This is a genomic window from Pseudarthrobacter sp. alpha12b, from assembly GCF_054130495.1.
In genome coordinates, this window is sequence record NZ_CP196746.1 from 1,997,534 (window position 1) to 2,055,204 (window position 57,671).

Annotated in this window: 46 protein-coding genes and 2 tRNA genes (2 of these 48 running past the window's edge); 17 read left to right on the forward strand and 31 right to left on the reverse strand. The window is 66.6% G+C overall.

Annotation, left to right across the window (positions count from 1 at the left end):
• The 5 genes from hpf to mtrA all read right to left on the reverse strand — a co-directional run.
• Positions 1–295, reverse strand: the beginning of a protein-coding gene (gene hpf, locus ACTAQI_RS09100) for a ribosome hibernation-promoting factor, HPF/YfiA family (protein WP_457950688.1). Its footprint begins 431 nt before the window's first position; the window shows 295 of its 726 coding nt (coding positions 1–295); it begins with the start codon at positions 293–295; its stop codon lies beyond the left edge, outside the window.
• 144 nt (positions 296–439) lie between these two features.
• On the reverse strand, positions 440–1,342 hold the full coding sequence (locus tag ACTAQI_RS09105; protein ID WP_457950689.1) for a ComF family protein: 903 nt from the start codon (positions 1,340–1,342) through the stop codon (positions 440–442).
• 189 nt (positions 1,343–1,531) lie between these two features.
• A complete protein-coding gene (locus ACTAQI_RS09110) occupies positions 1,532–3,247 on the reverse strand; it encodes an LpqB family beta-propeller domain-containing protein (RefSeq protein ID WP_457950690.1) in 1,716 nt (571 codons plus the stop codon).
• Positions 3,244–5,016, reverse strand: coding sequence for an MtrAB system histidine kinase MtrB (gene mtrB, locus ACTAQI_RS09115; protein ID WP_457951026.1), 1,773 nt, complete (start codon positions 5,014–5,016; stop codon positions 3,244–3,246). The genes ACTAQI_RS09110 and mtrB overlap by 4 nt, the downstream gene beginning before the upstream one ends.
• A 103-nt stretch (positions 5,017–5,119) precedes the next feature.
• Positions 5,120–5,794, reverse strand: coding sequence for an MtrAB system response regulator MtrA (mtrA, locus tag ACTAQI_RS09120; protein ID WP_214943351.1), 675 nt, complete (start codon positions 5,792–5,794; stop codon positions 5,120–5,122).
• Between the two features lie 690 nt (positions 5,795–6,484).
• Here mtrA and ACTAQI_RS09125 point away from each other — a divergent pair.
• The 6 genes from ACTAQI_RS09125 to ACTAQI_RS09150 all read left to right on the forward strand — a co-directional run bounded on the left by ACTAQI_RS09125 (position 6,485) and on the right by ACTAQI_RS09150 (position 12,399).
• Complete coding sequence (locus ACTAQI_RS09125) at positions 6,485–7,492, forward strand: DUF7847 domain-containing protein (protein WP_457950691.1); 1,008 nt, start codon at positions 6,485–6,487, stop codon at positions 7,490–7,492.
• Positions 7,482–8,120 carry a DUF4129 domain-containing protein gene (locus ACTAQI_RS09130; protein ID WP_457950692.1) on the forward strand — a complete coding sequence of 213 codons (639 nt, stop codon included), beginning with the start codon at positions 7,482–7,484 and terminating at the stop codon, positions 8,118–8,120. Before ACTAQI_RS09125 ends, ACTAQI_RS09130 begins: the two co-directional genes overlap by 11 nt.
• Before the next feature lie 125 nt (positions 8,121–8,245).
• Positions 8,246–9,337, forward strand: coding sequence for a DUF4350 domain-containing protein (locus ACTAQI_RS09135; RefSeq protein WP_457950693.1), 1,092 nt, complete (start codon positions 8,246–8,248; stop codon positions 9,335–9,337).
• Entirely contained in the window at positions 9,334–10,347 is a 1,014-nt protein-coding gene (locus ACTAQI_RS09140; protein ID WP_457950694.1) for an AAA family ATPase, read from the forward strand. The genes ACTAQI_RS09135 and ACTAQI_RS09140 overlap by 4 nt, the downstream gene beginning before the upstream one ends.
• A complete protein-coding gene (locus tag ACTAQI_RS09145; protein ID WP_457950695.1) occupies positions 10,347–11,639 on the forward strand; it encodes a DUF58 domain-containing protein in 1,293 nt (430 codons plus the stop codon). Before ACTAQI_RS09140 ends, ACTAQI_RS09145 begins: the two co-directional genes overlap by 1 nt.
• Before the next feature lie 46 nt (positions 11,640–11,685).
• Positions 11,686–12,399 (forward strand): DUF4166 domain-containing protein, encoded by a 714-nt coding sequence (locus tag ACTAQI_RS09150; protein ID WP_457950696.1) that lies wholly within the window; start codon positions 11,686–11,688, stop codon positions 12,397–12,399.
• On the opposite strand, the gene ACTAQI_RS09155 is transcribed toward ACTAQI_RS09150, so the two are convergent.
• The 9 genes from ACTAQI_RS09155 to ACTAQI_RS09195 form a co-directional block, all read right to left on the reverse strand.
• Positions 12,400–13,440 (reverse strand): hypothetical protein, encoded by a 1,041-nt coding sequence (locus tag ACTAQI_RS09155; RefSeq protein WP_457951027.1) that lies wholly within the window; start codon positions 13,438–13,440, stop codon positions 12,400–12,402. It abuts the gene before it with no gap.
• Between the two features lie 56 nt (positions 13,441–13,496).
• Positions 13,497–13,904 (reverse strand): chorismate mutase, encoded by a 408-nt coding sequence (locus tag ACTAQI_RS09160; RefSeq protein ID WP_457950697.1) that lies wholly within the window; start codon positions 13,902–13,904, stop codon positions 13,497–13,499.
• A gap of 100 nt (positions 13,905–14,004) precedes the next feature.
• Entirely contained in the window at positions 14,005–15,720 is a 1,716-nt protein-coding gene (locus ACTAQI_RS09165) for an ABC transporter ATP-binding protein (RefSeq protein ID WP_457950698.1), read from the reverse strand.
• A complete protein-coding gene (locus tag ACTAQI_RS09170) occupies positions 15,717–16,763 on the reverse strand; it encodes an ABC transporter permease (protein ID WP_457950699.1) in 1,047 nt (348 codons plus the stop codon). The genes ACTAQI_RS09165 and ACTAQI_RS09170 overlap by 4 nt, the downstream gene beginning before the upstream one ends.
• A 1-nt stretch (position 16,764) precedes the next feature.
• A complete protein-coding gene (locus tag ACTAQI_RS09175; protein WP_457950700.1) occupies positions 16,765–17,856 on the reverse strand; it encodes an ABC transporter permease in 1,092 nt (363 codons plus the stop codon).
• A 127-nt stretch (positions 17,857–17,983) separates the two neighbouring features.
• Positions 17,984–19,624 carry an ABC transporter substrate-binding protein gene (locus ACTAQI_RS09180; RefSeq protein ID WP_457950701.1) on the reverse strand — a complete coding sequence of 547 codons (1,641 nt, stop codon included), beginning with the start codon at positions 19,622–19,624 and terminating at the stop codon, positions 17,984–17,986.
• 265 nt (positions 19,625–19,889) lie between these two features.
• Complete coding sequence (gene mnmA, locus ACTAQI_RS09185; protein WP_457950702.1) at positions 19,890–21,023, reverse strand: tRNA 2-thiouridine(34) synthase MnmA; 1,134 nt, start codon at positions 21,021–21,023, stop codon at positions 19,890–19,892.
• A gap of 152 nt (positions 21,024–21,175) precedes the next feature.
• A complete protein-coding gene (locus ACTAQI_RS09190; protein WP_457950703.1) occupies positions 21,176–22,405 on the reverse strand; it encodes a cysteine desulfurase family protein in 1,230 nt (409 codons plus the stop codon).
• A 47-nt stretch (positions 22,406–22,452) separates the two neighbouring features.
• Positions 22,453–23,118, reverse strand: coding sequence for a helix-turn-helix transcriptional regulator (locus tag ACTAQI_RS09195; RefSeq protein WP_457950704.1), 666 nt, complete (start codon positions 23,116–23,118; stop codon positions 22,453–22,455).
• A gap of 87 nt (positions 23,119–23,205) precedes the next feature.
• On the opposite strand from ACTAQI_RS09195, the gene ACTAQI_RS09200 reads away from it, so the two are divergent.
• Positions 23,206–23,628, forward strand: coding sequence for a hypothetical protein (locus tag ACTAQI_RS09200; RefSeq protein WP_457950705.1), 423 nt, complete (start codon positions 23,206–23,208; stop codon positions 23,626–23,628).
• A 108-nt stretch (positions 23,629–23,736) separates the two neighbouring features.
• On the opposite strand, the gene ACTAQI_RS09205 is transcribed toward ACTAQI_RS09200, so the two are convergent.
• The gene (locus tag ACTAQI_RS09205; protein ID WP_457950706.1) at positions 23,737–24,330 is read right to left on the reverse strand and encodes a hypothetical protein; all 594 of its coding nucleotides are present in this window, start codon (positions 24,328–24,330) and stop codon (positions 23,737–23,739) included.
• 293 nt (positions 24,331–24,623) lie between these two features.
• Between ACTAQI_RS09205 and ACTAQI_RS09210 the strand changes: the two genes are divergently transcribed.
• The 4 genes from ACTAQI_RS09210 (at position 24,624) to ACTAQI_RS09225 (ending at position 27,741) form a co-directional block, all read left to right on the forward strand.
• Positions 24,624–25,565, forward strand: coding sequence for a J domain-containing protein (locus ACTAQI_RS09210; RefSeq protein WP_457950707.1), 942 nt, complete (start codon positions 24,624–24,626; stop codon positions 25,563–25,565).
• A 23-nt stretch (positions 25,566–25,588) separates the two neighbouring features.
• Positions 25,589–26,056: a tRNA (cytidine(34)-2'-O)-methyltransferase gene (locus tag ACTAQI_RS09215; RefSeq protein ID WP_457950708.1), complete on the forward strand. Its 468-nt coding sequence runs from the start codon at positions 25,589–25,591 to the stop codon at positions 26,054–26,056.
• Positions 26,057–26,261: 205 nt separating this feature from the next.
• The gene (locus ACTAQI_RS09220; RefSeq protein WP_457950709.1) at positions 26,262–26,870 is read left to right on the forward strand and encodes a sigma-70 family RNA polymerase sigma factor; all 609 of its coding nucleotides are present in this window, start codon (positions 26,262–26,264) and stop codon (positions 26,868–26,870) included.
• A gap of 10 nt (positions 26,871–26,880) precedes the next feature.
• Positions 26,881–27,741, forward strand: coding sequence for an anti-sigma factor (locus ACTAQI_RS09225; RefSeq protein WP_457950710.1), 861 nt, complete (start codon positions 26,881–26,883; stop codon positions 27,739–27,741).
• 80 nt (positions 27,742–27,821) lie between these two features.
• Here the strand turns inward: ACTAQI_RS09225 and ACTAQI_RS09230 are convergent, their stop codons facing one another.
• The 5 genes from ACTAQI_RS09230 to ACTAQI_RS09250 all read right to left on the reverse strand — a co-directional run bounded on the left by ACTAQI_RS09230 (position 27,822) and on the right by ACTAQI_RS09250 (position 32,265).
• Entirely contained in the window at positions 27,822–28,601 is a 780-nt protein-coding gene (locus ACTAQI_RS09230) for a PIG-L deacetylase family protein (RefSeq protein WP_457950711.1), read from the reverse strand.
• 4 nt (positions 28,602–28,605) lie between these two features.
• Positions 28,606–29,553, reverse strand: coding sequence for an electron transfer flavoprotein subunit alpha/FixB family protein (locus tag ACTAQI_RS09235; RefSeq protein ID WP_457950712.1), 948 nt, complete (start codon positions 29,551–29,553; stop codon positions 28,606–28,608).
• Positions 29,554–29,566: 13 nt separating this feature from the next.
• A complete protein-coding gene (locus ACTAQI_RS09240) occupies positions 29,567–30,358 on the reverse strand; it encodes an electron transfer flavoprotein subunit beta/FixA family protein (protein WP_457950713.1) in 792 nt (263 codons plus the stop codon).
• Positions 30,359–30,643: 285 nt separating this feature from the next.
• Positions 30,644–32,137 carry a S1C family serine protease gene (locus tag ACTAQI_RS09245; RefSeq protein ID WP_457950714.1) on the reverse strand — a complete coding sequence of 498 codons (1,494 nt, stop codon included), beginning with the start codon at positions 32,135–32,137 and terminating at the stop codon, positions 30,644–30,646.
• Entirely contained in the window at positions 32,134–32,265 is a 132-nt protein-coding gene (locus tag ACTAQI_RS09250; protein ID WP_457950715.1) for a hypothetical protein, read from the reverse strand. The genes ACTAQI_RS09245 and ACTAQI_RS09250 overlap by 4 nt, the downstream gene beginning before the upstream one ends.
• A 282-nt stretch (positions 32,266–32,547) precedes the next feature.
• Here ACTAQI_RS09250 and ACTAQI_RS09255 point away from each other — a divergent pair, with 282 nt between their 5' ends.
• The 3 genes from ACTAQI_RS09255 to ACTAQI_RS09265 all read left to right on the forward strand — a co-directional run bounded on the left by ACTAQI_RS09255 (position 32,548) and on the right by ACTAQI_RS09265 (position 37,020).
• On the forward strand, positions 32,548–34,608 hold the full coding sequence (locus ACTAQI_RS09255) for a TPM domain-containing protein (protein ID WP_457950716.1): 2,061 nt from the start codon (positions 32,548–32,550) through the stop codon (positions 34,606–34,608).
• A 107-nt stretch (positions 34,609–34,715) separates the two neighbouring features.
• Positions 34,716–35,504 carry a PspA/IM30 family protein gene (locus ACTAQI_RS09260; protein ID WP_457950717.1) on the forward strand — a complete coding sequence of 263 codons (789 nt, stop codon included), beginning with the start codon at positions 34,716–34,718 and terminating at the stop codon, positions 35,502–35,504.
• Positions 35,505–35,592: 88 nt separating this feature from the next.
• Positions 35,593–37,020 (forward strand): cryptochrome/photolyase family protein, encoded by a 1,428-nt coding sequence (locus ACTAQI_RS09265; protein ID WP_457950718.1) that lies wholly within the window; start codon positions 35,593–35,595, stop codon positions 37,018–37,020.
• A 24-nt stretch (positions 37,021–37,044) separates the two neighbouring features.
• Here ACTAQI_RS09265 and ACTAQI_RS09270 read toward each other — a convergent pair whose 3' ends face one another.
• The 5 genes from ACTAQI_RS09270 to ACTAQI_RS09290 all read right to left on the reverse strand — a co-directional run bounded on the left by ACTAQI_RS09270 (position 37,045) and on the right by ACTAQI_RS09290 (position 42,857).
• On the reverse strand, positions 37,045–37,977 hold the full coding sequence (locus ACTAQI_RS09270) for a cytochrome b/b6 domain-containing protein (RefSeq protein WP_457950719.1): 933 nt from the start codon (positions 37,975–37,977) through the stop codon (positions 37,045–37,047).
• A gap of 139 nt (positions 37,978–38,116) precedes the next feature.
• Positions 38,117–38,190: transfer RNA gene (locus ACTAQI_RS09275), tRNA-Met, on the reverse strand.
• 118 nt (positions 38,191–38,308) lie between these two features.
• Positions 38,309–38,382, reverse strand: a tRNA-Met gene (locus ACTAQI_RS09280).
• 118 nt (positions 38,383–38,500) lie between these two features.
• Positions 38,501–41,500, reverse strand: coding sequence for a UPF0182 family membrane protein (locus tag ACTAQI_RS09285; RefSeq protein ID WP_457950720.1), 3,000 nt, complete (start codon positions 41,498–41,500; stop codon positions 38,501–38,503).
• A gap of 142 nt (positions 41,501–41,642) precedes the next feature.
• Positions 41,643–42,857, reverse strand: coding sequence for a YlbL family protein (locus ACTAQI_RS09290; protein WP_457950721.1), 1,215 nt, complete (start codon positions 42,855–42,857; stop codon positions 41,643–41,645).
• Between the two features lie 136 nt (positions 42,858–42,993).
• Here ACTAQI_RS09290 and ACTAQI_RS09295 point away from each other — a divergent pair, with 136 nt between their 5' ends.
• Positions 42,994–44,436: a zinc-dependent metalloprotease gene (locus ACTAQI_RS09295; RefSeq protein WP_457950722.1), complete on the forward strand. Its 1,443-nt coding sequence runs from the start codon at positions 42,994–42,996 to the stop codon at positions 44,434–44,436.
• 115 nt (positions 44,437–44,551) lie between these two features.
• Here ACTAQI_RS09295 and ACTAQI_RS09300 read toward each other — a convergent pair whose 3' ends face one another.
• The 3 genes from ACTAQI_RS09300 to nudC are packed head-to-tail and all read right to left on the reverse strand — an operon-like array spanning position 44,552 to position 48,412.
• Entirely contained in the window at positions 44,552–45,202 is a 651-nt protein-coding gene (locus tag ACTAQI_RS09300; protein WP_457950723.1) for a YgjP-like metallopeptidase domain-containing protein, read from the reverse strand.
• Positions 45,199–47,334, reverse strand: a complete 2,136-nt coding sequence (locus tag ACTAQI_RS09305) for an ATP-dependent DNA helicase UvrD2 (RefSeq protein ID WP_457950724.1) — start codon at positions 47,332–47,334, stop codon at positions 45,199–45,201. Before ACTAQI_RS09305 ends, ACTAQI_RS09300 begins: the two co-directional genes overlap by 4 nt.
• A gap of 55 nt (positions 47,335–47,389) precedes the next feature.
• Entirely contained in the window at positions 47,390–48,412 is a 1,023-nt protein-coding gene (nudC, locus tag ACTAQI_RS09310) for an NAD(+) diphosphatase (protein ID WP_457950725.1), read from the reverse strand.
• 142 nt (positions 48,413–48,554) lie between these two features.
• On the opposite strand from nudC, the gene ACTAQI_RS09315 reads away from it, so the two are divergent.
• Positions 48,555–49,823: a macrolide 2'-phosphotransferase gene (locus ACTAQI_RS09315; protein ID WP_457950726.1), complete on the forward strand. Its 1,269-nt coding sequence runs from the start codon at positions 48,555–48,557 to the stop codon at positions 49,821–49,823.
• Between the two features lie 37 nt (positions 49,824–49,860).
• Here the strand turns inward: ACTAQI_RS09315 and ACTAQI_RS09320 are convergent, their stop codons facing one another.
• From ACTAQI_RS09320 to ACTAQI_RS09330, 3 genes are all read right to left on the reverse strand, one after another.
• The gene (locus ACTAQI_RS09320; protein ID WP_457950727.1) at positions 49,861–53,394 is read right to left on the reverse strand and encodes a UvrD-helicase domain-containing protein; all 3,534 of its coding nucleotides are present in this window, start codon (positions 53,392–53,394) and stop codon (positions 49,861–49,863) included.
• Positions 53,391–56,627 (reverse strand): ATP-dependent helicase, encoded by a 3,237-nt coding sequence (locus tag ACTAQI_RS09325; protein WP_457951028.1) that lies wholly within the window; start codon positions 56,625–56,627, stop codon positions 53,391–53,393. The genes ACTAQI_RS09320 and ACTAQI_RS09325 overlap by 4 nt, the downstream gene beginning before the upstream one ends.
• Positions 56,628–56,716: 89 nt before the next feature.
• Complete coding sequence (locus ACTAQI_RS09330; protein WP_457950728.1) at positions 56,717–57,133, reverse strand: MGMT family protein; 417 nt, start codon at positions 57,131–57,133, stop codon at positions 56,717–56,719.
• A 63-nt stretch (positions 57,134–57,196) separates the two neighbouring features.
• Here ACTAQI_RS09330 and ACTAQI_RS09335 point away from each other — a divergent pair, with 63 nt between their 5' ends.
• On the forward strand, positions 57,197–57,671 hold the 5' portion of the coding sequence (locus ACTAQI_RS09335; protein ID WP_457950729.1) for an exonuclease domain-containing protein. 236 nt of this gene lie beyond the right edge of the window; only the first 475 of its 711 coding nucleotides appear in the window; its start codon is at positions 57,197–57,199; its stop codon lies beyond the right edge, outside the window.

A 57,671-nucleotide genomic window follows, 5' to 3' on the forward strand; every position in this document is an offset into this window, starting at 1 on the left:
TCTTGCGGTCCTTTGCCCGGCGGAGCCGCTCAAGCAGTTTGTTGTAGGCGAGGTCAAAGGCGGCAAACTTGTCTGCGGCACTCGCTTCGGCACGGATTACAGGTCCCCGGCCCAGGACGGTCACCTCGACGGTCAACTGGTCGCCGGTTTGCCGGGCATTGGTCTCCTTGGAGACTTTCGCATCGACCCGCTGGACCTTGTCACCCAGCGATTCGATTTTTGCGATCTTTTCCCCGGCGTATTCGCGGAACCGGTCTGAAACCGTCAGATTTCGTCCGCTGATCATAAACTCCATGGTGCCCTCCAAATGACTTCGGTGACACGACGGCGGCGCTTCCTTGGGCCGGGCTGCCTGACAGTCGAGCCCCTCTCCGAGCCGCCATCGAAAGGTACATTCTGTTCTTGGTACCCACCACCGACGTTAGTTCATAGCCACCCGTTATTCATCCTTTCCCGGTTTATTTTTTTCTAAGTCATGGTGTCTCCCGTGCGGGATGGCGGCCGGAGCACCGGAGTCAGCGGCATCGGGCGGGCGTGTCGCCGCAAGGACGACGGCGCCCCTCACTTTGGCGCCGGCCAGATGCAAAGCGCGGGCTGCTTCGCCCATGGTGGCGCCGGTTGTCAGAACGTCGTCGATGATGATGCAGGGGCGCCCCGAGACCCTTGTCCGGGCGCCGGATTTCACCTGCATGGATCCCCGGACGCGCTGCGAGCGGGCTCCCCTGCCCAACCCCTTTTGGCCCGCCGGTCCTTTGTGTCCACCCGGGCCGCCGGGCCAGGGGAAGCCGGCGCCAGGCTTCTTGCCCAGGACGTCCGCCACATCGAGGCCTGGAACGTGCCGTGCCGCCTCTTTCAGGAGCAGGTGGACCGGGCTGAAACCCCGGTTGACGTACGCTGCTGTACCGGTGGGCACAGGGACCAGCAGGAACCCGCTGCCGCCCCGGGCCGCTGCCCTGACTGCCACGGCGAGCGCCCTGCCAAGGCTTCTGCCAAGCTGGTGCTGGCCGTGCCGTTTGAACGACAGCAGGCCCTGTGCCAGCTCGTCCCGGTAAACGCCCGCGGCCACTACCGGCAGCATGGGGGTCCCATCGACATTCATCAGGGCGGGTGCTCCGCTTTCCGCCCGGAAGGGTTGCCTGGTCAGCTGGCGGATGCGGTTGCTGCAGGATGCGCACAGGGTCCGGTCTTCCGCCCCGCAGCAAACGCAGTCCACCGGCACCGCCAGGGCGAGGAGGTCCGCCGCCGCGCTGGACAGCCAGTCAGCAAGGCGCAGGAAGGCGGCCGCGTGTTCGCCCCTGTGCAGTGCCGGCCTGGGCGGCGGTGGTTGAAGGTCAGGGTCCATCCCCCGGGCCCCTTGCCGCCCGGGACCAGCTGCGCCATTTCCGCCGGATGTGCCTTTCACCGTCCCACTGTGCGTCACGGGCCCGGCAGATGGGAGCCCTGACGCAGCTATGTGGATAAAGCTGGTCGCATCAGGACGATGGGATGAGCCGGGCCGCTGAAGATGACGCGGCTGGCTGCCTGGCAGGCGTCAGCCGGGAAACGCGGGATCGATGGGACCCTTGATTTGGGGCGACCAACCATTGCCGAGGCGCTGGAAGATACCCTCCCCGGACTGGACGTAGATGTCATCGGCACCATTTCCGGCGCTGATGGCAACCAGGCCGGGCCATGGAGCAAGTTGCTGCGGCTGCCCGGATGTGAGAGACAGCAGCTCCGGCGTGACGTTGGAACCGGCTGCCTCTTTCATGACGGCAACGGTGGTCCCGTTCACCCACACCCCCTGGTCGGGATCGCTGGCACTGACCAGGGTGATGGGAGCGGTCAGTTCGCGGGGCGTGCCGTCACCGGCGCGGATCACGCCGGTCACCTGCACCTTGGATTTGCCGTTCTGTTCGGAAATGACCAGGGCGCGCACGCCGTCGCGTGAAATGCGGAATTCCTTCACCGTGCGGCCGGCAAGCCACGACGGCGCCAGAGTCACGGACGGGACGGGTGCCCCTTCCGCCACCCCGGTGGGGTGAAAGGCAACGACTTCAGTGGCCCCCGTGGCACCGGGCCCGGCCGTCCACACCCAGTCGCTGACACTGAAGGACGGCCGGCTGAGGGTGCTCCGGGTCGTCAGGGCGCGGGCAGGCTGGCCCGGACTGATGCTGTACAAAGTAGTGCGGCCATCGTTGAGGAAGGCCGCAGCCTGCGACACCGGCGATTCCGCAGGGTAGCGCGGGTTGAGCGCCGAGACCGGCTGCATATCGGGCAACGGTGAAACACGGTTGTTTTCGTACCGCACCAGCTCATTGCCACTGATGGCAATCTGGCGCGAAGGCACGGTTTTATCCAGTACCGGAGGAAGGACGGAGCCGTTGTCCTCCACCCGGACCAGGTCCTGGTTGGCCCGCAGCTCAACGTTGACCACATCGGGCTGGCTGCGGAACGTCAGGGTCAGCTGCATCTGCATTCGCAGCCGGTCCTCCGCCGATGTTTCCGTCAACTCCTTTGCGGTCAGGTCCACCTGCGCTGCCCCGGACACCACCGGGACGGATTCGCGGGCCAGCTTGATTCCAGAGGGAAAAGCGCTGGCGACGGCGCCGCGCAGGTATGGGGCCGGCCCGGCCAGCAGTGCGCTGGTCATGGCTTTGACGGTTTTGTTCTTGAGGAACCAGCGGACGTCCGGGATGGCGTAAGTGAAGGTGGGGTCGTAGAAGTAAATGGGGTAGGCGCCATAAATCACCTTGAACGTTTCTTCCGCGATGGCGGTACCGTCCGGAATCGCGGAGATCCGCCACTCGCCGTCCACCTGGGTCACCGTGACGGGAATGCGTTCCACCGTTCCCGGCGGCGACTGGATGGCGATGCCGTCAGCGTCCACGGTGTAGGAAACATCCAGCTCGTAGTTGAAGACGTTTTCCGTGCCCGTAGGGACAACGCGTGCCTCGCGGTACACCAGCGCTCGTTTGTCCGGTTTCCAGGACACGGCCGAGGCCTGCGTCAGGTACTGGCGGGCTACCGCGTAGTCATCCTCGTAGCCGCTGCCCGCCCGGTAGAAGTAGTCGATGATGGTTTCCGGTGACGCGCCTGGCTGGGGTGCTGCGGGAAGGAAGACAGGTGCGCTGACGTTGCCGGCGCTGCTTTCGCTGCTTTTCCCCACGGGGCCGGACGTGGGGATCCGCGCGCAGCCCGACAGGAGGACGATCAACAGTGCGAGCAGCACCGCTGGGTACCTGGCGTGGCGCACGGTGGCCCTCACGGTGTCTCCTTGGGGGCCCGCGCCGGGGCTGGCCTGGCCGCACCGGTCTGAAGCAGCAGCATGTTTTTGTAGTCCTGTTCCGCCGGAATGCTCCCTGGCGCCCCCGGTATGGTGTCGTCCTTCGGTTCCAGCTGCACCGGCGACTCGGTGATTTCGCCGTCCTGGCGCAACGGAAGGGTCAGGCGGAAGTTGGCCCCGCCGCCTTTCCTGCCCCATGCCTGCAGCCAGCCGTGGTGCAGCTTGGTATCCTCCATGGCGATGGACAGACCCAGGCCGCTGCCGCCCGTGGTGCGCGCGCGGGCAGGATCGGCACGCCAGAACCTGTCGAAGACCCGGGCAGCCTGCGCCTGGTCCATTCCGATCCCGTGGTCCCGGACAGCAACGCCCACCGACGTCGCATTTGCCGCGACCGTGACGGTCACCGGTTTACCCTCGCCGTGTTCCACGGCATTCAGGATCAGGTTCCTCAAGATCCGGTCGATGCGCCGGGCATCCATCTCCACAATCAGGGCGCCTTCCGGCGCCGCGTAGAGGATTTCCGAGCCGTACTCCGCAGCGACCGGCGCCGCACCTTCAATGACGTGGGCGATCACCTGGAGGAGGTCCTCAGGTTCAGCGTCCAGGACAGCCACGCCGGCATCGAACCGGCTGATTTCAAGCAGGTCGGAGAGCAGGGACTGGAACCGTTCCACCTGGTTGTAGAGCAGCTCAGCGGATCGCTTGTTGATGGGGTCGAAGTCGTCGCGGGCGTCGTAGAGGACCTCTGCTGCCATGCGGACTGTGGTCAGTGGTGTCCGCAGTTCGTGCGAGACATCGGAGACAAAGCGCTGCTGCATTTGCGAGAGCGTTGCCAGCTGGGTGATCTGCTCCTGCAGGCTGGCGGCCATGTGGTTGAAGGAGGCGCCAAGGCGGGCTACCTCGTCCTCGCCCCTGACCACCATGCGTTCCTGCAGCTGCCCGGCCGCGAGTTTCTCCGACACCATGGCGGCATGGCTCACCGGGCTCACCACGTTGCGGGTGACGTACCAGGCTATGGCGCCGATCATGAGGACCAGCACGGCACCGCCGGCCCAGAGGACGCTTTGGATCTCATTGAGCGTCTGCTGCGCCGTGTTCAGGTCATAGATCAGGTACAGCTCGTAGACGGTGCCGTTGAAGGTCACCTTGTTCCCGACTGCGATTCCGGGCCGGTCCTCGGTGCCCACGGGGATGACGGTGGACGCCCAGTACTGGTCTTTCCCTGACTGCTGGACGGCCTTGCGCAGTTCCGGGGGAATGACGCTGACCGTCAGTTGGTCGGACGCCCGCGATTCCACCCACCGGTTTCGCGGCTTGGTCTGCTCCGGCATCGCCTCGAAGACGTAGCGCCGCTGGATTACCGAGCCCCGGCCCTCCACCGCGTTCAAGGTGTCGTAGACCAGGGTGATCACGCTGGACTGGTCGGTGACCTGGGCGCCGTCGAACGTCTCCTGGACCTGCTTGACGTTGTAGCGGGTCTCCGACTCCGCCTGCGTCAGCCGCTCCTGGAACAGGTTGTTGGCGATCTGGTTGGACAGGTAGGCGCCGACGACAGCAAACGACGTCACGGCAAGCATCAGGGTGGTGAGAACGGTACGGAACTGCAGGGACCGGCGCCAGCGCTGCCGCAGCGCCCGGCCAAGGTACCTCAGCCCTGGAAGGAACCGGCGGACACCGGTCCCGACCAGCCTTGCCACGCGCAGCGCCACGATCAGAGCGCGGCGCTGCCAGATCCGTGCGCGGAACGCCACATGCCGGAGCCCGGGAGTACCAGTAGCGCCGTCCTGGCTCAAACCTGTATCCACGGAGGGCGGGATTGCGCCCCGGTCCGGTTCGCCGTCCTGCGCGGCGGGGTCAGACCCCTGCTTTGTAGCCGACACCACGCACCGTCAATACAACTTCCGGAGCTTCCGGGTCCTGCTCGATCTTGGACCGCAGGCGCTGGACATGGACGTTGACCAGGCGGGTGTCAGCAGCGTGGCGGTAACCCCACACCTGCTCCAGCAGCAGTTCCCGGGTGAAGACCTGCCAGGGCTTGCGGGCCAGTGCCACCAGGAGGTCGAATTCCAGCGGCGTCAGGGAGATCCGCTCGCTGCCCCTGCTCACGGTGTGCCCGGCCACATCGATGGTAATGTCCGCGATGCGAAGCGTTTCGGGAGCCTTTTGGTCGCCGGGGCGAAGGCGCGCGCGCACGCGTGCCACCAGCTCGGCGGGCTTGAACGGTTTGGGCACGTAGTCGTCAGCACCGGATTCCAGTCCACGGACGACGTCGGAGGTGTCTGATTTGGCGGTCAGCATGACGATCGGAACATCGGACTCGCCGCGGATCTGGCGGCAGACCTCGATGCCATCCATGCCGGGAAGCATGAGGTCGAGCAGGACAAGGTCAGGCCGCGATGACCGGAAAACATCGAGGGCCTGGGCGCCGTCGGCGCAGAAGACCGGCTCGAAGCCGTCATTACGGAGGACAATTCCAATCATCTCGGCCAGCGCTTCGTCATCATCTACCACCAGAATGCGTGCCTTCATAGCTATATATTCCCTTATCGGGATGGGTTTGTCCTGTTGAGCGGCCTTCCGGCATGGCGGGACACTAGGCCGGCCGACGCCGGAACTATAGTCTTGGGGTCATGCTCTGCGTTGCCGCCGCGCGCCTTTTGACCGGCGGCCCGCAGCGCAGGCGGACTGATATGGGGGAGGAAATCAGTGTCACCACAGGAGCCGGAGCGGCCCGGGGAGCCAATGCCGGGGCGGCCGGGTAAAGGTCATGACGACGGCGGGTCCGCCGCTGCCGAGGGGCGCCGCCAGACGCCGCCTGACCGGGAGCAGCCGTGGACGCCGCCGGCAGGGCAACACGTACACGCGGACACCGGACAGCAGTGGGCCCCGGAACAGCAGTGGAACACAGGACAGCCCGGGCAGCCGGCACCCGGGTGGGAAGAGCGGCGGTCGTGGCAGCAGTCGCCGTCGCAACCGCCCCAGTGGCAACAGCCCGGACAATACCCGAACGGGAACGCTCCGTACCCCGGAGGTACCTATCCCGGCAGTCACTCTTATGGTGGGCAGCCGTACAACGGATCCCCCTATGACGGGTCGTCCTACACTGGATCCCCCTACAACGGGCCACCGTATGCCGGGGCGCCCTACGGTGGCTCCAACTCCGGGCAGCCCCGCTACGTCGCCCCGCCGAAACCAGGCATCATTCCGTTGCGGCCACTGATGTTCGGGGAAATCCTGGATGGTTCATTCCAGGCCATCAGGCGCAACGCCACGGCGATGCTCGGCGCCGGCCTCCTGGCACAGTCCCTGTCAGCCATCCTCGCCGCAGTGCTGGCAGGAGTCCTTGCGACGTCGTCCGGGTCCATTGAATCCTGGGCGGAGACGGCAAGCAGCGCTGACGTCGCGTCCCTGGGGATTGGGCTGATGGCTACGTTTGCCCTGCTGTCCATCCTGTCCGTGTTCATGTCCGTTGTCCTCCAGGGCGCCATGGTGGTCCCCGTGGCCCGGTCAGTCCTGAACATGCCCACCGGCTTCCGCCGCATGTTGTCGCTGGTGCGTTCACGGATCGGGGCGCTGGTCAGGCTGGCGGCGGTGCTGGTGGCCGCGGCCATAGCCACGATGGCGCTCTTCTTCGTCCTCATCGTGCTCCTGTTCTCCAATGTCCGTGGCGCGGCCGCGTTGCTGGTCATCCCGCTGATGATGGGCTTCGCCGCCGTGTTCCTCTGGGTGGCGATCAAGCTCATGGTGGCACCTGCCGCCGTCGTCATCGAAGAATTGGGCGCCTTTGCCGGACTTCGCCGGTCGTGGGAACTGACCCGGGCAAACTGGTGGCGGATCCTTGGCATTACCCTGGTGGTGGGAATCCTGGTCGCTGTCATCACCCAGGTGGTCCTGATCCCTGCCAGCCTCCTGCCCTCGGTCCTGTCGGGGGTTGTCTCGCCACACGGCGGCCGCGGACAGGACGCAACGTTGTCCGCGACGATCGGCATCATTACTGCGGTGGTGGGTGCCCTGGTGGGCGCGGTGGGCTACGCCTTCCAGACTTCCGTCATGGCATTGCTTTACATGGACCTGCGGATGCGCAGGGACGGGCTGGACATCACGCTGCTGCGCGAACTGGAATCCGGGGCGGATCCCGGCGGTATCCCTGGCCGCAATGCCCGGAGCGGAAGCACCCCGTACCCCGGATACGGGACGGCGCCAGGGGCATGGCCGTATGGCCGCTGAACCGCCGCTGCTGCCCGGTGCCGACGAGGCACGGCGTTGGGCCGCAGAAGAGCTGGCCAAACCTGCCTACCGTGACGCCGCCCCGTCCTGGCTGGACACGGTGTGGCGGAACTTCCTTGATTGGCTGCAGTCCCTGGACGGTTCCCCCGGGGACGCCGCGCCGGTGCCCAGCCCCGTCATCGCCCTCGTCATCGCCGCCATCATCGCAGTCGCCATCATCCTTGCCCGCCCCCGGCTGAACTCGCGGGTCCGGCAGGCCAACGACGTCTTCGAGAGGGAAACCGTCCTTGCCGCCGCGGACTACCGGAACCGCGCGGAAGCCGCGGCCGCGGCCGGAAAGTGGGGGGACGCCGTCGTCGACCGTTTCCGTGCAGTGGTCCGCAGCGCCGAAAACCGGACCATCCTTGATCCCCAGCCGGGCAGGACCGCGGATGAGGCCGCGCAGGCATTGGCCCTGCCGTTCAGCACTGAATCCCGGCGCTTGGCCAACGCAGCGGCCACTTTTGATGGCATACGTTACGGAAACCGGACAGCGGGCCGTGCCGACTACCAGGACATGGTGGCCCTTGACGCGGCATTGGACACCATGAGGCCCGCCACCGCCGCCGGCAGTGCGCCGCTGCCATGAGCGGTCCCATCCTTGCCGGCACAGAGCCTGCACACGAAACGCGGGAAGCCCCCGGACCCGCGCCGACAGGCCGGAAACTCCCGGGCCGCAAGTCCATGGACTGGTTGCGGCAGCACCGTGGCATAATGGCAGCGGCAATGGTGGTGGCAGCTGCGCTGGCACTGGTAGTCGGCACGCAGCTCGCTCCCAAGGGTGACACCGTCCGCCTTTCTGTCCACAACGCCGGGCCGGAGGGGGCCAGGGCACTGGGCGAAATCCTGGGCCGGCACGGAGTTTCGGTCCATACCCCCGGCCGGTTCGACGCAGCGCTGGACGACCTGCGCTCCGGCTCCTCCCCCACCCTCCTTCTCTACGACAGGAACGGTGTCCTGGACGGTCAGCAGCTGGCCGCCCTGATGGCCGCCGCTGACCGCGTTGTGGTGGTCTCCCCCAGGCTGGAAACCCTCTCCGCCATGGACAGCGGCATCCACCAGGCCGGCGTCGTGCCGAACGGCTCTCCGGACCTGGAACCCGGCTGTGTCCAGCCGGACGCGGAAGCAGCGGGACAGGTCACGGGCCAAGGGGGATTCGTGTACGACGGCGGCACCACCTGCTTCCGCGCGGCAGGAACCGCCGGGATGCTTGCGTTCGGCGATGACGGCAAGCTGGCCGTGCTGGGCAGCACGGCAGTCCTGGGTAACGACAAACTGGACGAGCTGGGAAACGCTGCGCTGGCGGTCCGGATGCTCGGCGCGGCGCCGGACCTCGTCTGGTACCTGCCCTCGCTCGAGGACGCGGCGGTGAACGGATCCGGCAAAACCCTCGACGACCTTGCCCCGGGCTGGGCCCGCTTCCTGGGCCCCTGGCTGCTGCTGGTGGCGCTCGCTGCCGTCGTGTGGCGGGGCCGGCGCCACGGCCCGCTGGTGTTCGAGCCGTTGCCGGTGGTGGTCAAGGCTGTTGAGACGGCCGAGGGACGGGCCCGGCTCTACCAGGACTCGGGCGCCATCGACTACGCCCGGGACAACCTGCGGGCCGGCCTGCTGGTGCGGCTCTCCGGAAAGCTGCGCCTGGGCCCCGGCAGCACCGCCGAGGACACGATCGCGGCGGCAGCCCGGCTGCTCGGCAGGGATACCGCCGACGTCCGCACGCTGGTCAACGAACACCCCACAACCGAAGCCCGGCTGGTGGCCTGGTCCCAAGCCCTGGACAAACTGGAGAAAGAGGTCATGACCCGATGAGTGAACAGAGCAGGGGCCCGGGGGTCCTTAACCCGGTTGACCCCAACAGCCCATTGGATGACGACGACGCACGGCAGGCGCTCCTTGCGGTCCGCCGCGAGGTGGCAAAAGCAGTGGTGGGACAGGACGCGACGGTCACGGGCCTCCTGATTGCGCTGCTTTCGCAGGGGCATGTGCTGCTGGAAGGCGTTCCCGGGGTTGCGAAGACCCTGCTGGTCCGGGCGCTGTCCTCCGCCCTGAGCCTGGACACCAAACGGGTCCAGTTCACCCCCGACCTCATGCCCGGCGACGTCACCGGCTCGTTGGTCTACGACGCACACACATCCGAATTCAGCTTCCGGGAGGGACCCGTCTTCACCAACCTCCTGTTGGCCGACGAGATCAACAGGACCCCACCGAAGACCCAGGCCTCACTCCTCGAAGCCATGGAAGAGCGGCAGGTGTCAGTGGACGGTACCTCCAGGCTGCTGCCGGCGCCGTTTCTGGTGGCTGCCACCCAGAACCCTGTGGAGTACGAGGGCACCTATCCCCTGCCCGAGGCACAACTGGACCGGTTCCTGCTCAAGCTCACCATGCCGCTGCCCGGCCGCGGTGACGAGATTGAAGTCATCCGCCGCCATGCGGCCGGGTTCGATCCCCGGGACCTGGCAGCAGCCGGCGTCCGGGCAGTGGCCGGCGCGGAGGACCTGCAACGGGCACGCGAAGCTGTGACCCGGGTGGCAGTGGAACCGGAAATCATCGGCTACATCGTTGACCTGGTGCGCGCCACGCGCTCAGCCCCCTCATTCCAGCTCGGCGTCTCGCCGCGCGGCGCCACCGCCCTGCTCAATACATCCAGGGCCTGGGCTTGGCTTTCGGGCCGTCCTTTCGTCACCCCTGACGATGTCAAGGCGTTGGCCCTGCCCTGCCTGCGGCACCGGGTGGCGCTGCAGCCAGAAGCCCAGATGGACGGCGTACGGGTGGACGATGTCCTGGGCAGCATCCTGGCCTCCGTCCCCGTTCCGCGCTGATGGCCATCTCGGGGCGCTTCGTGGCGGTGGTGCTGCTGGGCCTGGTGCCGGCGCTGCTGTTCCCGGGATGGCCGACCGTATTCGCCACCACCGCCATGCTCGCGGCCCTGCTGGGCGCCGACCTGCTGTTGGCGGGATCCCTCCGGGCGGTCTATGCGGCGCGCGCGGAGCCGGAGAACGTCACGCTCAATAACACGGTGGAAGCGGTCCTCACGCTCCGCAACGGAGGGCCCCGCAGGCTCCGCGGATCATTGCGGGACGGGTGGCAGCCTTCCGCGGGCGCGCAGGACCCCATCCAGGACATCGACATCCCGGCCGGCGAAAGCAGGCGGTTCACGGTAAGCCTCCGGCCGGTCCGGCGGGGGGACCTCGGCGCGCCGCATGTGACGCTGCGCTCCTATGGCCCCCTTCGCCTGGCAGCCCGCCAGCGGACCATCCAGTGCCCCGGCTCAGTGCGGGTGCTGCCGCCATTCCATTCCCGCCGGCACCTGCCGTCAAAGTTACGGAAGCTGCGCGAACTCGACGGAAAGGCTGCCGTCCAGATCCGCGGCGCCGGCACGGAGTTCGATTCCCTGCGCGACTATGTCCGCGGGGATGACGTGCGCTCCATCGACTGGCGTGCCACGGCCAAGCGCTCTGCCGTCGTGGTCCGTACCTGGCGCCCGGAGCGGGACCGCCGGGTGGTCATGGTCCTGGATACTTCCCGGACCTCAGCGGCGAGGATCGGTGACGAAACCCGCCTGGACACAGGGATCGAGGCTGCGCTGCTCTTGGGCGTCCTGGCCGAACGGGGCGGTGACCGGGTGGATTTCGTGGCCTTCGACCGGAGGACCCGGGCGCGGGCCGGTTCTGCCGGCCAGGGCAATATCCTGGGCCGGCTGGTCCAGGCAATGGCCCCACTGGAAGCCGAGCTGATCGAGATGGACTGGCCCGCGGTCCCGGCACAGGTCCGCGCTGTCTCCGCCCACCGGTCCCTCGTGGTACTGCTGACATCGCTGGACAGCGGAGCGCCGGAAGAAGGCCTTCTGCCCGTGGCGGAGCGGCTGGCAAGCCAGCATGTCGTGGTGGTGGCGGCCGTCCGCGACCCCCAGCTGGGCATCATGCTCCGGGAACGCAGCGATGCCACCGAAGTGTTCCGTGCGGCTTCCGCCGAGCGCGCCCTCCTGCAGCGCGCGGCGGTCACTGCCGAGCTGCGGCGCTATGGCGTGGAGGTGGTGGACGCCGAGCCCCATGACCTGCCGCCCCGGCTCGCGGACATGTACATCCGGCTCAAGGCTGCCGGTAGATTGTGAAACCGGAGGCAGTCAACGCCGCCACAGGCAACAGGAGGTCCACATCATGAGCGTCCCCATCTACCGGCAGGCCCTCGGCACGGAGTTCTCCAGGCTGCAGCCCGAACTCCAGGAGTATTTTTCGCTGGCGCCGGGTTCCGGGCAGTACGGCGTGGGGGAAGGAACGTTCGACGTCGTGGGGTGCCGCCAGCCCTGGTTGCGGCCTTTGCTGCGGCTGACGGGGGGCGAAGAGGCCTTCTTCCCTGAGTACGGCGAGAACATCCCGTTCAGGATCGAGAACCACGCACACCAGGATCCTTTTGGCCGTTCCAGCCTTACCGCCCGCCGTGAAATCCGCTTCCCGGAACGAACCAGGCTCTTCCAGGACACCACCAGCGTCACCAACCCGGGTGGCTCAACCCAGCTGGTGGACTACGTGGGGCGGTACCGGCGCCTGGTGACGGACCTGAACCTGAGCGTCACCCCTGAAGGCAGGCTGCGGGGCGTGTCAGAAGCGTCGCGGCTCTTCGTGGGCCCCCTCCGGGTGCCGCTCCCGGCAGCCCTGGACGCCAAGGCCTATGCGGAGCAGTGGTGGGATCCCGCTGCGGGCAGCAACGGCCGGCACCGCATCCAGGTGAAGGTCATCCAGCCGCAGATCGGTCTGGTCCTGGTCTACGCGGGGGCCTTCGACTACCGGCTGCGCCCCTACACCGGCGGCAGTTCCGCCCAAAGCTATCTGCCCCGCTACGCCCAGCCGGACCGCTGGGAAAACAGGGTATAGCTAACCCAGCGCCTGCTGGTTCAGGCCGTCTGCCATCTCGGTAAGCCTGCCCAGCACGGCAGTGGCCTGGGCAGGTGTGTGGCCTGCGAGTCCTGCTGACGGCGTCACCCTGATGGCGCTGAGCAGTGACGGCGGCAGGCCCAGCTGGCGCCAGGGACGCCACACTGAATCCACGCACGCGGCAACTTTAGGCAGCGGACCGCCAGAGGCCACGTCCAGGGCGCCGGCCCAGAACTGTTTTCCAGCTTCCACCGCCCCGGCCAGCTGCTCCCACTGGCGGTTCGTTAGTGCCTTCAGCGGCAACGCGACGCCGTCAGCCCCTGCGGCCAGGGCCAGCTCGATCGGCGCCTCTACCTCGGGGAACGACACCACAACGTCGGCTGCACCGGCTGTGCGCAGGGCATCAAAAACCAGGCGCCAGGACTCGCGTGCTTCCGATGCTGCAACCGCCCGGAGAGTGCGGTAACCGCTGGCGGTAGGTATGGTTCCGGCCAGCACGGGAGCGACAGAGGGCTCGTCCACCTGCACCACCAGGCGGGCGCCCGGAACGGCGGCAGCCACCCGGCTGAGGTAGCCGCCCACTCCTGCCGCGAGGGAGGCGGCCAGGTCCCGGCGGGCGCCGTGGTCCAGCAACGCGCGCTCCCCGTTGTGCAGGTGCAGCCCCGCGGCAAGGCTGAGTGGTCCTACCAGCTGCACTTTGAGTTCCCCGGCCGACACGTCTTCTGCCCCGGCCACATCGGCAAGGACGTTCAGGTCGGTGGACAGCGCCGACGCTGCCCGGCGCATGTCCTTGCCGGGTCGGTCAACCAGGCGCCACCCATGGGGCTGGACGTCCACCGCAAGTTCCTCCAGGAGCGAGGCTGTGCGCCCCAGGGCGTCCGAACCGACGCCCCGGTCCGGCAGTTCGGCCAGGAACGGAAGGTGCGGGCTGCCGAGCTCGCCGCGGATGGTCCGGGTGGCTTCGAGCGGATCATCACCCGGCCACGGACCCAGCCCGGTGGCTGTGACTTCCCTGGCTGGAGCCTGGCTGGAAGGGACCACCTTGGAGGCCGTGCGGGCCGAAAGCGGGCCGGACCCCGGTTGGTGCTGTTCCCGGCTCACGCCAGCGCGGAGGTCTGCGGCCGCTGGCCGGACGATGCCTGGTGGTCCTCCGCAATGGCCTCGTGGTGCCGGATCACCTCGCCGATGATGAAGTTAAGGAACTTTTCCGCGAACGCCGGGTCAAGGTGGGCGTCCTCGGCAAGGCGGCGCAGCCGGGCGATCTGTGCGGCTTCGCGTCCAGGGTCGCCGGCCGGGAGGCGGTGGGTTGCCTTCAGGAAGCCCACCTTTTGCGTGGCCTTGAAGCGCTCGGCCAGAAGGTACACCAGCGTGGCATCGATGTTGTCAATGCTGGAACGGATGGACAGCAGTTCAGCCATCACCGAATCGTCCACGTGGCCTGCGAGCGAGCTGGCTGATGGGTCAAAATCGTCGGAGCCAGGAGAGCTGGGGGTGTGCTGCGTCATGGCTCCAGTCTATGGGAGCCAGTGGAATCAACGCGGGCGTGAAGCGCCGGTGCTGGCTGACTGCCCGCACCGGCGCTTCACACGGCGGGAATGTGCAGGGTCAGATGCCCAAGAGCGCCCGGTGCTCCTCCCGGCGTTTGGCCTGTTCGGCGGGGTCCGGCACCGGCAGTGAGGCGATCAGCCGGCGGGTGTAGTCATGCTGCGGGTTGCCCATCACCTGGCTGCCGATCCCCTGTTCCACCAGCTTGCCCTTGTACAGGACGCCCACCCACGAAGAGAGGATGTCCACCACCGCAAGGTCGTGGCTGATGAACAGGCAGCCAAAGCCGAACTCCTCCTGGATGTCCTTGAACAGCTCCAGGACCTTCGCCTGCACGGAAACGTCCAGGGCCGACGTCGGCTCGTCCGCGATCAGCAGTCTGGGGTTCAGGCTCAGGGCACGCGCCAGCGATGCCCGCTGCCGCTGGCCGCCGGAGAGTTCGTGCGGGTACCGTCCCGCGTACGACGCAGGCAGCTGGACTGATTCCAGCAGCTCACCCACGCGTTTGCGCGCCTGGGCGTCGGTGGGCCTGGTGTGGATGAGCATGGGCTCGGCGATGCACTCGCCGATGGTCAGCTGCGGGTTGAAGGAGGCGGCCGGATCCTGGAACACGAAGCCAATATCCTTGCGCAGCGGCTTGAACGTGCGCTCCCGAAGGTTCAGCATCTCGTAGCCCAGCACTTTAAGGCTCCCACCGGTGGTGCGGTTGAGCCCGGCGATGGCGCGGCCAATGGTTGTCTTCCCTGACCCTGACTCCCCCACCAGGCCAAAGACCTCACCCCTGGACAGGGTGAAGCTGACCCCGTCCACGGCTTTGAAGGCCGGCGTCCCGAGCCGCCCCGGATACTCGATCTCCAGGTTGTCGGCAGCCACCAGCACTTCCTCATCCTGGTGGCCCCGCTCGGTAAGGCCGGCCGACGCCGAATTGCGGCCCAGGTGCGGCACGGCGGCGAGGAGGTTCCGGGTGTAGCCCTGCCTGGGTTCGGCGAACAACGTCTTCGCCGGGGCTTCCTCGACGATGTCGCCCTGGTACATCACCACCACGCGGTCCGCCAGGTCCGCCACCACGCCCATGTTGTGCGTGATCAGCACGATGGAGGTGCCGTACTTGTCGCGCAGGTCCCGGAGGAGCTCCAGGATTTCCGCCTGCACGGTGACGTCCAGGGCGGTGGTGGGCTCATCGGCCACAATGAGGCCAGGGTTCAGTGCCAGGGCTGCGGCGATCACCACCCGCTGCTTCTGGCCGCCGGAGAACTGGTGCGGGTAGTAGTTAACGCGGTGTTCCGGGTCCGGGATGCCCACCTTTCGGAGCGCATCGATTGCCCGTGTTTTGGCTTCCTTTTTTGATACGCGGCCCCCGCCGTTCGCACCCGCGTGGGCGCGGATGCCCTCGGCAATCTGCCATCCCACCGTGAACACGGGGTTCAGGGCGGTGGACGGCTCCTGGAACACCATGGCGACGTCCCGGCCGCGGATCTGGCGCAGCCGGCCGGGGCTGAGGCTGATGACGTTGGCGCCGTTGATCAGCACCGCGCCCGAGCTCACAGCAGTTTCCGGGAGCAGTCCCAGAATGGTCTTGGCCGTGACGGTCTTGCCGGAACCGGATTCCCCCACGATGGCCAGAACCTCACCGGCTTTGACGTCGAGGCTGACATCTTTGACGGCGTACACGTCGCCACCGTCCGTGGCGAAGGTGACCTTCAGGTGGTCGATATCCAGGACTGTTTTCCGGTCCTGGTCCTGATGGTCGGACAGTGAACCGAGGTTTTCGCTCACGGGTTGCTCAATTCTGTTTCGGGGCCGGATCCATGAGGAGCGGCGGGAGCAGCAGGAGTGGCCGGTGCGGCAGCGGCTGCCGCCTTGCGGCCGCTGCGCTTGCGGCCGCGGAGGCGCGGATCGTTGAGGTCGTTGACGCTTTCGCCCACCAGCGTCAACCCGAGGACTGTCCAGACGATGGCGAGGCCCGGGAACAGACCGGTCCACCAGATGCCCGACGTGGTGTCGGCGAGCGCCTTGTTCAGGTCAAATCCCCACTCGGCCGCCGAGCTCGGCTCGATGCCGAAACCCAGGAAGCCCAACCCGGCCAGGGTCAGGATGGATTCCGACGCGTTGAGCGTGAAAATCAGCGGCAGCGTACGGGTGGCATTGCGGTAGATGTGCCGTGTCATGATGCGGATGTTCGACGCGCCCACCACCTTGGCGGATTCGACGAAGGGTTCTGCTTTGAGACGTATGGTCTCGGCGCGGATCACCCTGAAGTACTGCGGGATGAACACCACGGTGATGGAGATGGCGGCGGCCAGGATCCCGCCGAACAGGCTGGACTGGCCCCCGCTGATGACGATGGCCATGACGATGGCAACCAGCAGCGACGGGAAGGCATAGATGGCGTCAGCCACGACGACCAGGATGCGGTCCAGCCACCCCCCGATGTAGCCGCTCACCAGGCCGAGGATGACCCCGGCGAAAATGGAGAGAACTACGGCCACGATGATGACCAGCAGTGCCGTTTGGGTACCCCAGATCACGCGTGACAGGACGTCATAACCGCCCACCGTGGTGCCCAGGAGGTGCTTGCCGCCCGGAGCCTGCTGGGTGGGGAAGCTGCCGTCAGCATCCGAGAGCTGCGCGAAGCCGTAGGGGGCCAGCAGCGGCGCGGCCAGCGCGGTAAGCAGGAAGATGCCGGTGAGGACGAGCCCCACCACCAGCATGAAGCGCTGCAGACCGACGCTCTTGTTGAAGTGCGAAACAACCGGCAGCCGCCGGAACAAGGGAGCCCGCGGGTTGGTGACGGGTTCGATGGTGGTATTGGCAGACATTTCAGTACCTCACGCGGGGGTCGATCAGCGCGGCGATGATGTCCACGATGAAGTTGGTGACGGCGACGATGACTGCAAGGAGCACCACAATGCCCTGGACGGCTACGAAGTCGCGCGCCGTGAGGTAGTTGGCCAGCTGGAAACCGAGGCCTTTCCACTCAAACGTGGTCTCCGTCAGCACGGCGCCCCCGAGCAGCACGGCGATCTGCAGGCCCATGACCGTGATGATGGGGATCAGCGCCGGTTTGTAGGCATGCTTGGTGACCAGCCGGAACTCGCTGACGCCCCGTGAGCGGCCTGCCTCCACGTAGTCCTTGCCCAGGGTGCCAATGACATTGGTCCGGACCAGGCGCAGGAAGACGCCGGCTGTCAGGAGACCAAGTGCCAGCGCAGGAAGGACCGCGTGGGACATGACGTCACTGAAGGCGGCCATGTTCCCGCTGCGCAGCGCGTCCAGCCAGTAGATGCCGGTGGGTGCCTCCAGCGCGGTGAGGGACAGTTCGGTCCTGGTTCCCGCGCGGCCCGCCACGGGAAGCCAGCCCAGCCACACCGAGAACACCAATTTCAGCAGCATGCCGGCGAAGAAGACCGGGGTGGCGTAGAACAGGATGGCCAGGATGCGGAGCACTGCGTCCGGCAGGTGGTCACGCCGGTGGGCCGCGATCATGCCCAGCGGGATGCCTACCAGCAGGGCGACGATGACGGCGTTGATGGCCAGCTCCAGAGTGGCGGATCCGTAGGTTGTGAGCATCTCGGTGACCTTGCGGTTGTCCGAGAGGGTGGTGCCGAAGTTCCCTGTGGCCAGCTGGCCCAGGTATTCGAAATACTGCGCCACCAGCGGCCTGTCGTAGCCCGCGGAATGGATGCGTTCCTGCAGCTGCTCCGGAGGCAGCCGGCCGCCCATGGCGGCTGTGATCGGGTCACCGGTGATCCGCATCAGGAAGAACACCATGGTGACGAGGATGAGGATGGTGGGGAAGATCAGCAGGAAGCGGACCAGGATGTACTGGCCCAGCCCTCCGCCCCCCTGCTTCTTCTTGGGTGGAAGGAGTGCGTCCGCGTCACTGGGTGGCGCGTCAATCAAAGTTGTCATCGGTACCTGGATTCGTGGTGACCGGGAGCCAGCAGTCCCCTCGGTGCTGGCTGATGACCGGCAAAAGGCGGGACACCGTTGCGGCGTCCCGCCTCTGGCCCGTCAGAGCCCGATGGGGGTGGAGTGCTTACTTGGACAGGACGCCAAGGCGTGTCTTGAAGGAGGGATCAAGGGTCTTCTCGACACCCTTGACGTCCTTCCCTGCCACCAGCAGCTGCGAGCCCTGGAGGAGCGGCAGCGTTGACAGGTCCTTGGCCACCGCGGACTGGACGTCGCCGATCAGTTTCTGGCGTTCGGTCTTGTCCGGGGTGGTGAGCTGCTTCTGCACGAGGTCCGTGACAGCCGGGTTCTCGTAGTGGTTCTTCAGGAAGTTGCCGGGGATGAAGAACGGCGTGAGGTAGTTGTCCGCGTCCGAGTAGTCCGGGAACCAGCCCAGCTGGTACACGGGGTAGGCGTCAGCCGTCCGGGCCTTGGAGTACGTCACCCATTCGGTGGACTGCAGGTCCACGGTGAACAGGCCCGACTTCTCCAGTTGTTCCTTGACCATGGCGTATTCGTCACCGGAGGACTTGCCGTAGTGGTCCGGGTTGTACTGCAGCTTCAGGTTGACCGGCCCGGTGACGCCGGCGTCTGCCAGGACCTTCTTGGCCTTGTCCAGGCTCGGTTTGCCGCTGCCGTCGCCGTACATCTCCTTCAGGGGCTGGGTTGCACCCGGCAGGCCGTCCGGAACCACCGAGTATGCGGGGACGTAGGTGCCCTTGTAGACCTGGTCGGAAATGGCCTGGCGGTCCACGATGTCAGCCATGGCCTGCCGCACGGCCAAGGCCTTGGCGGGGTTCGCTTCCGGCGTCTTGGCACCGAAGGGCATGGTGTCAAAGTTGAAGACGATGTACCGGAGCTCGCCGCCCGGGCCCTTGTAAACCTTGACCTTGGAATCCTTGCCCAGGTCGGCGGCGTCCGTTGCGGTCAGGCTGCGGCCGGCAACGTCGATGTTGCCACCCTGGACGTCCAGCTTCAGGTTGTTGGAGTCCGCGTAGTACTTGATGACGGCGCTGTCGTTGGCCGGCTTGCCCAGCAGCCCGCTGTAGTCCGGGTTGCTCTTGAGGCTGACGAGTTCGTTCTTCTTGTAGGAATCGATGGTGTACGGGCCGGCGAAGGGCTTGCCGGCGACGATGTCTTCATCGCTCATCACTTTGTCGGCCGGGAAGACTTCCTCGTCGATGATCGGCCCGGTGTTGGTGCCCAGGACGCTGGGGAACACCTGGTCATTGGCCTGTTTGAGCGTGAAGACCACCGTGGTGTCATCCTTGGCTTCAACCGACTTGAGGTTGGAGAGCAGGGACGCGGGGCCGTTGGGGTCATCGATCTTCACGACGCGGTCGTAGGAAAACTTCACGTCCGAGGCGGTCAGCGCATGGCCATTGGCAAACTTCAGGTTGGGTTTCAGCTTCACGGTGAACTCAGTAGGTGCCGTGAAGGAGGCGGATTCCGCGATATCCGGGCTGACTTCGGCGGCACCCGGCTTGGAGTTCATCAGGAAGGGGTACACCTGGTTCATGACCAGGAAGGATCCTGCGTCGTAGGAGCCGGCGGGGTCGAGGGTGACGACCTTGTCCGTTGTTCCGAATGTGATGGCACCGCCACCGGCGCTGCCGCCGGTGGACGTTCCGCCGCCGCCGCCCGATGGCCCGGTGCAGGCTGTCAGGGCCAGGGCGGAGATGCCTGCCAGCGCGATGGCGCGGTGCAGGGCTGTTGTGCTCTTGATCATCTGTGAACTTTCTGTCCGATGAGTACGTGCGCGCCGGGCATGGGTTCGTGTGCCCCTGCCTCGGGGTGCAGTGCTGATCCCTAGATTCAATCAGAGAGTTAGCCCTCAGGACGGCAAATTCTGTGAGTTGAAACACAAAATTTATCTCATTGATACCCCCGCCCATTGGCCGGACAGAGATGAGCCCGACCGGCACCCAACAAAGCACTGGTGCAACAAAGCACCGTCCCGGCGACGGCGGGGACGGTGCTTCAAAGCGCAGGTATTACAGCGCGGCGCGCTGGAGCGAGCGGGCGGCGTCGATGGTTGCCTGGCCCAGCACCCGGCTGCCCTGGTACAGCACCACCGTCTGGCCGGGGGCCACACCGCGCAGCGGCGACTCCAGACGGACCACCAGCTGGCCGGAGGCTGCGCCGTCCGCCGCCTGCTCCATGTGGGCAGTGGCCGGAACCGGGTCCCCGTGGGCCCGTACCTGTGCAAAGCAGTCGAAACCGGCACCCGTTCCCACTTCTGCGATGGGAAGGCCTGCCCAGGAAACCTTGATGCCGCGGATCTCGTCGATCGCCAGCAGCGCCTCGGGACCCACTACCACCTTGTTTTCCTTGGGCCGGATTTCCAGGACGAAGCGGGGCTTGCCGTCGGCAGCAGGAGTTCCGAGCTTGAGTCCGCGCCGCTGGCCGACCGTAAATGCGTTGGCGCCGGGGTGTTCCCCTACCTTGGCTCCGGTCTCGTCCACGATGTCGCCGCTGGTCATGTCGATTTTTTCGGCAAGCCAACCTGCCGTGTCGCCGTCGGGAATGAAGCAGATGTCATGGCTGTCCGGCTTGTTGGCGACGGACAGGCCCCGCCGCTCCGCTTCGGCACGCACCTCGGCCTTGGACGGGGTATCCGCCAACGGGAACATGGAGTGCTTGAGCTGTTCGTGCGTGAGGACGCCCAGGACGTAGCTCTGGTCCTTCGCCCAGTCCGCGGCGCGGTGCAGTTCCCGGTTGCCGTCGGCGTCTTCGATCACCTTGGCGTAGTGGCCCGTGCAGACGGCGTCAAAGCCCAGGGCAATGGCCTTCTCCAACAGGGCGGCGAACTTGATGCGTTCGTTGCAGCGCATGCAGGGGTTGGGCGTCCTGCCGGCCGCGTACTCGTCGATGAAGTCCTGGACGACGTCTTCCTTGAAGCGCTCGGAGAAGTCCCACACGTAGTAGGGAATGCCCAGCACGTCGCAGGCGCGCCAGGCGTCCCGGGAGTCCTCGATGGTGCAGCAGCCGCGGCTGCCCGTGCGCAGGGTGCCCGGCATGCGCGAAAGGGCCAGGTGGACGCCGACGACGTCGTGCCCGGCCTCCACCGCGCGGGCGGCGGCAACGGCGGAGTCGACCCCGCCGCTCATGGCTGCTAGTACTCGCATGCTGGCTTTCTGTTGGGGGATGCTTCCTTTCCGGGGCCGTGCTGGACGCACCGGCGGCGGAAACGATGTTTGCCTATCCATTCTACGGCGGGAGGCAAATCAGCCCGCTCCGCACTGGGCAGTGCAGGCGGCGAAACGCGCCGGCGGCTCGCTTAAGCGCCGGGAAGGGCCTGCCGCGCCACGGTGCCCGCGGTCTGGATCGAGGACTCGTGGCCGGCCATGCCGGCTTGGCGGGCCCGTGCATAAGCTTCCGGCAGCGCTGCAAGGAGGGCGTCGACGTCGGCCTCCGTGGATGCGTGCCCCAGGCTGAACCGCTGGGCGCCGCGCGCTGTTTCCTCGTCCAGGCCCATGGCCAGCAGCACGTGGGAGGGGCGGGGCACACCCGCCGTGCAGGCCGAACCTGTGGACGATTCGATGCCGGCCAGGTCGAGGAGGAACAGCAGTGAGTCCCCTTCACAGCCCGGGAACGTGAAATGCGCATTGCCCGGAAGCCGCCGGCCACCGGGTGCGCCGCGGAGAACCGCCTCCGGAACGCGTTCACGCACGCCCTCGATCAGCCGGTCGCGCAGTGCAGCGATCCTTGCCTCTTCCATGGGCAACCCAGCGGCAACGGATTCCGCAGCGGCAGCGAAGGCAGCGATGGAGGCGGTGTCCAGCGTGCCGGAGCGGACGTCGCGTTCCTGTCCCCCGCCGTGCTGCACCGGCGTCAGGGTGACCGCCCGCCCCAGCAGGAGTGCGCCTACACCCACCGGGCCGCCGATTTTGTGTCCCGAAATGGACATGGCGTCCAGGCCCGAATCCTTGAAGTGCACCGGCACCGAGCCGAACGCCTGGACGGCGTCGGAATGCACCGGCACGCCGGCGGCATGCGCCAGTTCAACCACCCGCTTGATGGGCTGGATGGTGCCGACCTCGTTGTTGGCCCACATGACAGTCACCAGGGCCACGGTGCCGGGGTTGCGGGAGAGTTCCGTTTCGAGGACCTCAAGGTCCAGCACGCCCTCGCTGTCCACCGGCAGCCAGGCAACCTCGGCGCCTTCGTGGCGTTCGAGCCATTCCACTGTATCCAGCACTGCGTGATGTTCGACGGCGGAGCACAGGATGCGGCGCCGCTTTGGGTCTTGTGCCACGCGGGACCAGTACATGCCCTTCACCGCGAGGTTGTCGGCCTCGGTGCCTCCGGAGGTGAAGATGACCTCCGAGGGATGGGCGCCCGCCGCTGCCGCGACTGCCTCCCGGGCATCCTCAACGGCACGGCGGGCCCGGCGCCCGGACCCGTGAAGGGACGAGGGGTTGCCGGTCCTTGCCAGTTCACGCGTCAAGGCGGCGAGCGCGGCGCCTGAAAGCGGCGTGGTGGCGGCGTGGTCGAGGTAGGCGGGCATCCTCCAATTCTATCGCGGCCGGCTGCCGCGCCCGCGGCGTGGGGCCGTCAGCTCCCGCCCGTGATCCTTGCGCAGCAATGACCGGGTCCTGCGTCAGTGGCCACACGGTCCTCCGGATTGCCGCAGCCAACCGCCGCACCGCGCAGGAACGCGCCGTTCATATCGCACACCACTGCTGCGTGAGCCCGCGAAAGCCGGTGGAAGGGGCAGTTGGGAAGCAGGTAGCCGCCCTCGCCGTCGGGCTCAGGCTGATAGCCGGTTTCGGCCAGGAACTCTTCCAAACCCGCTGAGGCTTCCGCCAGTTCCCGGCCTTTCCGGAACGCGACGGCGCGCAGCGACTCCCCCACTGGCCCGCCGTCGGCCTGCGTGGCCTCGATGGCGGCGGCCATCAGTTCCCCGGCAAGGTCATAGTTCCGGTCCGGCACGGACGCTCCCACTTCATTGCCCACCGTCCGGTACATCTTGGCGGGGCGCCCCGATCCCGGCCCCGTCCTGCCCGCAGGCTTATGGAACTCCACGGCCAGCAGGCCGTCCTGGACCAGCCGGTCCAAATGGAAGGAGACGGTGCTGCGCGCCATGCCTGCAGCCTCAGCCACCTCGTCACGCCCCACGGGCTGGGGCGAGGCAGCGACCAGTTCGAAAAGCTGCAGCCTCCTGGCATCCGTCAGTGATGCAACAGCAGCAATCCTGTCCGCCCAGGGAAGTCGGTACATGGCACTCCAATTCCAAAGTCAAGATCTCTTGATTATAGACCGTGCTCCTTCTAAAATTGGCATACCCACTTTTAGAATGAGAGCACCATGAACCCAGCATCAGCAATGCGGACCCAGCATGCACCGACCACCATGCCGCCGGCGCGGCAGGCGTTCTTGTTGCTGCGCACCGTCTTCACCGCCGCCCCGATCCTTTTCGGCCTGGACAAATTCACCAACATCCTCACGCACTGGACCGTCTACCTGGCGCCCCAGGCCACCGCCATCGTGCCGCTGCAGCCCCAGGCCTTCATGTACATCGTGGGAGTCGTGGAAGTCATCGCGGGCGTGGCCGTGGCAGTACGGCCAAAATACGGCTCGTTGCTGGTGGCCGCGTGGCTGGCCGGGATCATCATCAATCTGCTCCTGCTGGGAAGCTTCTACGACGTCGCGCTGCGTGACTTCGGGCTGCTGATAGGCGCCCTGGCCCTTAACCGGCTGTCAGTGCGAACCAGCCGAATCACCGCGTGACACGGCTGGCGTCCGCCAGGGGCGCGCAGCAGCACAGCCAAAAAGACCCGCCGGCAGCTGAGCCCTCCAGCCGCCGGCGGTTTTATGTGTCAGGAACAGGGCGGGAACTCAAACAGACGGCGGCACCAACGGCAGATACCGGACCACGTCCCGGCGGGCCGCACCAAGTGTGGCCGCATCCGGGCAGGACACCGATACATAGGCCGACGAACCGGCAGTACCAAAAACCCTTGCCAGGACCGCAATGGACCGGCCGCGGGGGGCCGCATGCTCTAGGGCCAGCACTTCCACGGTTTTGCCGGGAGTCTCCGTGGTACCGCCCCACTGCAGAGTTTCCGTCTTCAGGTACGAGGGCTGGATGGTTGCGTCCAGGTACTGGAAGAGGGCAACGGTGGACTCCCTGTCGTCTCCGCGGACCAGCGCAGCCTGGCCGCTGCTGACCCTGGCGGCAACGATGCAGCCGTCGGCTTTGGCGTATTGGCTGGCGCCGGCCACGTTTTCCTTCACCAGGTTCCAGCCAGGGGCGCCCTTGAGCTCATCTGAAATGCCCACGGGCACCCCGGGCGCCAGTGTGCCTCCGGCAGCAAAGGGCAAATCCCGCGCCGCCACGGCCGCAGCGTCATGACCAGGGGTGATGGTTGGGGTGGACAGCACTGGAGTACTCGCGGGGGCTGCGGTGACGGACGGATCCCGGACGTCCACGCTGCATCCGGCTAAAAGCAAGGCCCCCAGGCCAATCGCGAGCGGCACTCCCCCGCGACATGCCCTGCCGGCCCGTCCCGCCGTCGTCGGCATATCCGTCTCCATTCCGTCACATCCCCTTAGCCGGTGTTCAGCCGCGCAGGCACGAGTCTAGACTCCGGCCACCCGGGAACCCGCAAGCCCGTGATGTTCGTTGTCACCGCAGGCGCACCATCCGTGCTGGCTAGACTGGGCGGGCACTCCGCTTTCCCGCCGGGACTGAGGAAGCCGCGCATCAAGAGAAGGAAGATTGCTTGACCGAGAGCAGCAGCTCCCATTACCAGGTCCTTCGGGTGGCCGTCACCGCCACCGAAAAAGAAATCAAGGTGGCCTACCGGCGCGCGGCCAGGAGGGCCCATCCGGACCACGGGGGTGACGCCGCAACCTTCCGCCGCGTCACCGCTGCCTACGAAACCCTCATTGATCCGCAGCGCAGGAAAGCCTACGACCGCTCCTATGGCGCGGGGACAATCCGGGACGCCTCGCCCGACGACGGCGCCCACTTTGATGCGCCGGCTGCCGGAAGCAGGGCGTCCGCCACCGTCCGCAGGCCTGGCAGCGGCAGGAATACAGCCGGCGACCCGCCCGTCTATGTTCCGCCCTACGAAGGAAACGACGTTCCGCTCGTCCCCCTGGCGCTGGCCCGTCAGCAGGTGCACGGGATGCCCCGGAAGCGGGGAATTTTCGGCGCCGAGGCCCGCATCCAGCGGGAAATGCGCACGGTGCAGCTGCTGACCCGGCAGGTTCTGCCGGCCATCCCTTCCGCCCGGCTCATCAACGGCCTGCAGTCGCCCGCTGACAACAGCCACATCGACCATGCCGTCCTTTCCGGCTACCGGCTGGCCCTGGTCAACTCAATGCTCCTCCCTAAAGGCGCCTACGCGTGGGATGGCCGGACCCTCAACCACGGAGGCCGCGCGGTGGCGCCTCCGCAGCTTGCCCGGGTGGTATGGGCCATGCAGGACATTTTCCCTGAACTCAACGTGACGGGATGGACCGTGGTGCACGGCCCGGATGACAACCTCCACGAGCCGGTGATTGATCACCACCGCCGCCCCGCCGGTGCGCTGGAAACCGTCCAGATCGTCAACGCGGCGGGCATGGTGCGCGGCCTGAAGGAATTCCTGGCATCGGGTCCGGCCCCCAATACCGTGAACATCCCGGTCCTCGCCAGGCTGCTGCGCGGCATGCACTGACCGCGGGTGGCTAGGATGGGGAGGTGTTCCGCATCCTCTTCCATGAACCAGAAATCCCCGGCAATACCGGCAACGCCATCCGCCTTGCCGCCATCACCGGCGCCGAACTGCACCTCGTGGAACCCCTCGGCTTCGACTTCTCCGACGCCAAACTGCGCAGGGCCGGGCTCGACTACCATGACCTCGCCGTCGTCACCGTGCACAAAACAATCGAGGACGCCTGGAGGCACCTCCAGCCCGAACGCGTCTACGCCTTCACCTCGGACGGCACCACCAGTTACACGGACATCGCCTACCGTCCCGGAGATGTCCTGCTGTTTGGCCGTGAATCGGTAGGCCTGCCGCCGGAGCTGAAAACCGATTCCCACGTGACCGCCACGGTGCGCCTGCCCATGTTGCCGGCCCTCCGTTCCCTGAACCTGGCGAATGCCGCCTCCATTGCGGTATACGAGGCATGGCGGCAGCAGGGTTTCGCCGGCGCCAGGATCTAGGACCCCTCCCCGGTTTGCGGCCGGCCCCGAAAATCCTGACGGCCGGCCCATCCACCCTGGCCGCGGCGCCGAATGACTCCTGAAGACATTCGAGCGGAGCAAGGAGCGGCAGGTGACTCTACTGGAGGCAGGTTCCAGGCGCGACAAGCGAAGCCGGCATGGCACTGCTGAGGATCCGCCGCCCGGAGACTTATGCTTGGACGTAATGGAAACTCCCAACGCGCCGAATTCCGAGGGCTCCGCCGCGGTGACCGACCCACCTGCAGACCTCAGCCAACGCCTCTCGGTCCTGTTGGCGGGTATAGCCCGCCAGGACCAGGCGGCGTTCGCCGAGTTCTACCAGCTCACGTCCCGCAGAGTCTTCGGCATGGCGCGCCGCGTCCTGATCGATCCTGAACTCAGCGAAGACACCACACAGGAAGTCTTCCTGCAGGTCTGGCAGAACGCCGCGAAGTTCGATCCCCAGGCTGGAAGCCCGCTGTCCTGGCTGATGACCATCTCGCACCGCCGGGCGGTGGACAAGGTCCGGTCATCGCAGTCCTCCACGGACCGGGAAGCCAAGTACGGGGCCAGTACGCAGGACATCGACCACGACACGGTTTCCGACGAGGTCGGCAGCCGGCTTGAGGCCGAAGCCGTGGTCCGGTGCCTGGGAACGCTGACCGAAACACAGCAGGAATCCGTGCGCCTTGCCTACTACGGTGGCCTCACCTACCGGGAAGTCGCAGAACGGTTGAATGCAGCAGTGCCTACCATCAAGTCCCGCATCCGCGATGGACTGATCCGATTGAAGACCTGTCTGGGGGTGAGTTGAGATGAGTGGAATGGATGAAAGCCCCGATGGCCGTTCACGTGCCTTCGGGGACATCGTGGCCATGGACCTTGCGGCCGGCCGTGCCGTCGACCTCGCCGAACTCTACGCCCTGGACGCGGTCACGGATCAGGAACGCGACGCCATCGACCGCTATATCTCCACTGCCCCGGAGGCTGAACGCGGGGCTTTCGATGAGCGTGTCCGGCAGTCCCGGGAGGCGCTGGTGCGCACTTTCCGTGCCGAGGAGGAACCGCCGTCGGACCTGTTCCAGCGGATCGTCGCCCAGCTTCCCGCCCAATTCCCGGGTAAGGATGGGCTGGCCGGTGGAGACGCCCAGTCGCCGGCCGGAAGCACGGCACCGCCTCCCCGGCAGGAGGCCTTTGATGAGCTGGCGCAGGCCCGGAAGCGCCGGGAGGAACGGCGGGGCCCATCCGGTCCCCGGCGTTGGCTGATCGGGGTGGCAGCGGCAGCAGCCATCGCCCTGGGCGGCGTGGGCGTGGGCGCCTACATGGCTGACCAGAATGATCCCGTGAACCAGGTGGCGAGGGCCAATGACCTGCGCGAGGCTTCGGTCAACGTGGTTGGCGGTGGCAAGGCCACCCTCATGATCTCGGCGTCGGAGGACGCGGCCGTGGTGAAGATGAGCGGTGTGCCCGCTCCCCCGGCCGGCAAGGTCTACCAAATGTGGCTGATCCCCAAGGACGGCTCCGCGCCTGTCTCACAGGGGCTGATGGACGAGCAGGCCCTGTCCAAGCCCGCCGTGGTCCAGGGCATCCACTCGGCGGCCTCACTGGGCATCACAGTGGAGCCCGCCGGCGGGTCCAAGTCCCCAACCCTGCCCACGGTGGCGGCGGCCCCGCTCGGGGCCTGAGCCGCAGCCAACCGGCGGGTGAGCGATAAAAGCGCCCCCGGTCCCCTTCCAGCGAAGGGAACCGGGGGCGCTTTTCCGTGCTAGAACCCCGCGATGGTGCCGGGGCCGTTGATTGCCACTACGTGGAACGCTTCCGCGCTGCGCCCCTCAGGGAGGCCGGCCCGGGCGGCGTTGAGGTGCATGCCCCGGCGGACGGTGGCTTCCATGGCGGCCACGTCAGGGTGCTGGCTGACATGGACGTGGATGGCGGCCATCTTGGCGTCCACCTGGGGGGTGACGTCCACGAAGTGGTTTTCCCGTTCCCCGGGGCCGGCGTAGAGCCACAGCCACGGCAGCTTGTACGCCTCCAGGCCTGCTTCTGCCAGTTCAGGGTAGGCGAAGGGGTTCTCCAGTGCCGGATACACCGCGCGCGTCACCGCCTCGCCCACGGCCAGGTGGTCGGGATGGCTCTTTTGGATCCGCTCCCAGTTCCGTTCCGGGTGCATGGCAAGGACGACGTCGGGACGGAGTTCGCGGATCAGCCGCACCACCCCCTTCATCACCTCGTGCGACGGTTCGAGGTACCCGTCCCGCTGGTGGAGATAGTGGATGTCGCTGACGCCCACCAGCTCCGCGGCACGCCGCTGCTCGGCGTCGCGCATGGCGATGATGTCCGCACGGTGGGCGGGATCGAAGCCGCCCGCGTCGCCGTCGGTCATGATGCAGTAGCTCACCTGCACGCCTGCCGCCGTCCAGGCGGCGACGGTGCCGGCAGCGCCGAAGTCGATATCGTCAGGATGGGCCGCAAAACAGAGCACCCGCCCAACCCGGTGGATGTCCGGGTTGAACGGGCTCTGTGCCTGCTCGTGGGAGGCAGTCAAGGAATCAGCCTTTTCGCTTCTTGATCTCGGCGGCGGCCTGCGGGAGGACATCGAACACGTCGCCGATGATCCCGAAATCCGCGATCTCGAAGACCGGTGACTCGGCATCCTTGTTGATCGCAACGATGACCTTGGACGTCTGCATGCCGGCTTTTTGCTGGATGGCCCCGGAGATGCCGGCGGAAATGTAGAGCTGAGGGGAGACCGTCTTGCCGGTCTGCCCCACCTGGGCATCATGGCTGATCCACCCGGCATCCGTGGCGGCACGGGAGGCACCCACGGCAGCACCCAGGGCATCCGCCAGCTCCTCCACGGGACCGAAGTCGCCGTCCATGCCGCGGCCGCCGGCCACCACGATGCGGGCATCGGTGAGGTCGGGCCGGCCGCTGGCCACCTTCTGCTCGCGGGCGGTGATGCGCGCCGCGGCGGCTGCAGCAGGCACCTCCACTGTGGCAGTTCCCGGGCTGGTGGGTGAAGGGGCCGGTTCCGGGATGACGTTGTTGGCCTTGAGGGTCAGCACGGACACCGGGGTGGTGGCCTTGCAGGCGGTGCTGTAGGAGCCGGCAAGGACGGACTTGTGCGCCGTGCCGTCCGGGTCCACGGCGACCACGTCTGTGATGACGCCTGCGTTCAGCCGAATGCCCAGCCGTGCCGCGATTTCCTTGCCCTCCGGCGAGTTGTCCAGCAGGACGATGCCGGCGCCGGTGGATCCAGCGGCGGCGGCCAGGTAGGCGGCCTTGGGTGCAACCAGGAAATCATCCAGGTCCTGGGCCGACGGGTGCAGGATGTTGCCCACACCGTACTCGGCGAAGGTGGCGGCGACGCTCTCGGAAAGCCCGCCGTTGAGCGCCACCGTGCTTTCGCCCAGGGAACGCGCCAGGGTCAGCAGCTCGAGGCTGCTCTTCTTGAGCGAGGCGCCGGGGTTGTCGATGAATACGAGTACTTGTGCCATGTCGATGTCCCTCTTAGAGCAGCTTTTGGGCGGCCAGGAAGTCAACCAGCTTGATGCCGGCGTCGCCCTCGTCGGTGATGATGGTGCCTGCAGTCCTGGGCGGCCGCTGTTCGGCGCTGGTCACGGTGGTCCAGGAACCGGCGAATCCCACCTGGGCGGGGTCCACACCAATATCGGACAGGGACAGCGTACTGATGCTTTTGCGCTTGGCTGCGATGATGCCCTTGAAGTTGGGGTAGCGCGGCTCGTTGATCTGGTCCGTCACGGACACAACCGCGGGCAGCGGCGCCTCCACCGTTTCCGACGAGGTATCGGCGTCGCGGCGGGCCGTCAGCCGGCCGCCGTCGACCTCCAGCGTGGAGGCGAAGGTGACTTGCGGCAACCCGAGCCGCTCGGCCAGCTGCGCCGGAACAAGCGAGGTCTCGCCGTCGGTGGACGCCATGCCGGTGATGACCAGGTCCACGTCACCCAGGTGCCGGACCGCGGCGGCGAGCGCAAGGGAGGTCGCTGCGGCGTCTGAGCCGGCCAGGGCGTCGTCCGTGAGGTGTACACCCTCGGTTGCGCCCATCTGCAAGGACTTCTTGACGGCGTTGACAGCCCCGGCGGGCCCCATGCTCAGGGCAATAACCTGGTTGCCCGCCTTGCTTCCACCCCTCGCCTCGGCCAGCTGCAGTGCTGCCTCCAGCGCGTATTCGTCAAGCTCGGACAGGATGCTTTCGTCGCGGTCCGCGGTGTTGCCCTCCCCGTTGAGGTGACGGTCGAATTGGGCGTCCGGTACATGTTTGACCAGGACTACGATCTTCAATGTCTCTTCCACTGTTTCTGCAGCAGCCTTCCATGCTTGTGGACAGCCAGCCGGGTGGGACATGGCCGCAATATGCCCGGCAGACGGGTAGCTCCTAGCTAACCATATCGGCGCGCCCCTGCGCCCTCTTCCGTTAACGCCTGTGTCAGCCCCTCACCAGGGAGCAGCATGACGACGGCGGCGCCCCCTTTGGTGGGGACGCCGCCGTCGTCATTAGCTGGCGACGGCGGCGCCCCCTTTGGTGGGGACGCCGCCGTCGTCATTAGCTGGCGCTGCTGCCGCGCGTTAGCTGGCAGCGGCACCCAGCGTGACGTCGAACGTCTGCTCCTTGCCGCCGCGCATGACCGTGATCTTCACGGTGGATCCGGCCGGCTGTTCGCGGACGGCCGCCGTCAGCTGGTTCGGTTCGCCGATGGTGAGGTCGTTGAACTTGGTGATGACGTCGCCGACCTTGATGCCGGCCTTCCCTGCTGCCGAGCTGGCGTCGACCGTGGCGACATCGGCCCCTACCGAAAATTCGGAGGATGCACCGGAAGTGGTCTTGGCCTTGACGCTGACGCCCAGCTGCCCGTGGGAAACCTTCCCCGTGTCGATGATCTCCTGGGCGACGCGCTTGGCGTTGTTGATGGGGATGCTGAACCCGACGCCGATGTTGCCGCTCTGCGAGGTTGACGTCCCGGAGCCGGCGGACGCGATGGCCACATTGACGCCAATGATCTCGCCCTTGCTGTTCACCAGGGCGCCGCCGGAGTTGCCGGGGTTGATGGCTGCGTCGGTCTGGATGACATTGATGGCGATGGAACCCTCGCCCGAGCTTTGCTGGCTCTGGCCCCCGCCGGGAGGCGCGAACTGGAAGCCCTGGTCACCGCCCTGGCTGTTGTCACCGCCCTTGGGTGCTGCGGACGATGCCACGCTGATGGTCCGGTTGAGCGTGGACACGATGCCGTCAGTGACGGTGCCGGTCAGGCCGAGCGGGGAACCTATGGCGATGGCGGTATCCCCCACATTGAGCTTGGAGGAATCACCGAGCGTGGCAGGGGTGAGGCCGGAGGTGTCGTCCACCTTGATGACGGCGAGGTCGGACAGGGGGTCAGTGCCCACGAGCTTTGCGGGCACAACCTTTCCGTCGCTGGTCCGGATTTCGAGGGTGGCGTTGGCGGTCTGGCCGTCAAGGGTCACTACGTGCGTGTTGGTCAGAATGTGTCCCTGGTCGTCCAGGACAATGCCGGAACCGGTGCCCCCGGAACTGCCGCTGGTGGCGCTGATGGTGACCACGCTGGGCGAGGCCTTCACCGCAGCCGCAGTGATGGCGTTGACATCGTCCTTGTTGTTGACGATGACAGTGCCGGGCTGGTTGCTGCTGCCGACCGTCGACGTGCTGGACCCGGTGTTTCCAAACAGTTCACCGGCGCCAACCGTCGCCACGCCGCCGCCCACAAGGCCTGCTGCGAGGATGCTGGCTACCAGGGTACCGACGCCAAAGCTTGCCTTCCGGCGGGGTGCATCCTTGGGGTTGGGTGCCAGGCCGACGCTTCCGTTGGGCATGCCGTGGGCCGCCCCATGCATGGGCTGGCCGTCGTGGTGCTGCTGCTGGCCGTACTGGTGCTGCTGCTGGCCGTAAAAGGGCTGCCGCTGCGGGTAGACGGGGCGCGGAGCACCCGGCAACTCCTGCGTGTGGTTTTCGCGCATCTGCGGCTGGTCCAGCCGCTCAGTGCTGTTGTGCGGCTCTGTGTGCTGCTGGTTCCCGGCGCCGTAGCCGCGTTCCTGTCCCGGCGTCACGCCGCCGTTTCCATACTGAGTGCCCGCCGGGCGGTCTCCGGGCTGCTGCGGGCCCTGCTGCTGCCAGGGGCCGCGGCTGCCCCCTGGTTGTCCTCCGGGACCGGTCCTGGGGTTTGATTCTCAGTCATGGGACTTCCTTTCATCCTCGTCTGCCATTAACTATGACCCGTTCCGCTGGAACAAGCTCGGATGTTTGCTGAGAGCTTCCTGAACGCCCCGGCCATGGCCGCGCCCCTGACTTTCCGTTTCGCTGGCGGCATATTCGGCCGCATGGACTGGCTGTGGGGTGCACCATAGAATCAAGATGAATTGCCACAGCGACCTGCGGCTTCACACCAAGCGTGGGGGCGCTGCTGGATTCGACGACTGATTCGTCCCGAATCGGTGTCAGGCGTGCTGAAGGGTTGCACATGCGGTCAAAGTTCAAACGTATCCTCGCCGTGATCGGCCTTGCCGGGCTGCTGGCGGTACCCGCCGGCGCCGCGTGGGCCGAAGACCCGGTAACCATTCCCTCCGGAACCAACATTGTTGACAGCGCCAATGTGTTGGGCAGCCGAAAGGGCGAGGTCCAGGATGCCATCCAGAAGCTCCTGAAGGACCACAAGTACAACCTGTACGTGGTCACGGTGAAGTCATTCGACAACCCCGCTGATCCCACGGCCTGGAGCCAGGCCGTTGCAAAGACCAAGGGCATGGGCAAGGCAGACGTCATCCTTGCCATCGCCACCGACCAGGGCAAGTACTACTTCTCCCCCAATTCGGCCAGCGCCATTTACTCCAAGCGCAGCAACATCACCCAGAACGCAGTGGTGGCCAACCTTGCCGGCGGCAAGAAGGACTATGCCCAGGCCGCCATTGACACTGCCTCCGCTGTCGGCGATGCCGCGGGCGGCGGCAGCGGCAATGTGTCATCCGGCAACGGAGCCGGCGCAGGAATCCTCGTAGGCGCAGGCGTGGTGGTGGCCGGAGGCGGCGCCTACCTGTTTTACCGGAACCGGCGGAAGAAGGCAGCCGGCCAGGTGGCGTCCAGCGGAAGCTACGGCCCCCAGGGCGCGGAACTGGACCCGCTGGCGTCACTCAGTGTTGAAGAGCTCCGCCGGAAGAGCGGTTCCCTGCTGATCGAAGCGGATGACGCCATCAAGTCCAGCGAGCAGGAACTTGGCTTCGCCCAGGCACAGTACGGAGATTCCGCCGTCGGAAACTTCACCAAGGCCCTGGCCGAAGCGAAGGCCCACATGACGGAGTCCTTCAAGCTGCAGCAGCAGCTCGATGACCACATTCCAGATACCGAGGAGCAGCAGCGGACCTGGCTGGGCGAGATCATCCGCCGCTCCGAGGCCGCGCTCGCATCACTCCAGGAGCAGAAGGCGGACTTCGACTCCCTTCGTGAACTGGAGAAGAACGCTCCGCAGGCCCTTGCCGCCGTCAACGCCGGAGCCCAGGAAGCCGACGCCAAGATCGCCAGCGCGGAGCAGTCCCTGGCCACCATGCGGTCCAAGTATGCGGACAGTGCACTGACCCAGGTTTCGGACAACATCGTGCAGGCCAAGGAACGGCTGGCTTTTGTCCAGAACGCCTCCCAAACCGCCCAGCAGAAGCTGGGCGAGGGCGAAGCAAGCCTGGCTGCCGTCGCCGTGCGTGCTGCGGAGGAGGGCCTGCACCAGACCAACGTCCTGCTGGACGCCATCTCCAAGGTGGCCGCGAACCTCGATGACGCCCGCAATGGCCTTGAAACGGCTGTGGTGGATACTTCCCAGGACCTTGCCCAGGCAAAGGCCATGATCCAGTCGGGCGCCCACGCCGAACTCGCGGGGCCTGTGGCTGCGGTGGAAGCCGCCCTGGCACAGGTGAAGACGGAAATCCAGGGCGGAAAGATTGATCCCATCGCCACCCTGCAGCGGGTGGAGACCGCCCACCAGTCCCTGGACCAGGCCCTGACCGGCGTCCGGGACCAACAGGAGCAGGCCCGGCGGGCCCAGGCATCGCTGCAGCAGACCATCATGTCGGCCCAGGCCCAGATCAGCGCCACCTCCGACTACATCACCGCCCGCCGCGGCGGTGTAGGCACCGAGGCACGCACCCGGCTGGCTGAGTCCCAGCGGAACCTCGACTACGCGCTTTCCATCTCCCGCACGGACCCGGTCACCGCGCTCACCTACGCCCAGCAGGCGCACGCACTGGCGGCACAGGCCGCACAGCTGGCCCAGGCCGACGTCGACCACTTCGACGGCTACGCCAACCAGGGATTCGGAGGCCGGGGCGGGATGTTCGGCGGCGGAGGCGGCGGCGGACTGGGCGGCGCCATCCTGGGCGGCATCCTGATCAACTCCATCCTCAACGGAGGCCACGGAGGCTGGGGCGGCGGAGGCGGCGGCAGCTGGGGTGACGGCGGCGGAGGCGGCGGCTGGGGCGGAGACTCCGGCGGCTTCGGCGGCGGGGACTTTGGCGGAGGCGACTCCGGCAGTTTCTAAGGACTTCCGCCGGACACGCCGGAAGATCCCGGTGGGCGGACAGAAGCAGTACACCACTGTGCACCGGTTCCAGTGGTCAACACAGAGCAGGACGAAAGGCAAACACCATGGTTAAGCAGTCCATTTTCGGCCGGATCGCGCAGCTGGCAAAGGCGAACATCAACACTTTGCTGGATAACGCCGAGGACCCGCAGAAGATGCTGGACCAGATGGTCCGGGACTACACCAACAACATCGCCGAAGCCGAGTCCGCCGTGGCGCAGACCATCGGCAACCTGCGGATGCTGGAAGACGACTACAACGAAGACGTCAAGAACGCCCGCGACTGGGGAAACAAGGCACTTGCCGCTTCCCGCAAGGCTGATGAGTTCCGTGCCGCCGGCGACGTAACCGACGCCGAGAAGTTCGACAACCTGGCAAAGGTGGCACTGCAGCGGCAGATGGCGGCCGAAAGCGAAGCCAAGGGCGCAGAGCCGAGCATCGCTTCCCAGCGCGAGGTAGTGGACAAGCTGAAGACCGGCCTGGACCAGATGAAGAACAAGCTCAACCAGCTGACCAGCAAGCGCAACGAGCTTGTTGCCCGGTCCAAGACTGCAGCGGCGCAGACCCAGGTCCACGACGCGATCAAGAGCATCGACTTCATGGACCCCACCAGCGAAGTGGGCCGGTTCGAGGAAAAGATCCGCCGCGAAGAGGCCAAGGTCCGTGGGCAGCAGGAGCTTGCAGCGTCCAGCCTGGACGCACAGTTCAACCAGCTGGAGGACTTGGGCGAGCAGACCGAGATCGACGCCCGCCTGGCCGCACTCAAGACCGGCGGGGCCAAGCCAGCCCTTGGCGCGGCGAACCCCGCATCCTCCGAATCAACTCTCGACGAGGCCGACTTCGACAAGCTGTAACCTCCGGGCGGCGCCTGAAAGTAAACACGGCAATGGCCGGGACCGTGGTCCCGGCCATTGCCGCGTCCGCTCTGTGTAGCGTGGTGCCATGACTTCTTCCGATGGAACGTCCCTCGTTTGGCTGCGCGATGACCTTCGATTGGACGACAACCCGGCCCTCGCAGAGGCAGCCCGCCGGGGTGCGCCGCTGACCGTTGCTTACATCCTGGATGAAGAGTCCGAAGGTGTGCGGCCCCTTGGTGGAGCAGCGCGCTGGTGGCTGCACCACTCCCTGGCCGCACTGTCCGCAGAGCTCGAAAGCAAGGGATCCCGCCTGGTGCTCCGGCGTGGCCCCGCAGGCGAGGTCATCAGGAACCTTGCCAGCCAGACCAAGGCCAGCCACCTCTTCTGGAACCGCCGGTACGGGCAGCCTGAGAGGACCATCGACGCCGGACTTAAGGACTGGGCGGGAGGGAGCGGGCTCCAGGCCTCCAGCTTCCAGGCAAACCTCCTCTTCGAGCCGTGGACCGTCCAGACCGGGGCAGGCGGGCCCTACAAGGTCTACTCGCCCTTCTGGCGGGCCTGCCTCGCGTCACAGGACATCCGTGACCCCTTCGAGGCTCCGGACACGCTGCCGGGCCCCGCCCCTGCCGGGCACGGCCTGCCGGGCAGTGACACCCTCAGCAGCTGGAATCTCCTGCCGTCCAAGCCCGACTGGAGCAGTGGACTGGCTGCTACCTGGGAACCCGGAGAAAAGGGCGCAATGGAGCGCCTGGAAGACTTCCTGGACGGGCCCATCGAGGAATACGGCACGGGCCGGAATTTGCCCGGAACGGAGGGCACCAGCCGGTTGTCACCGCACCTCCGATTCGGCGAGGTCAGCCCGTTCCGCGTGTGGCGGGAGATCCGCCGCCGGCATCCGCGGAAAGTCCCCGCCGATGTTGGTACCTACCGGGCCGAACTGGGCTGGCGGGAATTCAACTGGCACCTGCTGTACCACAACCCGGATTTGGCCACCCGGAACTTCCGGCCTGCCTTCGACACCTTTCAGTGGGGGTCCCCCAACCGGCAGGAGCTCGCCGCGTGGCAGCAGGGAAACACGGGCTACCCGCTGGTGGATGCCGGAATGCGGCAGCTGTGGCAGACAGGGTGGATGCACAACCGGGTTCGGATGGCTGCCGCTTCCTTCCTGGTCAAGAACCTCCTGACCGACTGGAGGATCGGGGAGAAATGGTTCTGGGACACGCTCGTGGATGCTGACGCCGCCAACAACCCCGCCAACTGGCAGTGGGTGGCCGGATCCGGGGCGGATGCCTCCCCCTACTACCGGATCTTCAACCCGGTGACCCAAAGCAAGAAGTTCGACGCCGACGGCAGCTACCTGCGGGCCTATATCCCGGAGCTCCGGGGCCTTCAAGGCAAGGACATCCACGAACCGTGGGCCGCGGATACCGGGGGCTACCCCAAGCCTCTCGTGGACCTGCCCGAGTCGCGGGAACGGGCCCTCGGCGCCTACCAGAACCTCAAGGACGCCTGACCGCGTCCCCGCGGCCCTGCAACGTCAGCGGCTGACCTTGCCCATCAGGGACGCGATGGGCCGCAGGAAGATCGGCCGGGCCAGGAACCAGGCCGCCACCATGACCGCCACGGAGGCGAGGAACACCCAGAAGCCAAACCAGCCGTCGTCGTCGCGGACCCCGTACATGTGGTTCAGGTTCCGCAGTGCACCCGTGGTCAGCACCAGGAAGACGTGGACCGCGATGAAGGCAACAAAGTAGATCATCACCGGGAAATGGACGGCGCGTGCCCATTCGATCGGGTATGCCTTGTTCAGTCCTGCCGCCTTCTTGGGCCAGGCGGAGGACATCCGCAGGCCCGTGATGAACGCCAGCGGCGCGGCGATGAAGACGGTCACGAAGTACGCAAGGAGCTGCAGCGCGTTGTAGTTGATCCAGCCGTCTTCGGTGGGCCAGTCCAGGGACGCATACTGCAACGCGGCGGACAGGGCGTTGGGGAAGACATCCCAACTGGTGGGGACGATGCGCATCCATTGCCCGCTGGCGAACAGCAGGACGGCGAACACAAGCCCGTTCAGGATCCAGAGGGCATCCAGCGTCAGGTGGAACCAGAGCTCAAGGCTGATCTTGGTGGGCGCGTTCCTGGTGCGGATCAATCCCTTGTTGTTCCTGGTCCAGTGCCCGCTGGGCCGCGTGGTGGTCCGCACCTGCCACCCGGTACGAATGATCAGGAGCAGGAAGAAAGCGTTGAGGAAGTGCTGCCACGCCAGCCAGGCGGGGAATCCCACGGGGGCGTTGTCCGGCAGTTCCGAGTGGCCAGGGTAGTCAGTGACAAAAGACGCGACGGCGGGCAGTCCCACGAGAAGCCTGGCCACCAGCACCACCAGGACCAGTGCCACGAGGACAGCAGGAACCACCCAGTAAAGCCGGGACCGCTTACCCGTCGCGGCGCCGGGCTTTTTCGTGGGTGTGGCCATCGAACAACATACCTCTCAGGAATGACTTGGGGTGGCCCGCAGATCGCGGGACCCTTCGAAAGAGAATACTAGGAACTGGGCGCTTCCAAGGAAAGAAAAGGCCCCGACCGGCGTAACTGCCGGTCGAGGCCTTCATAAGTTGCGGGGACAGGATTTGAACCTGTGACCTCTGGGTTATGAGCCCAGCGAGCTACCGAACTGCTCCACCCCGCGTCGCTTGATCAACACTACCCTACTTTGGGAGCCGCCTTGACCACTCTCGTTTAAGTCGTCGGCATCGGGCAAAGCAAAAGGCCCGGACATTGTTTCCAATGTCCGGGCCTTTCCTCAGTTGCGGGGACAGGATTTGAACCTGTGACCTCTGGGTTATGAGCCCAGCGAGCTACCGAACTGCTCCACCCCGCGTCGCAAGAACTACTTTACCGGGAGGTGAACCGCAGGCCAAATCCGAGCGGCGTGACGTCCGTTACGCCGGCCCGGCACCCGTCCCCGCAGGGATCGGGTGCCGGGTGCCGCCGTCGTACTACTGCCCCGCTGACGGGGACGGCGATGCCGAAGGTGAGCTGGACGCAGCGGGGGCCGGGCTGGCCTCCGGAGCAGCAGCCGGGATCTTGGCCTCAGCATCCATTGCCTTCTTCAGCGCCGCGGCAACCTTCTTCTGTGCGTCGCCATATGCGGCGAAGTCGCCGGCGGCAAGCGCCGTTTGGCCTGCCTGGATGGCGGAGTTCGCCTCGTCCAGGGCTGCCTTGAGCTGGGCCTTCGCATCCGCCTCTGCAGGCGTGGCAGGCGCTGCCGGGCCCGCAGGGGTCTGGCCGTTGTTGGCCGAATCACCCGCGGCTGCGCCGGAATCCCCACCGAAGAGCTGCTTGAGGGCTGCATCAAGCGTCGGTGCGAAGCCCACCTTGTCCCCGAAGGCCACCAGCACGCGCTGCAGCGTGGGATAGGAGGTCTCGCCGGTCGACTTGAGGTAGACCGGCTGGACATACAGGATGCCGCCGCCTACCGGCAGGGTAAGCAGGTTGCCGTTCAGCACGTCTGAAGCACCCTGCCGCAGCAGGTTGAGTGCCTGCGACACTGTGGGGTCTGAGTTGAACTTGTTTTGCGCCTGCCCCGGGCCGGGCACCTGAGTTTCCGGCGGGATCTGCAGCAGCCTCAGCTTTCCGTAGCCGTCAGCCTTCACGCCGGCCTGGTTGCCTGCATCGGAGTCCGCGGCGAGGAAGCCGTACAGGACGTTGCGCGCATTTCCGTTCACGATCTGCGGGATGAAGGACGACGTGAGCTGGAACGCCGGCTTCTGCTGGTCCGGCATCTGCAGCGACATGTAGAACGGCGGCTGCTTGACGTCCGTATCAACGGTGGGGTCAGCCGGCGTGCTCCATGCGTCGTTGTTCTTGTAGAAGCTGGTGGTATCCGTGACGTGGTACTGGCCCAGCAGTTCGCGCTGGACCTTGAACAGGTCCTCCGGGTAGCGGACGTGGCTCATCAGCCCACCGGACATCTCCGAGTACGGCTTCAGCGTCGACGGGAAGACCTTCTGCCACGCCTTGAGGACGGGGTCGGTGTCGTCCCAGGCATAGAGGGTGACCGAGCCGTCATAGGCATCCACTGTTGCCTTGACCGAGTTGCGGATGTAGTTCACCGTGCTGTTGGGCAGGGCTACGGCGCGGCCGGAAGTGGTCTGCGAATCAGCGGTGGCATCGGACAGCGACTTCTGCTGCGAGTAGGGGAAGTATTGGCTGGTGGTGTAGCCGTCCACGATCCACTTGACGCGGCCGTCCACCACGGCCGGGTAGGCGCCGCCATCAACCGTCAGGTATGGGGCCACCTTCTGGACACGCTCGCGGGGGTTGCGATCGTAAAGGATCTGCGACTCAGGGTTCACGCCATCGGAGAGCATAAGGTCCGAGGACTGGAACTTGATGGCGTAGAGGACCTTGTTGAAGAACGAACCAACGTTCGGCCCTCCGTTGCCCTTGAACGTGTACTGGGTTTCCCCCTCCCCTTCCTTGCCCGAAGGGCGGTCCTGTTCACGGGGCGTGGCGCCGTCGGGCGCACCGACGATCGAGTATTCAGGCGAGGACTCACCGAAGTAGATCCGGGGTTCGTAGGTGGTGTCGTTGCCCAGCACACCGGTGGATGGAATGCCTGACTGCAGGAATTCAGGCTTGCCGTCCACGGTGAACTTGTTGCCCTTGGCCGCTACAACCCCGTAACCGTGCGTGTACACCACATGCTGGTTCAGCCAGCCCTGCTGGTTTGTTGCAACGTTCGTCGGGTTCAGTTCCCGCACGGCGATTACGGTGTCCTGGATTTTACCGTTCACCTCGTAACGGTCCACGTTGAGGGCCTTGGGGAACTGGTAGTACGGGCGGTACTGTTCCAGCTGCGAAAAGGCGTCGGAGATCAGGTTCGGGTCCAGGAGCCGGATATTGGCCGTGGTCTGGGCGTCCGGCGCCAGCGCACCCGTGTTGGCCGTGTTGGTGGCGTCATACCGGGTTTCCTGGATGCCGTCCAGGCCATAGGCCTTGCGGGTGTTCTCGATGTTGCGCTGGATGTACTTGCTTTCCAGCGTCTGCTCCGACGGGCGGACCTGGAACTGCTGGATCACCCAGGGGTAGACGCCGCCGGCCAGGATGGAGGTGATGACCAGCATGGCCGTGCCGATCACGGGCAGGCGCCAGCGGCCGATGACGGCAGCAACGATGAAGAGGATGGCCACCAGGACGGCGGCGACGGCGAGGATGGCCTTGGTGGGGATGACGGCGTTGACATCGGTGTAGAGCGCACCGGCCCACCGGCCCCCGTTGCTTAGCACCGAAGAGTAGCGGTCCAGCCAGAAGTTGACGCCCAGGAGCACCAGGAAGGCGGCGCCGGTGACGGCGATATGGATCTGTGCCGCGCGGCTGGTGAACACACCGCGCTCCATCAGCCGGATGCTGCCGTACAGGTAGTGCGTGAGGATGCCGGCGATGCCTGCAATGACCACCACGCTGATCAGGAACCCGGTGACAAACCCGAGGAACGGGAGGGTCATCAGGTAGAAGCTGATGTCCATGCCGAACTGCGGATCGGTTTGGCCGAAACCAACCTGGTTGAAGAACAGCAGGACTTTCTGCCACTGGCTCGCCGCTGCGCTGCCCGCGAAGAGGCCGAAGAGGACCGGCAGGCCCACCATCACGATCCGGCGGACCGGCTCCAGCTGCGCCTGGTAGCGGTTGAGGTTGTCCCGGATCTCAGAGTCCGGCGCATAGACGGGCCGGGCGTTGTAGGCAATGCGGATTGCGAAGAAAACAGTCGCGAACATGATGGCGAAGCCGGCCACGAACGTGGCGATCTTGGCAAGGTTTTCGGTGATGAAGACCTCGATGAAACCCAGCTGCCGGTACCAAAGGACGTCGGTCCAGACGTTGGCGAAGAAGATGAAGCCCACTACCACCAGGGCGACGACGATCAGGGTGGGCGTCAGGGCGCCCCGTCGCGAAGGGGGCCTTCCTGTGGACGTGGTGCTGGCGGGACGGGACAAACTGGGTACCTCATAGCTGGTCGTCGAGACATTCGAAGCGTGCGAGCGACGTACGGTACCGGTCAAACGGCTGGTTTCGTCCGTCATCAGTGCCACGAGTGGCGGTAAAGCTTAGTTCCTGTCGAGTCTAGTTGGGCCCAGTCTATTTGCCGGTGCAGGCCGGGAGCGCGGATGTGTCCTGTCCGCTTCCGGCCAGTTCCACGGCGTGCCGTGCCTCCGAAAGGTTCTCCACGCGGACCACCTGGAGGCCATCGGGGACGTGGCCGGCGACCTCGTCGCAGTTGCCTGCGGGCGCCAGGAAGAGGGAGGCTCCGGAGGAGCGCGCACCCCGCATCTTTTGGCCGATGCCGCCGATGGGTCCCACCGCGCCGTCCGGGGAGATGGTGCCGGTGCCCGCGATATGTTTTCCGCCGGTGAGGTCGCCCGGCGTCACCGTGTCGATGATGCCCAGGGAGAACATGAGCCCGGCGCTGGGGCCGCCCACCTTGTCCAGGGAGATCTGCACCTGGAAGGGGAAACTGAACAGGTACTTCAGCATGACGCCCAGGATGAACCGGCCCTGGCCGTTGTCCTTGGGCGTCACCTCGACGGTCACGGGCTGGCCCGCACGTTCCACCGTCACGGCGGCCGGGGCGCCCTTGCCCGCTGCCAGTTCTTCCTGGATGACAGTGAGTGAGGTGATGTCCCTGCCATTGATGGACTTGAGGATGTCCCCTTGCTGGATCTTGCCCGTGGACGCTGAATCCTTGGACAGGCCTGCGGCCTGGAGCTGCTGGCCAAACGGGATCTTGAGTTCATTCAGGGCGGAGGCCACCGCGTTCTCCTGTGACGTGGCCATGGCCACCGCACTTTGTTCCTGCGCCTCTTCCTTGGTGGTTCCCGTGGGATAGATCAGTTCCACCGGGTACACGGCCTTGGAATTGTCCAGCCATGCGGAGAAGGCGTTGAGGATGCTGACGGAACCAGTGGGGCCGCCGTCGACATACACCGTTGTCAGGTCCAGGCTCCCGGCAGCGGGATACGTTTCATGGCCGGTGACATTGATGACCGGATGCCCCTGGCTCTCCCCCAACGTGTTGTAGGTGGGCCCGGGAGACTCGATGACGTAGGGAACCGGAAGTGTGCCCACGGCAATTCCCAGCCCCAACGCCGCCAGCCCGGCAACCATCATGGCGGAAAGCCGCCTGCCCGGGCGTCCGCCGTCGGCCGCCCTGACGCCGCTGCCCGCACCCGCTGTGCCGCCACTTCCGCCGCCGTTTTGCGGCGGACCGCCTGCACCCATGGGGCCGGCGCTGGAGAAGGGGGGAAGTTCGGGAACGTGGTCCTCGGAGGGATGGCCGCCACGGGTTGTAGTCACCCCACCAACAGTACGCGGTGGAGGCATGCCGGGCCGCTTTGCCTAGAGCGAACGACGGCGGCGGGCGGCAGACAGCCGACCACCACCGGGGTACCGTGAAGGTTGATCAACAGTCACACCATCGATCGGCGGGACCATGACCTCCAATCCACTCAATCCGTCCAACGGCGACGACACCCCCAAGGATCCGTTGACCGAAATGCTGCAGAACCTGATGGGCGGCAAGGGGATGGAAAACTTCGACCCCGCCGAGCTCGCCAAGGCTGCCGGCCTGCCGGATGACCCCAACCTGCTGGCCCAGATGTTCTCCCAGGTGCAGGCCATGATGAGCGCGCCGTCCGAGGGCCCCGTCAACTGGACGCTGGCCCATGACAACGCCAGGCGCGTGGCCGCCGGCAGCTCTGACCCTTCCGTATCTGCGCAGCAGTCCCGGGATGTGGACGAAGCCCTCCGCCTGGCCGAGCTGTGGCTGGATCCGGTGACCGACCTGCCCGCCACCGGGTTGATCGGCAAAGCCTGGTCACGCGCGGAATGGGTGGAGGCCACGCTGGGCACCTGGAAGCGGCTGACCGAACCCGTGGCCAACAGCATCGCCAACGCGCTCTCCTCCGCCATGACGGAGCAGATGCCCGAGGAAATGAAGTCCATGATGGGCGGGGCCTCCTCCATGCTGCAGAACATGGGCGGCGCCATCTTCGGCATGCAGCTGGGACAGGCCATCGGCGCCCTGTCCAAGGATGTGGTCAGCTCCACGGATATCGGCGTCCCGCTCGCCGACCTTGAAATGGCGCTCCTGCCGGCAAACGTTGCCGCCTTCGGCGAGGGACTGTCCCTGCCCGAGAACGACATCCGGCTGTTCCTTGCCGTCCGGGAGGCTGCGCACGCACGGCTCTTCGTGCAGGTTCCCTGGCTGCGCGGACACCTGCTGGGCGCCATCGAGGCATACGCCCGCGGCATCCACATCGACACCTCACGCATCGAGGAGCTCGCCCGGGACCTTGACCCGAGCAACCCGGAGGGCATCCAGGAGGCCCTGTCCCAGGGCGTGTTCATGCCGCAGCGGACCCCCGCGCAGGAGCAGGCGCTGGAGAAGCTCGAGACGGCGCTGGCCCTGGTGGAGGGCTGGGTGGACGAACTGACCGCGGCTGCCACCGAGAAGGTGCTGCCGTCGGCCGGCGCACTGCGCGAAACTGTGCGGCGCCGCCGGGCAACGGGCGGTCCGGCCGAGCACGCCTTCGCTTCCCTCGTGGGGCTGGAACTGCGGCCGCGCAGGCTGCGCGACGCCGCCACCCTGTGGGCCACGCTGAAGGAAGAACGCGGCATCGAAGGACGGGACGCCATCTGGCACCACCCCGACCTGCTGCCCACCGCCGAAGACCTGGACGATCCGAAGGGCTTCAGCTCACGCCGGAAGCTCGCCGAGGCCAGCGACAGCGAGGTGGATGACGCCCTGCAGAAACTGCTGAGTGGCGGTTTTGACGACACCTCCACCGATGAGGGAGAGGCCGGCGACTCCGGAGATGGCCGGGACGCCGGAGACAAGGACGACGACGGCGGAACCGACCAGCCCAAGAGCTGACACTTTACCGGCGGGCCAGGACTTCCTGGCCCGCCGCGGTGTTTAATGTCCGTTGCGTATCCCGGCTGGGAGAAGGTTGGCTGTCCGGGAACTGCGGTGGTTGTCCGGGCGGGAGCTAGTCCGCGTCTCTTGACCAGCTGCCCGGCACCTGCCCGGCGTCGTCACCGCTGTCCGCCACACTGTCCTTGTCCAGCCCCCGGGACGTCGCAAACGAAACCCCCTCGAGGAATGCCTTGGCCCGCTGGGTTTCGGGGTAGGCCTCCAGCAGCTTCCAGAACGCGGCGTTGTGCGAAGCCACCAGAAGGTGGGCCAGTTCGTGCAGCAGGACGTAGTCAATGACCCACTGCGGCATGGGCCGCAGCTTGTCCGACAGCCGGATGGTACCTTCGGCCGGCGTGGCGGAGCCCCACCGGGAGTTCTGGTTGCTGACCCAGCGGACGGACGTAGGCGCCGGCCGGCCGCCAAGGTATTGTGCCGACAGCTGTGCCGCGTGGGCAGCGAGGGCGTCGTCGGTGGCCGGCCGCCGCCGCCCGGTTGCAGCCCGCCGCTCCCCCTGCTTGTGCAGCTTGGCCAGCATGCGGTGCACCCACTCCCGCTCCTGCGCAGCGGTGAACCGGGCCGGAATGGCAACGACCGCCGTTCCGTCTTCCCAGAACGCCGCAACCGTCCGCGTACGCCTGGCAGAGCGCCGCACCTCCACGGGAGAACCGTCGGATGTGGTCAGCGAGGGGGCCTGGTGATGGCCGGTGCCGGGGCCGCGGCTCACAGGACGGAGCTTTCGACCAGGACCCGGAGGACGTCTTCCCCATACTTTTCGAGCTTGGACGGGCCGACGCCCGCGAGGCCGGAGAGTTCCTCCAGCGACGCCGGCCTGGCCTCGGCAATGGCAGTGAGGGTGGCATCGGTGAAGACGACGAACGCGGGGACGTCCGCGGACTGCGCCACCTCCCGGCGCCAGTTGCGGAGGGCGTCGAAGGTCTGTTCCTCATAGGTGGGGGGACAGGCGTTGCAGCGGCCCACCTTGCGTTCGGCCCCGGTGGCGAGCATGGTGCCGCAGACCCGGCACACCGCGGGCGCCGCAGCTTTCCGGCGTGGGGCGGTTCCCTTTCCCCGGGCACTTGAGCTTGCCACCGAATCAGGCCGCAGCCCGTCAAGGAACCGGGACGGCTTCCGGTTGGCGCGGCCGCCGGGAGTCCTCGCGGTACTCCACGAGAGGGACAGGTGTTCGCGGGCGCGGGTGATGCCGACGTACAGCAGGCGGCGTTCCTCATCCACCGACTCCGGTGAATCCGCGAAGGAGATGGGCATCAGGCCTTCGCTGAGTCCCACCAGGAAGACCGCGTCCCACTCCAGGCCCTTGGCTGCGTGTAGGGAGGCGAGCGTAACGCCCTGCACAGTAGGCGCGTGCTGGGCGAGGGAACGTTCCTGGAGTTCATTGACGAAATCCGCCAGACCGAACTGGGGGCCGCGGTTTTGGGCGAGTTCGTCGGCGAGCGCCACCAGCGCGGCGAGGGACTCCCACCGCTCGCGCAGGGCTCCACCGCTGTGCGGAGCGGAATCGGTGTAGCCGAGGGAGGAAACGATGTCCCTGACCAGCTGACCCAGCGGTTCCGGCGCATCCGTTTCAGAAACAGCCCTGGTGGCTGCGCGCAGCTGGAGGATGGCATCCCGGACCTCCTTCCGGGCAAAGAAGCGTTCGCCGCCCCGCAGCTGGTAGCCGATGCCTGCCGCCGCCAGCGCCTGTTCGTAGGCCTCGGACTGGCCGTTGGTGCGGAAAAGGACTGCCACCTCACTGGCCGGGGTTCCGGCGTCGAGCAGTGCCTTGATCTTTTGCGCCACCGTGGCGGCTTCGGCTTCGTCATCCGTGCACTCGGTGAACTGGGGCGCGGGTCCGGCGGGTCGCTGCGCCACGAGCTGCAGGGGGGCTGCCCAGGCGGCGTCCGCGGTGGGGCCGCCGCTGCGGCGGCTGGCCAGCAAGTCATTGGCCAGTTTCACCACCTGCGGGGTGGAGCGGTAGTCCCGTACAAGCTTGACCACGTTGGCCTGCGGGTAGCGGGCCTTGAAGTCGAGCAGGTGCCTGGGCGATGCGCCGGTAAAGGAGTAGATGGTCTGGCTGGCGTCGCCCACCACGCAAAGTTCGTCGCGGCCGCCGAGCCAAAGCTCCAGGAGCCGCTGCTGCAGCGGGGACACGTCCTGGTATTCGTCCACCACGAAGTGCCGGTACTGTTCCCGGACCGTGGCAGCCACCTTCTCGTCCTCCTGCAGGATGCCCACCGTGATCAGCAGGACGTCCTCAAAGTCGATCACGTTGCGGTCCGTCTTGACGTCCTCGTAGGACTGGAAAACGCGGGCCACCGCGGTGAGGTCGAATCCGCCGGGCGCACCCCTCCCCTGCGCGTTTTCAAGATAGTTTGCCGGCGTCAGCATGGACACCTTGGCCCATTCGATCTCCGAGGCAAGATCGCGGATCGATGCCCGGTCCGTGCTGAGCCTGAGCCGCCGGGCGGCTTCTGCAAGCATCTGGGCCTTGTGGTCCAGCAGGTTGGGCAGCGTGCCGCCCACAGCTTGTGGCCAAAAGAACTGCAGTTGGCGCAGGGCTGCGGCATGGAAAGTCCGGGCCTGCACGTTTCCCGCACCGAGGTCGCGCAGGCGGCTGCGCATCTCTGCCGCTGCCCGGGCAGTAAACGTCACGGCGAGCAGGCGCTGCGGGCTGTAAACGCCTGAGTGAACGCCGTAGGCAATGCGGTGGGTGATAGCCCGGGTTTTGCCGGTTCCCGCCCCCGCCAACACGCACAACGGGCCGCTCAACGTACTGGCCACCTCACGCTGTTCCGCGTCAAGCCCCCCGAGGATCCGGTCCTCAAGGGAGGCTGCTCCGTCAAAATTATCTGTAGTCACTTCTGCTGCTTTGTTTCTCGACTACCGCGTGCTGGAGTCTGGTGGATGGAATAGCTTAGGCGCCGGCCCGGTCCTGGATCCGGCCGCCGTACCAGTGCTCAATCAGCGAGCGGGCAATGGAGAGCCTGCTCGAAATGGTGATCTCACCACTGAGCACCGCTTCCTGGAGTTCCTCGCGGCTGAACCAGCGTGCCCTGGTGACCTCCACGCCGTCGGGCGTTGCCTGGGCGTCCTCGGTGACGGCGGTAAAACCAAGCATAAGGGAGGCCGGGAACGGCCACGACTGGGAGCCGAGATACTGGCAGGCGGTGACCCGCACCCCAACTTCCTCCTGGATCTCGCGGACCACGGCTTCCTCGAGCGACTCCCCTGGCTCAACAAACCCGGCCAGGGTGGAGTAGTTCCGGGCATCCACCGGGCCGCCGCCGCCAAGGAGGAGCCGGCCGTCCGGGCCTACGACCGTGACAATGATTGCGGGGTCGGTCCGGGGATAGTGTTCAGAATTGTCCGCCGGGCACCGGCGCACCCAGCCGCCGGCTTCAACGTCCGTGGGCGTGCCGCAGCGGGGGCAATGCGTGTGGGCTGCATGCCAGTTGGCGATGGCGCTGGCTTCCACGAACAAGGCGGTGGAGGTGGCAGTCAAGTCCGCTGCGACCTCCCGAAAGCCTGCCCAGGAAGCGTCCGCGGGAATACCGGCGGTGCCGGGTTCCGGAGGTTCGGGCAGGACGAAAAGCAGCAGCTCGGTCCCGGCCGGAACGTCCGAGGCAGGCAGGGCGGATCCCAGGTACACCAGGAGCTCGGGCGCGGATCCTGCCTCGTTTAGCTGTGCCAGGAGTTCCCTGGCCCCGGTCAGGACCAGGTTGCTGCCCCGCACCAGGCCCTGGCGCCCTGACAGTACTGCAGCCACCGCGTCCGTCCCTGCCAGCAGGTCATCGATCATCCCGGCCCTGATGCGGGCAGCGGATCCCCGGTCCACCAGTGCCGGCCGCACCGGGAGCAGGGTGTCCACCAGATGGTTCGCCGGCAGCCGCGCCGGCGCAGCCTGGTGGACGGGTATAACGGACTCCGTGTGGCTCATGCTTCCACCGTACTGACTGCTACCGACATTTCACATTTCGGGAGAGGCCGCGTACTGCCGGGAGGCCCCCGATTTGCACCTATCTGGAGACTCGCCGCGGTCAGATTGCCCTCTGGGACGGCAGGCAATCTACCGTGGAACGGTGAGAAGAAAACCGATTGAACTGGCGGCAATTGCAACCGCGGCAGTCCCCGGACTGACCCCGACGGCCGTTAGCTCTGCGCCGGATGACCCCGCGGACTTCGATTCGGCCCTGCTCCTCGATTCCGAAGGCAAGCGCTGGCGGGTCCGGTCACCGCGGCACGCCGAAGCCAGCGCGCGGCTGGAAACGGAGTTCCTGGTGCTGCGGGCCTTCGCTCCCGCCGTCCGGGCGGAACTGCCGTTCCTGATGCCGACGGTGGCCGGCAGCGTCCGGCTGGGAACGCTGACCACGTTCGTCTACTCGCACCTCTCCGGGAGCACCCGCAGCGTCGAGGAGCTGACGTCGGGGCCGGCCAGCCTGGCCCGCGAAATCGGTTCCGCGCTGGCCGCGGTCCACGACCTCCCCCGGTCGCTGGTCAGCAACGCCGACCTGCCCAGTTACACCCCCAATGAGTTCCGCCAACGGAGGCTGAACGAACTGGACCAGGCAGCAACAACGGGCAAGATCCCAGCCGCACTGCTGCGCCGCTGGGAACATGCCATGGAGGACGTGTCCCTGTGGCGGTTCAACCCTTGCGTGGTCCACGGCGACCTGCACGAGGACAATCTGTTGGTGGAGTCGGGACGGGTGACCGCAGTGACCGGCTGGACGGACCTGCGCATCGGCGACCCCGCAGACGATTTCGCCTGGCTGGTGGCCTCCAATGAACAGGACTTCATTGATGCAGTACTGAAGTCCTACACTTCCAGCCGCCGCGACGTCCCGGACCAGCACCTGCTGCGCCGGGCTGCCCTGTCCGCCGAGTTTGCCCTGGCGCAGTACCTGGTCAAGGGCCTGGCGGCCGGTGACCAGGAAATGGTCAGCGAGGCCGAGGGAATGCTGGAAAGCCTTGCCAGCGACATCGCCGAGTTCGGCGGCCAGCCGATCAGTGTCGAGCCGCTTCCGGTCAAGGACAGCCCCGCCGCGCCCGGGACGGCCGCCCCCGCGCCTGCCGGAACTTCCGGGGCAACGCCGGCATCCGCGGGTGGCAGTTCCGCAGTCAGTCCTGCAGTGACCGTCATCCCGGTCCCCGCCGAACGGGCAGCAGATGGCATACCTGGTGTACAGGGGCAACCGGCAGTGCATTCCCAGCCTGCCGTACACGTGGCCCCCATTCCGGTGGAGGCGGCTGCAGAGGCTAAGGCCGGGGAAGCGCGGGCCAGCGAAACCAAGGGTCCTGACGATACGTCCACAGCTGCCATCTCGGTCATCAACGCCAACAAGGGCTGAGCCGGCACGGCGCCGTGGGCGCCGCTCAGGGCCGGCCTCACGGCCGGGCAAGCGCTGCGGCGACAATTCCTTCCAGCTCGGCTGCCGTCCCAAGGTCGTGCGGCCGCACCACGGCGTTATCCGCAACGTAGAAGAATGCGGCCCGCACGTCCTCCAGGGGAACATCCTTGAGTCTCGCCCATGCCAGCCGGTACACCGCCAACTGGATCGAACGGGTCTTCAGCTGTGCGGCGGACGGCCGTCGGCCGGTCTTCCAGTCCACCAGGTCCCAGCGGCCGTCGGCGTCCTGGAACACGGCGTCCACGCGGCCGCGCACCACCACCTCCCCCACCCTGGTTTCCACCGGAACCTCAACAAAGGCCGGTGACCTGTCAGCCCAGGGGGAAGCCTTGAAGGTGGCCACCATCTCATCAAGATCGTAGGCGGCATCGATGTGGTCGTCCGAACCTGGCGCTTCGCCAAGGTCCAGCATGCCGGCCTTTCCAAAGTATTCCTCTACCCAGGCGTGGAAGGCCGTGCCCTTCCGCGCCGACATACCGGGTTCGCGCGGCACGGGGCGGCGCAGCCGGCCCAGCACCGCCTGGGGGTCGTCCCCGAGGTCAACAAGGGTAGAGGCCGAGATATGGGTGGGCAGGTGCACGTCCTGGCCACCCGACCTTCTTGCCCTGCGCTCCAGCAACAGCGCAGCTTCGCGTGCCCAGCCTGCCGCTGCCCCCGTAAGGCCGGGCGGTGAACCGGGCAGGGAACCGCGTTCCTGTCCGGATCTGTTTACCTGCAATGCCGCCTCCGCCCGAACCAGTTGGTCGTCGGCGGTTCCCAGGATCCCAAGCACCCGCTGCGCCGCTGCTTCCATGCCTGTCCGGCGCCCGCGGGCCAGGCGCAGGCGCTCACCGCTGCGTGGGTCCACGGGTCCTTCAAGGGGATCGTACGGCCAGCGGGCTTCTTCCGTTTCCAGCGTCAGTGGGCTCTGCTGGGGCAGTGCGGCCTCCTCCAGCGACAGCGGATGGACCAAAGCGTTCGGGCTTGATCCAGCGTCAGTTTGTCGCGTCAAGGCCTCCAGCTCCGCAAGGAATGGAGACATCTCCGCCTGCCCTGCCCGTGAGCCTACCCAGGCTGCGCTGGACACCCACAGGACATGCTTGGCCCGGGTATAGGCAACGTACGCCAGCCGCCGCTCCTCCGACTCGCCATGGACCTGGACGGCGGTCTTGAACACCTTCTCGGCATCCAGCCAGCCCTTCTGGTCCGGCTGGTCGAGGTCCCACTGCGGAAGGTCGGCCCGGTCCCCCCGCAGGGGCCAGGGCAGCGCGGCCGAACCGCTGCTCCAGCGGGAGTCCCGGTCGCTGGGGAAGGCTCCCGCATTCATCCCGGGGACAAACACAACATCCCACTCCAGGCCCTTGGAGGCATGGACGGTCAACAGCTGAACCGCTTCCCGGTTCACGTCGCTTGCGGGCGCTTCCAGCCCGTTTTCTTCCGCAGACGCAGCCTCCAGCCAGGACAGGAAAGCGAGGATGTCCACCCGCTGGGAAGTGCGGAGGAATCCTGCGGCGGCATCCTGGAAGGCATCGAGGTTGCGGCGGGCCTGGTGGATGCTGATCCCCGGCCGTGCCGCCACTTCGATGTCCAGCAGCATGGCCCTCTCCACCTCCCCCAGGAGCGTGGTGAGATCATCACCGAGGTAGCCGCGCAGTTGCCTCAGTTCGAGTGACAACCTGGCCAGCCTGCTGCGCGCCCCCGTGCTGAGGGTGCGGCCATTCGAGGATGTCCACCCTTCCCGCGGCAGGAAATCCAGGGCTTCCACCAGGCTTGCCCCGTCGGTCAGGTCACCTTCAAGGATGGGGGCGTCTGCTTCGTCGCTGTCGCTGTCGCTGTCGCTGTCCTGGACGTCGGCGTCGAACCCGTGCGCGGCCTTTTCCCGGCTGCGTGCCAGCTGGCTGGACCAGTCGCGCAATGCCATGAGGTCGGCGGGCCCTATCCGCCACCGGGCGCCTGCAATGAGCCGCATGAGGGCATCAGACCGGCCGGGATCCGCAAGGACGCGAAGGGTGGCCACCAGGTCAACGATCTCCGGGGTGTCCAGGAGGCCACCGAGGCCCACGATTTCATAGGGGATCCCCCGGGCCTCGAACTGGCGCCGGACGGGTTCCATCTGGGCGCGCCGGCGGCACAGCACCGCGAGCGCCGGCGGCTCGGCTGCACCGTCCGGCTTCAGCTCAAAGTCGGTCACCCGGTATCTCAGGGCGTCGTCAGCCAGCGCAGCAGCTTCCTCCACGTCGCTGGTGAAACGCCCCAGCACCACGGTCCCGTCCACGGCATGTGGGCTTGGCTGCAGGGGAGGCACGTCAGAAGTGGGCGTTCTGCTCCCGGCAGGTCCATGGTGCGCCGCCGCCCGGCTAAGGGACTGCGACATGACGTTGGCCGCCGCGAGGATGGACCGGCCGTTGCGCCATGCCGTGGTCAGGTAGGAGGTTGGGGCCGGCGCCCAGCGAACTCCTTCCTCCGACTCGCCAGTGCGCATGGGAAATTCGCGGACGAAGTGGAACAACTGCCCTGCGGAAGCGCCCCGAAAACCATAAATTGACTGGTTGGGATCGCCGACCGCTGTCACGGCATGGCCGTCACCGAAGAGGCGGGAAAAAAGCACCAGTTGGGCATAGGACGTGTCCTGGAACTCATCGAGCAGAACCACCTTGTACCGCTGGCGCTCCATCTGGGCTGCCAGCGGTACCTCCTGCGCCACCTTGGCAGCGAGGGCCACGAGGTCGCCGAAGTCGAGTGCGCCGCGGGCTCGTTTGGCTGCGGCGTAGCGGCCCACCATGTCGGCGACGCTTGCCCTGGTCCGCAGCATCCCTCCGAGGTCCAGAGCCGCCTTGGGCGTATTCCTCTTCTTCTCCGCCAAGTACGGCAGGGACTCAAATTCCGAAAGGCGCGCCATCAGCCACGCCTCCACATCCTCAGGTTCCTGAAGGTGTTCGGCGCATTCTCCCGCCAACTGGATGACAGCCTTCACCAAGGTGGATTTGGCGGCGCGGAAGTGATCGTATTCGCCGTCGTAGGCTTCAACCACCTCACTGGCCAGCTGCCAGGCCTGGGCACCGCCCAACAGAACCACATCCCGCTCCACGCCAAGCCGCAGCCCGTAGTCCGAGACGATGCCGCTGGCGAACGAATGGTAGGTGGACACCTTGGGCTCCAGTGCGTCACTGCTGAGCAGTCCCTCAGGGAAAAGCCCATGCCCCGTATCTATTGCGGCAACACGCTGAAGGGTCAGCAGTTTTGTCCGGATCCTGCTGGCGAGCTCGCCCGCAGCCTTGCGGGTGAAGGTCACGCCCAGGACTTCCTCGGGGGTGACCCATCCGTTGGCCACAAGCCATACCACCCGGTCCGCCATAGTGGCGGTTTTTCCCGATCCGGCGCCCGCAATGACCAGCCGCGGCGCCAAGGGGGACGAGATGATGGCGGACTGCTCGGGCGTGGGAGTGTTCTTCTCGCCCAGCAGCACGGACAGTTCTTCGGGGCTGAACCGCACGTCCGGGGTGGCCTTCGCGGCAGGCAGTGCTTCGCTCATTCGGTCACCTGCCGTCCACGCACACACAGTGGGCACACCTCCGGAAGCCGGCAGCCGTGGCCACCATGGCTGCCCTTGGCGGGATCGTGCCGCGCGATGAATTCACTGCCACCCATCACGGCGGCGGCCTCCTTGACCATGTCCAATGCCCAGTTCTCCTGCGGGTCTAATGGTTCCTGCTGTTGGATGGTTGGATTTTTTGCCCCGGTCCCGAGCTGCGCCAGCACGGCGCCGCCGGACAGGCCCGGGTTGCCGTCCGGCCTGGCGTCGAATCCACCGGCGAGCACTGCTGCCTGGTAGGCGCCAAGCTGGGGATGGTGGGACAGCTCGTCCTTGCCTGGCTGCCTTTTTCCGGTCTTGAGGTCGACCACCACCAGGCGGCCTTCGCCGTCGATTTCCAGCCGGTCCACCTGGCCGCGGAGTACCGCCTCCCGCGGCGAGGCTTCGTCCACCACCACCTCGCCAAGGGCCACTTCGAAGTCCTGTTCGACGCCCAGCAGGCTGCGGCCTTCACTCCTCATGGACAGCACATACTGCGCAAGCTTCCGCACCATTGCCTCGGCGCGCTGGAAGTCCAGCCGTCCCTCCCAATTGTCCTTCATGCCCAGCGCAGGCCAGCGCCGCACCAGTTCGGCCACATATTCGGATCCGGACGCGTCCGGAATGTCCTGGGCGATCGCGTGGACCAGGGTGCCCAGGCTCCGGGCGAAATCGGTGGCCGGCTCCCCTCCTGCTGCCTGGACGAACCAGTCCAACGGCGACTTTTGCACGGTCTCGACCTTTGATGGGGACACGGACACCGTTCCCCCCGGTGGAACCACCGCCGCAGAGGATGTCAGCGGGGCGAGTCCCCACCAGCTGTCAGGGTGTGCTCCGGCCACTGCAGGTTCCGCCGCGGCGAGATGTGCCAGGACCCTGGCTGCTTCTTCCGTCTGCGGCGTCGCGCCGTCAAGCTGGGCATGTTGCCGGAGCTCGGCGACCAAGGCGCGCAGCGTCATGGGCCGTTCCACTTGGGTGAAAGCCCTGCCCTCCTGTTCCGGTCCCAGGGGTGCAACAAAGTCCAGGAACGATGACGGCTGGTGGTCCTCTGACGAGACCGCGGTGCAGACCAGCAGTTCCCGTGCCCTGGACACCGCCGTGGAGAAGCTGCGGAGTTCGTCGTAGCGGATGTCCCGCAGCCGGCTCAGGGGGTCACGCTGCAGGGCATACTCCGGGCCATGTTCCACAGCATCCGCGTACAGGGTGCTGCCGAGCAGCTCACCGCGGAGCCTCGTGTTGGGCCAGACCCCCTCCTGCAGCCCCGCAACGATCACGACGGGCCATTCCCGGCCTGCCGCACTGGCCGGCGTCATCAGCTCCACAGCGTCATCGAGCTGGGCACGGGCGGCAAGGGTGTCCATGGGAAGCTCCTGGTTCAGGAGGTACTCCAGGAACTGTTCGGGGCCCGCGCCCGGCATCTGGTCCACGTAGCGTTCCGCCGTGTGGAAAAGCGCCATCATCGCGTCCAGGTCGCGGTCGGCCCGCGCCCCGTGCGGTCCTCCCGCCAACGCGGTCTCTGTCCAGGCCGACGACAGCCCCGTTGAATCCCAGAGTGCCCAGAGCACCGACTCTGCGTTGGCACCCGGCAGTCCGGCTGCCTCCTGCCCCGCACGGATCATCCGCGCCGTGCGTCGGGCGGCGCGGCCTTCGATTCCCAACGCACCCAGCGCGCCGGGCTCAAGCAGGGCCTGGACCAGCAGCGCATCGCTGGCGCGGCCCCCGCCGCCCAGGAGTTCCTCCCGCCGCAGGGATTGCCGGAGCCTGCGCAGCTCAATGGAGGTAGCGCCACCGATCCGGGAGGTGAGAAGTGACACCGCAGCTTCGGGTGTCAAGAGCTCCGGGTCCAGCGCGATGGCGAATGCATCCAGGAGGGGACGGACAGCTACCTCGTCCCGGACCGCGGATTCAGCCACGGGCACCCGTACGGGGATGCCCTGCCCGGACAGATAGCGCTGCAACTCGCTGACCTGGCCGCCGTTGCGCACGATGACTGCCATATCCGCCAGATCACGGTTGTGGTTGATGTGCTGGTCCAGGATCCGCTGGGCAACGTACCGCAGCTCGTGCACGGGAGTAGGCACCAAGTGGGCTTCGACGCTGCCGGGTCCACCGGCATTTTCGGGCTGCTTGAGGCGGCGGGCCAGTTGCCCGCCTGCCCGCTGGGAGATGCGGCCCGCGACATTCGACCACGCTTCTGCCACCGCCGGCGCCAGGCCGTGGGCATGCCACAGCGGACGTTCGAGGACAGACGCTTGGGCTGACAACAGCCGGGGCAGTTCAGCCACCAAATCCGGCCGGGCTCCCCGGAATCCCTGGACCACCGTGTCCGGGGATGATGTCACGTAGCAGTCTTTACCGGCGGCGACATCGGCCAGCAATTCGAAGATGGCAGGGTTTGCCTCCTGGATGTCGTCCACCAGGACTACCTGCAGCCTGGCACGCTCGGCCGCGAGGAAATCCGGCACGTCCTGGAAGATCTGCCGGGCAGCTGTGATGATCCCGGCGGGGTCGAAGGCTTCCGGCATCCGCAGGTCAAGAACGTCCCGGTACTCGGCATAGAGGGCTGCTGCGGCTTTCCAGTCCGGCCGGCCGCAGGCATCCCCCAGCTGGGCAAGGTCTTCAGCCGTCCGGCCCGATTCAATGATGCGGTCAAAGAGTTGCCGCACCTCCTGGCGGAAGCCCCGGGTTCCCAGGGCGCTGTCGAGATCGGCCGGCCAAGGCAGTTCCAGCCCTGGCAGCGTGTGGCCCTCCAGGAGTTCCTTGATGATGAGGTCCTGCTCCGGGCCTGACAGCAGGCGAGGAGGCCTGGGCAGCGATATGACGCCTTCAGCCTTGGCACGGCGGATCAGGTCGAACGCGTACGAGGCCCAGGTCCTGGCGGGGGTGGTGCTGAGGCTCCTGTCCAGCCGGGCGGTGAAACGATCCCGCAGGAAATCGGCCGCAAGGCGGGTGGGCGCAAGGATGAGCATGCGTTCGGGGTCGACGCCGTCACGGAAGACCCGCTGGACAGCGGCCTCGACGAGGACTGTGGTTTTCCCTGTGCCCGGCGCACCCGGAACAAGGACCGGTCCCGAGCCTTGGGCGACATCAACCGCTGCCTGCTGGTCCCGCGTGAGCCGGAGCGCTTCCGCGTGCACCCGCCGTGGCGGCAGCAGCCGAAGGGCAGAAGCGGCCGGCAGGGCGCTGCTGCCCAGGTTTCCCGCGGCCGGGTAAGCCGGATCCTGGCCCGCCTCCGGCTCCTGCCGGTGCGGGCCCCAGGGGCCGGTCAAAGGAATTGTTACGGTCACAAACCCATTCCATCATCAGGCACCGACAATCTATGGAGGCGGCGCTCCAGGTCATCGGCAACTGCGTCGATACTGTCAAAATCACTGTCTGTTGGCGCCCAGCGTGCGGCGCCCAGGTCAACCCGCCACCGGCCTTCCCCGGTCCGCAGATATGAACTGTAGGCCCCGACCAGCGGCGTACCTTCTTCAAGATAGAGAAGCAGGGCTTCGGCTTCGTGGCCCTCAGGTGCATGGCCGCTGGCTTTGAGGACGCGCCACCAGGGGACGCCGCCCCCATGGTGGCTCATGACTGAACCGACCTGGCGCGGACCCCCCGACCCCAACAGCTCGGCAACGTCCCCGTACGATACGGCCGCCCCTGCCGGCACCAGCCTGACGACGGCCAGGACCGCCTGGACGTACTCATTCCGCATTGATCCAATGTAGCCGCAGTGGCGTTCCACGGAATTGTCGGTGGGTCCCCTTAGCGTTGAAGTATGAGTTCCTGGACCACCCTCCCCCGCGCAGCCTTCGACCTGGAAACCACCGGACGCAACTCGCGGGCGGCAAGGATCGTCACGGCATCGATCACCGTGGTGGACCACCACGGGGAGGTCATCAAGGAGCACGAGTGGCTGGCCGATCCGGGGGTGGAGATACCCGTCGAGGCAAGCGATGTCCACGGCATCACCACCGAACAGGCAAGGCGGGACGGACGCCCTGCCCATGAGGTCACGCGTGAGGTCGCCGCCGCCCTGCAGGAGCTCTTCGATTCCGGAACCCCGGTTATTGCCTTCAACGCCAGCTATGACTTCACAGTCCTTGCCGCCGAGTCCGCACGGTACGGGATTCCGCAGCTCACCCGCTTCCCGGTCCTGGATCCCTACATCATGAACAAGCAGGTTGACCGCTACCGCAAGGGCAAGCGGACACTCACCGCGCTGTGCGAGGAGTACGGCGTGGTCCTGGACA

Excerpts from the sequence above, each read along its gene's own strand:
- ACTAQI_RS09190 (WP_457950703.1), bottom strand. The coding sequence starts at position 22,405 with ATGCCCGCCTACCTCGACCACGCCGCCACCACGCCGCTTTCAGGCGCC.
- ACTAQI_RS09250 (WP_457950715.1), bottom strand. The coding sequence starts at position 32,265 with ATGACTGAGAATCAAACCCCAGGACCGGTCCCGGAGGACAACCAGGGG.
- ACTAQI_RS09295 (WP_457950722.1), top strand. The coding sequence starts at position 42,994 with ATGACCTCCAATCCACTCAATCCGTCCAACGGCGACGACACCCCCAAG.
- ACTAQI_RS09200 (WP_457950705.1), top strand. The coding sequence starts at position 23,206 with ATGAACCCAGCATCAGCAATGCGGACCCAGCATGCACCGACCACCATG.
- ACTAQI_RS09175 (WP_457950700.1), bottom strand. The coding sequence starts at position 17,856 with ATGACAACTTTGATTGACGCGCCACCCAGTGACGCGGACGCACTCCTT.
- nudC (WP_457950725.1), bottom strand. The coding sequence starts at position 48,412 with ATGAGCCACACGGAGTCCGTTATACCCGTCCACCAGGCTGCGCCGGCG.
- ACTAQI_RS09265 (WP_457950718.1), top strand. The coding sequence starts at position 35,593 with ATGACTTCTTCCGATGGAACGTCCCTCGTTTGGCTGCGCGATGACCTT.
- ACTAQI_RS09130 (WP_457950692.1), top strand. The coding sequence starts at position 7,482 with ATGGCCGCTGAACCGCCGCTGCTGCCCGGTGCCGACGAGGCACGGCGT.
- ACTAQI_RS09160 (WP_457950697.1), bottom strand. The coding sequence starts at position 13,904 with ATGACGCAGCACACCCCCAGCTCTCCTGGCTCCGACGATTTTGACCCA.
- ACTAQI_RS09150 (WP_457950696.1), top strand. The coding sequence starts at position 11,686 with ATGAGCGTCCCCATCTACCGGCAGGCCCTCGGCACGGAGTTCTCCAGG.
- mnmA (WP_457950702.1), bottom strand. The coding sequence starts at position 21,023 with ATGCGAGTACTAGCAGCCATGAGCGGCGGGGTCGACTCCGCCGTTGCC.
- ACTAQI_RS09225 (WP_457950710.1), top strand. The coding sequence starts at position 26,881 with ATGGATGAAAGCCCCGATGGCCGTTCACGTGCCTTCGGGGACATCGTG.
- ACTAQI_RS09135 (WP_457950693.1), top strand. The coding sequence starts at position 8,246 with ATGGCAGCGGCAATGGTGGTGGCAGCTGCGCTGGCACTGGTAGTCGGC.
- ACTAQI_RS09270 (WP_457950719.1), bottom strand. The coding sequence starts at position 37,977 with ATGGCCACACCCACGAAAAAGCCCGGCGCCGCGACGGGTAAGCGGTCC.
- ACTAQI_RS09235 (WP_457950712.1), bottom strand. The coding sequence starts at position 29,553 with ATGGCACAAGTACTCGTATTCATCGACAACCCCGGCGCCTCGCTCAAG.
- ACTAQI_RS09170 (WP_457950699.1), bottom strand. The coding sequence starts at position 16,763 with ATGTCTGCCAATACCACCATCGAACCCGTCACCAACCCGCGGGCTCCC.
- ACTAQI_RS09145 (WP_457950695.1), top strand. The coding sequence starts at position 10,347 with ATGGCCATCTCGGGGCGCTTCGTGGCGGTGGTGCTGCTGGGCCTGGTG.
- ACTAQI_RS09105 (WP_457950689.1), bottom strand. The coding sequence starts at position 1,342 with ATGGACCCTGACCTTCAACCACCGCCGCCCAGGCCGGCACTGCACAGG.
- mtrA (WP_214943351.1), bottom strand. The coding sequence starts at position 5,794 with ATGAAGGCACGCATTCTGGTGGTAGATGATGACGAAGCGCTGGCCGAG.
- ACTAQI_RS09140 (WP_457950694.1), top strand. The coding sequence starts at position 9,334 with ATGAGTGAACAGAGCAGGGGCCCGGGGGTCCTTAACCCGGTTGACCCC.
- ACTAQI_RS09255 (WP_457950716.1), top strand. The coding sequence starts at position 32,548 with ATGCGGTCAAAGTTCAAACGTATCCTCGCCGTGATCGGCCTTGCCGGG.
- ACTAQI_RS09260 (WP_457950717.1), top strand. The coding sequence starts at position 34,716 with ATGGTTAAGCAGTCCATTTTCGGCCGGATCGCGCAGCTGGCAAAGGCG.
- ACTAQI_RS09195 (WP_457950704.1), bottom strand. The coding sequence starts at position 23,118 with ATGTACCGACTTCCCTGGGCGGACAGGATTGCTGCTGTTGCATCACTG.
- ACTAQI_RS09180 (WP_457950701.1), bottom strand. The coding sequence starts at position 19,624 with ATGATCAAGAGCACAACAGCCCTGCACCGCGCCATCGCGCTGGCAGGC.
- ACTAQI_RS09125 (WP_457950691.1), top strand. The coding sequence starts at position 6,485 with ATGTTCGGGGAAATCCTGGATGGTTCATTCCAGGCCATCAGGCGCAAC.
- ACTAQI_RS09320 (WP_457950727.1), bottom strand. The coding sequence starts at position 53,394 with ATGAGCGAAGCACTGCCTGCCGCGAAGGCCACCCCGGACGTGCGGTTC.
- ACTAQI_RS09220 (WP_457950709.1), top strand. The coding sequence starts at position 26,262 with ATGGAAACTCCCAACGCGCCGAATTCCGAGGGCTCCGCCGCGGTGACC.
- ACTAQI_RS09330 (WP_457950728.1), bottom strand. The coding sequence starts at position 57,133 with ATGCGGAATGAGTACGTCCAGGCGGTCCTGGCCGTCGTCAGGCTGGTG.